This window comes from Deinococcus aquaticus, assembly GCF_028622095.1.
Taxonomy (GTDB): domain Bacteria; phylum Deinococcota; class Deinococci; order Deinococcales; family Deinococcaceae; genus Deinococcus; species Deinococcus aquaticus.
On sequence record NZ_CP115165.1, the window covers coordinates 2115667 to 2170887 of the forward strand.

Annotated in this window: 57 protein-coding genes (2 of these 57 cut by a window edge); 29 read left to right on the forward strand and 28 right to left on the reverse strand. The window is 69.8% G+C overall.

Features of this window, described 5'->3' with window-relative positions; all coding sequences use genetic code 11:
* The 3 genes from M8445_RS10225 to M8445_RS10235 form a co-directional block, all read right to left on the reverse strand.
* Positions 1–426, reverse strand: partial view of a YcjF family protein gene (locus M8445_RS10225; RefSeq protein ID WP_273987660.1) — the 5' portion only. The gene continues 165 nt to the left of window position 1, outside the view; the window shows 426 of its 591 coding nt (coding positions 1–426); it begins with the start codon at positions 424–426; the stop codon falls past the left edge of the window.
* Positions 427–824: 398 nt separating this feature from the next.
* A complete protein-coding gene (gene cysS / locus M8445_RS10230; protein WP_273987661.1) occupies positions 825–2294 on the reverse strand; it encodes a cysteine--tRNA ligase in 1470 nt (489 codons plus the stop codon).
* 135 nt (positions 2295–2429) lie between these two features.
* Positions 2430–3392, reverse strand: coding sequence for a LysR family transcriptional regulator (locus M8445_RS10235; protein ID WP_273987662.1), 963 nt, complete (start codon positions 3390–3392; stop codon positions 2430–2432).
* A gap of 155 nt (positions 3393–3547) precedes the next feature.
* Here M8445_RS10235 and M8445_RS10240 point away from each other — a divergent pair, with 155 nt between their 5' ends.
* Positions 3548–3844 carry a hypothetical protein gene (locus M8445_RS10240; RefSeq protein WP_273987663.1) on the forward strand — a complete coding sequence of 99 codons (297 nt, stop codon included), beginning with the start codon at positions 3548–3550 and terminating at the stop codon, positions 3842–3844.
* Positions 3845–4131: 287 nt separating this feature from the next.
* Entirely contained in the window at positions 4132–4731 is a 600-nt protein-coding gene (locus M8445_RS10245; protein WP_273990883.1) for a phosphate signaling complex PhoU family protein, read from the forward strand.
* Between the two features lie 91 nt (positions 4732–4822).
* Here the strand turns inward: M8445_RS10245 and M8445_RS10250 are convergent, their stop codons facing one another.
* The 5 genes from M8445_RS10250 to M8445_RS10270 all read right to left on the reverse strand — a co-directional run bounded on the left by M8445_RS10250 (position 4823) and on the right by M8445_RS10270 (position 9530).
* A complete protein-coding gene (locus M8445_RS10250) occupies positions 4823–5950 on the reverse strand; it encodes an LLM class flavin-dependent oxidoreductase (protein WP_273987664.1) in 1128 nt (375 codons plus the stop codon).
* Entirely contained in the window at positions 5947–6408 is a 462-nt protein-coding gene (locus tag M8445_RS10255; protein WP_273987665.1) for a hypothetical protein, read from the reverse strand. Before M8445_RS10255 ends, M8445_RS10250 begins: the two co-directional genes overlap by 4 nt.
* Positions 6405–7253: a carbohydrate ABC transporter permease gene (locus M8445_RS10260; RefSeq protein WP_273987666.1), complete on the reverse strand. Its 849-nt coding sequence runs from the start codon at positions 7251–7253 to the stop codon at positions 6405–6407. The genes M8445_RS10255 and M8445_RS10260 overlap by 4 nt, the downstream gene beginning before the upstream one ends.
* A complete protein-coding gene (locus M8445_RS10265; RefSeq protein WP_230286533.1) occupies positions 7253–8173 on the reverse strand; it encodes a carbohydrate ABC transporter permease in 921 nt (306 codons plus the stop codon). Before M8445_RS10265 ends, M8445_RS10260 begins: the two co-directional genes overlap by 1 nt.
* Positions 8174–8288: 115 nt before the next feature.
* Positions 8289–9530, reverse strand: a complete 1242-nt coding sequence (locus M8445_RS10270) for an ABC transporter substrate-binding protein (protein ID WP_273987667.1) — start codon at positions 9528–9530, stop codon at positions 8289–8291.
* 420 nt (positions 9531–9950) lie between these two features.
* Here M8445_RS10270 and M8445_RS10275 point away from each other — a divergent pair, with 420 nt between their 5' ends.
* A complete protein-coding gene (locus M8445_RS10275) occupies positions 9951–11735 on the forward strand; it encodes a M3 family oligoendopeptidase (protein ID WP_420704088.1) in 1785 nt (594 codons plus the stop codon).
* Positions 11736–11798: 63 nt separating this feature from the next.
* On the opposite strand, the gene sppA is transcribed toward M8445_RS10275, so the two are convergent.
* The 3 genes from sppA to M8445_RS10290 all read right to left on the reverse strand — a co-directional run bounded on the left by sppA (position 11799) and on the right by M8445_RS10290 (position 15165).
* Positions 11799–13418 (reverse strand): signal peptide peptidase SppA, encoded by a 1620-nt coding sequence (sppA, locus tag M8445_RS10280; RefSeq protein WP_273987668.1) that lies wholly within the window; start codon positions 13416–13418, stop codon positions 11799–11801.
* 8 nt (positions 13419–13426) lie between these two features.
* Entirely contained in the window at positions 13427–14296 is an 870-nt protein-coding gene (locus M8445_RS10285; RefSeq protein ID WP_273987669.1) for a group III truncated hemoglobin, read from the reverse strand.
* Between the two features lie 224 nt (positions 14297–14520).
* Complete coding sequence (locus M8445_RS10290; RefSeq protein ID WP_273987670.1) at positions 14521–15165, reverse strand: c-type cytochrome; 645 nt, start codon at positions 15163–15165, stop codon at positions 14521–14523.
* Positions 15166–15254: 89 nt separating this feature from the next.
* Here M8445_RS10290 and M8445_RS10295 point away from each other — a divergent pair, with 89 nt between their 5' ends.
* Positions 15255–16004, forward strand: a complete 750-nt coding sequence (locus M8445_RS10295; RefSeq protein ID WP_273987671.1) for a helical backbone metal receptor — start codon at positions 15255–15257, stop codon at positions 16002–16004.
* Here M8445_RS10295 and M8445_RS10300 read toward each other — a convergent pair.
* From M8445_RS10300 to M8445_RS10315, 4 genes are all read right to left on the reverse strand, one after another.
* Positions 16001–16603 (reverse strand): TetR/AcrR family transcriptional regulator, encoded by a 603-nt coding sequence (locus M8445_RS10300; RefSeq protein ID WP_273990885.1) that lies wholly within the window; start codon positions 16601–16603, stop codon positions 16001–16003. The two genes, M8445_RS10295 and M8445_RS10300, sit on opposite strands and share 4 nt — an antisense overlap.
* A 93-nt stretch (positions 16604–16696) precedes the next feature.
* Positions 16697–17353 carry an LrgB family protein gene (locus M8445_RS10305; RefSeq protein ID WP_273987672.1) on the reverse strand — a complete coding sequence of 219 codons (657 nt, stop codon included), beginning with the start codon at positions 17351–17353 and terminating at the stop codon, positions 16697–16699.
* A complete protein-coding gene (locus M8445_RS10310) occupies positions 17350–17787 on the reverse strand; it encodes a CidA/LrgA family protein (protein WP_273987673.1) in 438 nt (145 codons plus the stop codon). The genes M8445_RS10305 and M8445_RS10310 overlap by 4 nt, the downstream gene beginning before the upstream one ends.
* A gap of 7 nt (positions 17788–17794) precedes the next feature.
* Positions 17795–18493: a 5'-methylthioadenosine/adenosylhomocysteine nucleosidase gene (locus M8445_RS10315; RefSeq protein WP_273987674.1), complete on the reverse strand. Its 699-nt coding sequence runs from the start codon at positions 18491–18493 to the stop codon at positions 17795–17797.
* A 68-nt stretch (positions 18494–18561) separates the two neighbouring features.
* Between M8445_RS10315 and M8445_RS10320 the strand changes: the two genes are divergently transcribed.
* On the forward strand, positions 18562–19800 hold the full coding sequence (locus tag M8445_RS10320) for a MalY/PatB family protein (protein ID WP_273987675.1): 1239 nt from the start codon (positions 18562–18564) through the stop codon (positions 19798–19800).
* Positions 19801–20001: 201 nt separating this feature from the next.
* Here the strand turns inward: M8445_RS10320 and hisG are convergent, their stop codons facing one another.
* Together hisG and M8445_RS10330 are read right to left on the reverse strand one after the other, a co-directional pair.
* On the reverse strand, positions 20002–20637 hold the full coding sequence (gene hisG, locus M8445_RS10325) for an ATP phosphoribosyltransferase (protein ID WP_273987676.1): 636 nt from the start codon (positions 20635–20637) through the stop codon (positions 20002–20004).
* On the reverse strand, positions 20634–21821 hold the full coding sequence (locus M8445_RS10330) for an ATP phosphoribosyltransferase regulatory subunit (RefSeq protein WP_273987677.1): 1188 nt from the start codon (positions 21819–21821) through the stop codon (positions 20634–20636). Before M8445_RS10330 ends, hisG begins: the two co-directional genes overlap by 4 nt.
* A gap of 226 nt (positions 21822–22047) precedes the next feature.
* Here M8445_RS10330 and M8445_RS10335 point away from each other — a divergent pair, with 226 nt between their 5' ends.
* The 8 genes from M8445_RS10335 to M8445_RS10370 all read left to right on the forward strand — a co-directional run bounded on the left by M8445_RS10335 (position 22048) and on the right by M8445_RS10370 (position 28447).
* Positions 22048–22632 (forward strand): hypothetical protein, encoded by a 585-nt coding sequence (locus M8445_RS10335; protein ID WP_273987678.1) that lies wholly within the window; start codon positions 22048–22050, stop codon positions 22630–22632.
* 84 nt (positions 22633–22716) lie between these two features.
* Positions 22717–23304 (forward strand): DedA family protein, encoded by a 588-nt coding sequence (locus M8445_RS10340; protein WP_273987679.1) that lies wholly within the window; start codon positions 22717–22719, stop codon positions 23302–23304.
* A gap of 137 nt (positions 23305–23441) precedes the next feature.
* On the forward strand, positions 23442–24197 hold the full coding sequence (locus tag M8445_RS10345; RefSeq protein ID WP_273987680.1) for an endonuclease III domain-containing protein: 756 nt from the start codon (positions 23442–23444) through the stop codon (positions 24195–24197).
* Between the two features lie 37 nt (positions 24198–24234).
* Positions 24235–25275 (forward strand): 3'(2'),5'-bisphosphate nucleotidase CysQ, encoded by a 1041-nt coding sequence (locus tag M8445_RS10350; RefSeq protein WP_273987681.1) that lies wholly within the window; start codon positions 24235–24237, stop codon positions 25273–25275.
* Positions 25276–25279: 4 nt separating this feature from the next.
* Positions 25280–25855: a GNAT family N-acetyltransferase gene (locus tag M8445_RS10355; protein ID WP_273987682.1), complete on the forward strand. Its 576-nt coding sequence runs from the start codon at positions 25280–25282 to the stop codon at positions 25853–25855.
* Between the two features lie 7 nt (positions 25856–25862).
* Entirely contained in the window at positions 25863–26786 is a 924-nt protein-coding gene (locus M8445_RS10360; RefSeq protein ID WP_273987683.1) for an NAD(P)-dependent oxidoreductase, read from the forward strand.
* A gap of 1 nt (position 26787) precedes the next feature.
* Positions 26788–27237 (forward strand): methyltransferase family protein, encoded by a 450-nt coding sequence (locus M8445_RS10365; RefSeq protein WP_273987684.1) that lies wholly within the window; start codon positions 26788–26790, stop codon positions 27235–27237.
* Between the two features lie 46 nt (positions 27238–27283).
* Complete coding sequence (locus M8445_RS10370; protein ID WP_273987685.1) at positions 27284–28447, forward strand: alkaline phosphatase family protein; 1164 nt, start codon at positions 27284–27286, stop codon at positions 28445–28447.
* On the opposite strand, the gene M8445_RS10375 is transcribed toward M8445_RS10370, so the two are convergent.
* Positions 28444–28872 (reverse strand): DUF5063 domain-containing protein, encoded by a 429-nt coding sequence (locus M8445_RS10375; protein WP_273987686.1) that lies wholly within the window; start codon positions 28870–28872, stop codon positions 28444–28446. The two genes, M8445_RS10370 and M8445_RS10375, sit on opposite strands and share 4 nt — an antisense overlap.
* The gene (mnmA, locus tag M8445_RS10380) at positions 28872–30050 is read right to left on the reverse strand and encodes a tRNA 2-thiouridine(34) synthase MnmA (protein ID WP_273987687.1); all 1179 of its coding nucleotides are present in this window, start codon (positions 30048–30050) and stop codon (positions 28872–28874) included. Before mnmA ends, M8445_RS10375 begins: the two co-directional genes overlap by 1 nt.
* A gap of 160 nt (positions 30051–30210) precedes the next feature.
* Between mnmA and lysA the strand changes: the two genes are divergently transcribed.
* Positions 30211–31359 carry a diaminopimelate decarboxylase gene (lysA, locus tag M8445_RS10385; protein WP_273987688.1) on the forward strand — a complete coding sequence of 383 codons (1149 nt, stop codon included), beginning with the start codon at positions 30211–30213 and terminating at the stop codon, positions 31357–31359.
* 92 nt (positions 31360–31451) lie between these two features.
* Positions 31452–32501 carry a nuclease-related domain-containing protein gene (locus M8445_RS10390; RefSeq protein WP_273987689.1) on the forward strand — a complete coding sequence of 350 codons (1050 nt, stop codon included), beginning with the start codon at positions 31452–31454 and terminating at the stop codon, positions 32499–32501.
* A gap of 57 nt (positions 32502–32558) precedes the next feature.
* On the opposite strand, the gene M8445_RS10395 is transcribed toward M8445_RS10390, so the two are convergent.
* On the reverse strand, positions 32559–33197 hold the full coding sequence (locus tag M8445_RS10395) for a phospholipase A2 (protein WP_273987690.1): 639 nt from the start codon (positions 33195–33197) through the stop codon (positions 32559–32561).
* Between the two features lie 115 nt (positions 33198–33312).
* Between M8445_RS10395 and M8445_RS10400 the strand changes: the two genes are divergently transcribed.
* Both M8445_RS10400 and M8445_RS10405 read left to right on the forward strand, forming a co-directional pair.
* Complete coding sequence (locus tag M8445_RS10400) at positions 33313–33909, forward strand: TetR/AcrR family transcriptional regulator (RefSeq protein ID WP_273987691.1); 597 nt, start codon at positions 33313–33315, stop codon at positions 33907–33909.
* A 187-nt stretch (positions 33910–34096) separates the two neighbouring features.
* The gene (locus tag M8445_RS10405; RefSeq protein WP_273987692.1) at positions 34097–34861 is read left to right on the forward strand and encodes a TerC family protein; all 765 of its coding nucleotides are present in this window, start codon (positions 34097–34099) and stop codon (positions 34859–34861) included.
* 42 nt (positions 34862–34903) lie between these two features.
* Here the strand turns inward: M8445_RS10405 and M8445_RS10410 are convergent, their stop codons facing one another.
* A complete protein-coding gene (locus M8445_RS10410) occupies positions 34904–35866 on the reverse strand; it encodes a DMT family transporter (protein WP_273987693.1) in 963 nt (320 codons plus the stop codon).
* A gap of 106 nt (positions 35867–35972) precedes the next feature.
* On the opposite strand from M8445_RS10410, the gene M8445_RS10415 reads away from it, so the two are divergent.
* Entirely contained in the window at positions 35973–36230 is a 258-nt protein-coding gene (locus tag M8445_RS10415) for an NAD(P)H-dependent oxidoreductase subunit E (RefSeq protein WP_273987694.1), read from the forward strand.
* A gap of 85 nt (positions 36231–36315) precedes the next feature.
* On the opposite strand, the gene M8445_RS10420 is transcribed toward M8445_RS10415, so the two are convergent.
* Positions 36316–37707 carry a S41 family peptidase gene (locus M8445_RS10420; RefSeq protein ID WP_273987695.1) on the reverse strand — a complete coding sequence of 464 codons (1392 nt, stop codon included), beginning with the start codon at positions 37705–37707 and terminating at the stop codon, positions 36316–36318.
* Positions 37708–37833: 126 nt separating this feature from the next.
* Positions 37834–38394: a hypothetical protein gene (locus M8445_RS10425; protein WP_273987696.1), complete on the reverse strand. Its 561-nt coding sequence runs from the start codon at positions 38392–38394 to the stop codon at positions 37834–37836.
* 71 nt (positions 38395–38465) lie between these two features.
* Here M8445_RS10425 and M8445_RS10430 point away from each other — a divergent pair, with 71 nt between their 5' ends.
* The 3 genes from M8445_RS10430 (at position 38466) to M8445_RS10440 (ending at position 41516) form a co-directional block, all read left to right on the forward strand.
* The gene (locus M8445_RS10430; protein ID WP_273987697.1) at positions 38466–39644 is read left to right on the forward strand and encodes a class I SAM-dependent rRNA methyltransferase; all 1179 of its coding nucleotides are present in this window, start codon (positions 38466–38468) and stop codon (positions 39642–39644) included.
* A 199-nt stretch (positions 39645–39843) separates the two neighbouring features.
* A complete protein-coding gene (locus tag M8445_RS10435; RefSeq protein WP_273987698.1) occupies positions 39844–40560 on the forward strand; it encodes a M23 family metallopeptidase in 717 nt (238 codons plus the stop codon).
* Positions 40557–41516 (forward strand): TolB family protein, encoded by a 960-nt coding sequence (locus M8445_RS10440; RefSeq protein WP_337961591.1) that lies wholly within the window; start codon positions 40557–40559, stop codon positions 41514–41516. The genes M8445_RS10435 and M8445_RS10440 overlap by 4 nt, the downstream gene beginning before the upstream one ends.
* Before the next feature lie 60 nt (positions 41517–41576).
* Here M8445_RS10440 and M8445_RS10445 read toward each other — a convergent pair whose 3' ends face one another.
* Positions 41577–41912: a hypothetical protein gene (locus tag M8445_RS10445; protein ID WP_273987699.1), complete on the reverse strand. Its 336-nt coding sequence runs from the start codon at positions 41910–41912 to the stop codon at positions 41577–41579.
* Positions 41913–42186: 274 nt separating this feature from the next.
* Here M8445_RS10445 and uvrA point away from each other — a divergent pair, with 274 nt between their 5' ends.
* The 4 genes from uvrA to M8445_RS10465 all read left to right on the forward strand — a co-directional run bounded on the left by uvrA (position 42187) and on the right by M8445_RS10465 (position 47261).
* Positions 42187–45279: an excinuclease ABC subunit UvrA gene (gene uvrA / locus M8445_RS10450; protein ID WP_273987700.1), complete on the forward strand. Its 3093-nt coding sequence runs from the start codon at positions 42187–42189 to the stop codon at positions 45277–45279.
* Positions 45276–45986, forward strand: a complete 711-nt coding sequence (locus tag M8445_RS10455) for a hypothetical protein (protein ID WP_273987701.1) — start codon at positions 45276–45278, stop codon at positions 45984–45986. Before uvrA ends, M8445_RS10455 begins: the two co-directional genes overlap by 4 nt.
* A 135-nt stretch (positions 45987–46121) precedes the next feature.
* Positions 46122–46817 carry a DsbA family protein gene (locus M8445_RS10460; protein ID WP_273987702.1) on the forward strand — a complete coding sequence of 232 codons (696 nt, stop codon included), beginning with the start codon at positions 46122–46124 and terminating at the stop codon, positions 46815–46817.
* A gap of 3 nt (positions 46818–46820) precedes the next feature.
* Positions 46821–47261, forward strand: a complete 441-nt coding sequence (locus tag M8445_RS10465; RefSeq protein ID WP_273987703.1) for a disulfide bond formation protein B — start codon at positions 46821–46823, stop codon at positions 47259–47261.
* 265 nt (positions 47262–47526) lie between these two features.
* On the opposite strand, the gene M8445_RS10470 is transcribed toward M8445_RS10465, so the two are convergent.
* The 3 genes from M8445_RS10470 to M8445_RS10480 form a co-directional block, all read right to left on the reverse strand.
* Positions 47527–48273 carry an SDR family NAD(P)-dependent oxidoreductase gene (locus tag M8445_RS10470; protein ID WP_273987704.1) on the reverse strand — a complete coding sequence of 249 codons (747 nt, stop codon included), beginning with the start codon at positions 48271–48273 and terminating at the stop codon, positions 47527–47529.
* A 196-nt stretch (positions 48274–48469) separates the two neighbouring features.
* Positions 48470–49417, reverse strand: coding sequence for an electron transfer flavoprotein subunit alpha/FixB family protein (locus M8445_RS10475; protein WP_273987705.1), 948 nt, complete (start codon positions 49415–49417; stop codon positions 48470–48472).
* Positions 49414–50175: an electron transfer flavoprotein subunit beta/FixA family protein gene (locus tag M8445_RS10480; RefSeq protein WP_273987706.1), complete on the reverse strand. Its 762-nt coding sequence runs from the start codon at positions 50173–50175 to the stop codon at positions 49414–49416. Before M8445_RS10480 ends, M8445_RS10475 begins: the two co-directional genes overlap by 4 nt.
* Positions 50176–50694: 519 nt before the next feature.
* Between M8445_RS10480 and M8445_RS10485 the strand changes: the two genes are divergently transcribed.
* Entirely contained in the window at positions 50695–51369 is a 675-nt protein-coding gene (locus M8445_RS10485; protein ID WP_273987707.1) for a hypothetical protein, read from the forward strand.
* Between the two features lie 62 nt (positions 51370–51431).
* Here M8445_RS10485 and M8445_RS10490 read toward each other — a convergent pair whose 3' ends face one another.
* Positions 51432–51839 carry a carboxymuconolactone decarboxylase family protein gene (locus M8445_RS10490; protein ID WP_273987708.1) on the reverse strand — a complete coding sequence of 136 codons (408 nt, stop codon included), beginning with the start codon at positions 51837–51839 and terminating at the stop codon, positions 51432–51434.
* A gap of 320 nt (positions 51840–52159) precedes the next feature.
* On the opposite strand from M8445_RS10490, the gene M8445_RS10495 reads away from it, so the two are divergent.
* The 3 genes from M8445_RS10495 to radA all read left to right on the forward strand — a co-directional run.
* Positions 52160–54400 (forward strand): ATP-dependent Clp protease ATP-binding subunit, encoded by a 2241-nt coding sequence (locus M8445_RS10495; protein WP_273987709.1) that lies wholly within the window; start codon positions 52160–52162, stop codon positions 54398–54400.
* Between the two features lie 198 nt (positions 54401–54598).
* The gene (locus M8445_RS10500) at positions 54599–54880 is read left to right on the forward strand and encodes a DUF2087 domain-containing protein (RefSeq protein ID WP_273987710.1); all 282 of its coding nucleotides are present in this window, start codon (positions 54599–54601) and stop codon (positions 54878–54880) included.
* A protein-coding gene (gene radA / locus M8445_RS10505; RefSeq protein WP_273990887.1) for a DNA repair protein RadA crosses the window boundary here: on the forward strand, positions 54873–55221 show its 5' portion. 1046 nt of this gene lie beyond the right edge of the window; 349 of the gene's 1395 nt are visible here — the first part of the coding sequence; the start codon lies at positions 54873–54875; the stop codon falls past the right edge of the window. Before M8445_RS10500 ends, radA begins: the two co-directional genes overlap by 8 nt.

Here is a 55221-nt window from a genome sequence, read left to right on the forward strand (position 1 = left end):
CGGCAGGCCCAGCGTGCGCCGCTCGAAGTAATTCTGTGCTAGGCGGCCCAGCGCGAACGTCCAGCCGTACACGGCAGGCGCGGTGATCAGGCCGCCGATCACGGGCAGCGCCAGTTTCGCCAGTCCGCGCATGACCTGCCGCGCCGCGAACCCGTACGCGAAGGTCACGCCGAGTTCCTGCGCGATCTCACGGGCGCGTTCGCTGCTGACATCGAAGCCGTAGATCTTGCCGATGTGCAGCACCATCTTGGCCTGCACGGGCGAGATCAGCAGCATGTCCGCGAAGGGAATGGGTTCCACGGCAATCGCGCCGGACAGCAGCGCGGCACTCTTGATGACTTCCTCGACGTTCTCCTCGCGGCTCAGGGCCGGGTCCACATCGAAATTGAAATTGTCCAGCACCTGTTTCACGAGCGGCGGCAGCATAGCCCCGAGTGTAACGCCGGCACCTGTGAGCGCGTGAAGCCTGCCTTCACCTTCCCTGCACGCCCCCGCCGGGGCCGGAGCCAGCGCCCGCACAGACGGGGTGACGGCACAGGAAAGGGCACGCGCAGGGGGGGGAGGTCGCGTGCCCAATCGGAGGAAAGGATGAGGGGCGTTGCACCACTCGCCTTTCATGGTACGCACCGACCCTTACACCTGACTGACAGTCACCTGCTCTGTATTCAGAGCACCGGCCATAAAGGTCCGCTCCTCATGGCCGGGCGAAGCGAGTGAATGTGGCCGGGCAGCATGAAAAATGGAGGCACCGGAAGTTCCCTGTATTGAGACCTCCAGTCAGGGAACGGCTTCAGGTCAGGGTGCGGCGGGGCCGCAGGTTGCCCTCAGCGTTTCCAGCGCACGCCGTCCTTGGTGTCCTCGACGGTCACACCCACGCGGGTCAGGGTGTCGCGCAGTTCGTCGGCCTCGGCGTACTGCTTGTTCAGGCGGTAGTTCTGCCGGGCCTTCAGGACCAGGTCCATCAGCGCGCCGACTACCTGCGAGTCGTCGCTCTGGGTGGGGGCCGCGCCGCCCGCGAACAGGCCCAGCACCTCGCCGCCCAGGTCGCGGTATGCGGCGCGGGCGCGTTCCAGCGTGCCCTGCGGCACCGGGCCGGCAGCCAGGGCGGCGTTGAGGTCGGTGGTCAGGCCGAACAGCGCCGCGACGGCCCTGGGCGTGTTGAAATCGTCGCGCAGGGCGTCCTCGAAGACCTGCACGTGCGCGGCGATCTTCGCGTCCAGCGCGGCGTGCTGCCCCTCGGGCGCGGCGGGCAGGCAGCGCTCGATCTCGTGCAGGGCCGCTTCCAGGCGGCGGTACCCGCTGCGGGCGGATTCGAAGGCCGCGTCACTGAACTCGGTAATCGAGCGGTAGTGACTGCCGACCAGCAGGAACCGCACCACCATCGGGTCGTGCTGAGAGAGCACGTCCTGAATGGTCAGGAAGTTCCCTTTACTCTTGCTCATCTTCTCGCCGCCGATGGTCAGCATGTTGTTGTGCATCCAGTAACGCGCAAAGGCGTGCCCGGCGGCTTCGGCCTGCGCGATCTCGGCCTCATGGTGCGGGAATTGCAGGTCCAGGCCGCCCCCATGAATGTCGAAGCCCTCGCCCAGGTACTTGAGGCTCATGGCCGAGCACTCGATGTGCCACCCGGGGAAGCCCACGCCCCACGGGGACTCCCAGCGCATGATGTGCCCCGCTTCCGCCCGTTTCCACAGCGCGAAGTCACGCGGGTCGCGTTTCTCGTCGCGCACCGCCTCGCGCGTGCCTTCCTCCTGATCGTCCAGTCGGCGGCCCGACAGCTTGCCGTACTCCGGCCAGGACCGCACGTCGAAGTACACGCTGCCCGCCGAGGCGTACGCGTGACCCTTCTCGATCAGTTCTGCGATCAGCGCGATCTGCTCTGTGATGTGCCCGGTCGCGCGCGGGTTGATGCTGGGCTTCAGGACGTTCAGGGCCTCCATGTCATGCATGAACGACCAGAAGTACTTGTCGGCGACCTCCATGGGCTCCAGTTGCTCCAGGCGGGCGCGGGCCAGCATCTTGTCCTCGCCGTCGTCGGAGTCGTTCTGAAGGTGCCCCACGTCCGTGATGTTCGCCACGTACCGCACCTGATACCCGAAGTGCGTGAAGGCCCGGCGGATCACGTCGAACGCCACTTCCTTCTTCGCGTGGCCCAGGTGCGCGTCGCTGTACACGGTCGGACCGCACAGGTACATGCCCACCCGGCCGGGCGTGGTCGGCTCGAAAGTCACCTTCTGGCGGGTCAGGGTGTCGTACAGCACGATGTTCGGATCGGGAAGGCGGGGCTCGGTCATCAGGTCTCCTGTGAAACTGCGGGGCAGGGGCGGAAAGCAAAAAAAGACCACGCCACACTCGGGAGAGGGGCGCGGTCACGGACGCTGGGCTGCGCGTGGGCCGCTAGGGAAGGCAACACAGGGTCGTCATGCGCTTCAATGTAGCAGAGAAGACCCGCCCGACAGGGCCGACACCGGTTCCGGCGCCCCCGGTCCCTGCGGGCGGCGCAGCGCGTCAAGCAGCGCGTCCGTGAACGCCCGCAGGACCGGCAGGTTCGCGCGGTGCGGTAGCGTGGCCAGCGCCAGCGGCCGCATCAGCCGCTCAGGCAATGGGAGTGCCACCAGCCCGGCCGGCAGCGGCGTCAGCGCCAGCCGGGGCATCACGCTGACGCCCAGCCCGTGCGCGACCATTCCCAGAATCACGCTGTCCTCCGTGATCTCCGTCACCTGCTCCGGCTGCACGCCGCAGCGCCGCAGGTACCCCATCACGCGCAGGTTGCAGGTGTTCGGCCCCGGTGCCAGCAGCAGCGGCCCCGTCAGGTCCTCCGGCGTGACCGGGTGCACGCCGCGCCGCGCGGGCGCGACGAACAGGTACTCGTCCAGCAGCAGCGGGGTCAGGCGCAGGTCCGTCCAGTTCTCCTCGATGACGATCGCGGCGTCCGCCTGCCCGCGCCGTACCAGCCCCTCGCCGCCGCCCTCGCCCTCCCCGTCGAGCAGCTGCACGGTCACGCCCGGATGCCGCGCCCGGAACGCCGCCAGCGCCGGCGGTAGCAGGTGCGTGGCTGTCGAACGGAACGACGCCACGCGCACCGTGCCGCGCAGCTGCGTGTCCTCCTGCGCGGCCAGCAGCGCGTCGCCCGCCGCCTGCACCGCCGCGCGCGCGTGCACGAGCATCCGCTCGCCCGCCGGGGTGGGCTGGGTGCCGCCCCGCCCCCGGCGCAGTAGCGGCCGCCCGGCCAGCGCCTCCAGCTTGCCGACCGCCTCGCTCAGGGTGGATTGAGACACGCCCGTCTCGGCCGCCGCCTCACTGAACCCGCCGGCGTCCGCCACCGCCAGCAGGGCGCGCAACTGCGCCAGGGACGGCAGGCCGGTGGTTGTGGTGGGGCGTCCGTGAGTCACGACTCAGTGTAGGCCGCGCCCCCACCCTGGGGTATCGGGAAAACCGATGCGAGACGCGCTCCGCCGCGTTCCCCCCGATAGCCAGGCCGGCCCGGGCAGGCGCACCCTGAAGGCATCACCGGCCGCACCTGGCCGCGCCCCCAGAGGTAACCCCCATGACTGCCACCCAGTACCGCCCGACCCTCACCCACCTCCCCACCCCCGAACCCGCCGCGCCCCTGGGCAACCTGCCCCTGCACAGCCAGCCCCTGTACAGCCTGGAGATCATCAGCCCCAGCGGACGCGCCCCGCACCTGACCGGCTGGACCGTGCAGACCTGGCCGGTCGCCAGCCTGGGCGACCTGACCCTCCAGGCCCGCCCGCACGGCGAGGCCGCCACCCCGGACGACCTGCGTGCCGCCCTGACCCGCGCCGGATTCACGCCCCTCGGCCCCATCCGCACCCACTGCTGATACGGATTCCGGTCGTGGAACTGGCAACCCCTGCCTCTTCTACTTGCTCTGCCCGGATTGAACGGTGATGCAGACCATTCGACCGGAGACCGCATGACACCCCGCCCCCGGCACCTGCGTGAAGGTCTGCCGAAGCGTCCCTTGACCGGGTCATCACAACGCGGCAGGATACTGGCCGCATGAACAGCGACCACCCCCCTCAGCAGGCCAGCGCCGAACCAGTCCACCCGGGACCGGCCAGCGCCGGCCAGTTGAGCGTCTCGCTGGTCACCGTGCGCTTCCTGCGGATGCTGAGCATCACCCTCGAACAACTCGACGCCGTGCGGGACGCCAATGACCGCGCCGAATTCGCCGGCCTGACCGCCCGCGCCGAGACGCTGGAAGCTGAAACGGACGCCCTGGAACGCGAGATCGAGGACCTGTGCCTGCACGCCTTCGCCGCCGGCCTGACCGAACAGGAACTCGCCTTCCACCTGATGGTGTTCCGCAGCCTCACCAACCTCGAGCGGGTCGGTGATTACGCCTTCAACGTCGCCCGCGACCTCGAAACCTTCGCGCCCCGCGCCCGCAGCGCCACCCTTCAGGACGTACTGCCCCTCGTTCGGCTGCTCTCGGAGATGCTAGAACGCCTCGCCTTCGCCTTCGCTGAGCGGGACGCCGCCGCCGCCCGGGACGTCATGCGCCTCGACTACGAACAGGTGGACGCCCTGTACGAGCAGATGCAGCGCGCCAGCCTGACCCGCCTGCTCGAACGCCCGGAAGACACCAGCGTCGCCCTGACTGCCGGACGCATGGCCCGCAACCTCGAACGCCTCGGGGATCACCTCGTGAACGTTGCCGAACGCCTGGAACACGTCGTGACCCGCCTGAACAGCGCTCCTACCTGAACCGCGCTCCGGCCTGAACAGGGCCACCACTTGAACCGAAACGCGGGGTGCTCCTGATCGGGTGCACCCCGCGCTGTTCTGCCCCCGGCGATCAGGCGACGGGCGCGACTCGGTCCGTGTGAATGGCTCGCTCCTCGCTCTGCGCGCCCTTCAGCAGCGGCATGACCAGTTCCCCGAAGCGCCGCGCTTCCTCCTCGTGCGGGTACCCACTGAAGATGAACGAACTGAAGCCCATGTCCTCGTAGCGGCGGATCTTGGCGGCCACCTGCTCTGGGCTGCCGATCAGGGCCACGCCCACGCCACTGCGGGCCATGCCCACGCCCGCCCACAGGTTAGGTTCGACCATCAGGTCCGCGTCCAGGTCCTTCATCATGTCGATCTGGCGTTTCTGGCCCACGCCGTCCACGTGCGCGTGACTCGCCACGAACGCTGCGCGCACCTCCGGGTCCACGCGGCTGATCAGGCGCTCGGCGGCCGCGCGGGCCTCGGCCTCGGTCTCACGGACGATCACGTGCGTCCGCAGCCCGTAGCGCAGCCGGCGGCCGGTCTTCTCCTCCAGCGCCCGCATCTGATCCAGCCGGCCCTGAAGCATGTCCTCGCGCTCGCCCCACATCAGGTACACGTCCGCGAGGTCCGCCGCGATCTCCTGCGCCACCGGCGACGCCCCCCCGAAGTACAGCGGAATCGGCTGCACGGGCGCCGGATCCAGCACCGCGTTCTCGAAGGCGTACAGGTCACTGCGGAACGACTGCGGCGGCGGGGCCGTCCACAACTGCCGCAGAATCTGCATGAACTCCCGCGTGCGCTCGTAACGCTTGCCGTGATCCTCATTGTCGCCGTACATGGCGTTCTCGGCGGGGCTGCTGCCCGTCACGATGTTCAGCCGCACCCGCCCCGGAAAGAGGTTCTGCAACGTGGCCAGCATCTTCGCGTACATGGCCGGGTGGAACATGCCGGGCCGCACCGCGATCAGCAGCGCCGGATCGGTCGGCGCGCTGCGCGCCAGGGCTGCCACGGCCGCCGTGTAGTTCTCGTGTTCACTGTGGTAGTTCGTGGCGGTCAGCAGGCCCGTGAAGCCCGCCTCGCCCGCCGCGCTGATCAGCGACTGAAGGTACGCCAGCGTGGGCTTACGCGGCGGCTTGGTTTTCGTGCCGATAAACTCGCCGTCACGGGACAGTTGCAGAAACCACAGGAATTCGGACTGGGAAGGATTGGTCATGAGGGGACTCCTGACAGGGTCTGCCAGACGTAGACGGTGGGGCCGTAATCGTCAGGCTCAGTGGCGTAGTGGAACTCGAATTGACGTGTGGGATGCTGCTCGCCCAGCGCGGCTTTCCAGGTGCGCAGGAGCACCTGAGCGAGGTACTCGTAGGCTTCCAGAGGTGCTTCGGCGTTTGAGGGCAGGAGGTCATAGATGTGGACGTGATTCAGGACGCTCTCGACGGCTTGCCGGTTCTGGCCAGTGCTCTCCTGCCAGTGGTGGAAATTCTCGGGATCAAAGCGGTCTTCCCGGATGACATGCTCCTCGAATTCAATGAAGCGCGGCCAGAGGATGGCACTCAGCGCGACGGCGTGGAGGAGATTCCCCTCGTTGTAGAGGAGATCCGTTGCTCTTGTTGTCCATGCTCCCAGCGCCGTGAGGAGAGCAGCTGGATTGGGAAGCTCAGGCTGACTCATGCCTTGACGCCCCCGGCGGTCAGGCCGGACACGAAGCGTTTCTGGAAGATGGCGATCAGCAGCACGAGGGGCACGGTGGCGACCACGACAGCGGCGGCGATCAGCGGCCAGGGGAACGCGAATTCGCCCTGGTAGAGGGTCACGCCGACCGACACGGTACGCATGGACAGTTTGGTGTTGAAGCTCAGGGCCAGCAGGAATTCGTTCCAGGAGTTCACGAACACCAGCAGCGCGGCTGTCACGACGCCCGGCGCGGACAGCGGCAGGACCACGCGGGTCAGCGCGCCGACGCGGGTGGTGCCGTCTACCATGGCGGCCGATTCGAGGTCGCGCGGGATGGCGCTGAAGAACGCCACCAGCGTCAGGATGCCGATGGGCAGGCTCAGCGCGGCGTACGGGAGGATCAGGGCGGGGTAGGTGTTCAGCAGGTTCGCGCCGCGCATCAGGCGGAACAGCGGAATCAGGAGGCTCACGACCGGGAACATGCTGAACGCCACGACGGCCGTCATGAGTAGCCCGCGCCCGCGCAGGTTCAGGCGGGCCAGGGCGTACGCGGCGGGCACGGCGGCCGCGATGCACAGCAGGGTGCTCAGGAGGCTGACGGTCAGCGAGTTGAAGAAGAACTGCGCGAACGGCTGCTCGCTGAACACGCGGGCGTAGTTGCTGAAATCCAGTTTCGAGGGCAGGTACTGCACCGGGAACTTCTGGAGCTCGCCTTCGGTTTTCAGGCTGGTCAGCAGCATCCAGATGAACGGGAAGAAGCCGCCCACGATCAGCGCGGCCAGCGCGGCGGCGCGGCCCAGGCGCTGGGCGGGGCTCAGTTTCTCTGGGGTGTGTTCTTCCATCAGCTGTTCGCTCCGTCCCGCACGAAGCGGACGTACACGGCGGTTACGGCCAGACTCAGGGCGAACAGCGCGACGCTGAGGGTCGCGGCGTACCCGAAGTCCAGGAATTCGATGCCTGTGCGGTAGATGTACACGCCCAGCGTTTCCAGCAGGCCCTGCGCGGGCGCCTGCTGAATGAAGGTGTACGGGATGTCGAACACCTGCACGGCGCTGATGGTCCGGAAGATGAACGCCACGGCGAGACTGGGGGCCAGCAGCGGCAGGATCACCCGGAAGAAGGTCTGCGTGGGGGTCGCGCCGTCCACCTGCGCCGCCTCGATCATCTCTTTCGGGATGCCCTGAAGGCCGCCCAGCACGATCAACGCCACGAAGGAACTGGTCTTCCAGATGATCGTGACGACCATCGCCAGGACGCTGAGGCCCGGCGTGCTGAGCCACCGCAGCGGTTCGTCGATGACGCCCATGCGCACGAGCAGGTCGTTGAACACGCCGTACTGGGCGTTGAACAGCCACGCGAAGATCAGGCCCGTGATGACGGGCGGCATGGCCCACGGCAGCAGCAGGGCCACGCGCGCCAGTCCGCGTGTCCGGCCCGGCAGGTGCGCGGCGAGCGCCATGGGAATGCCGACCAGGAACGAGCCGCCGACGGTCAGCACGCCGAACAGCAGCGTGTTGCGCAGCGCCTGACCGAAGCGGGGGTCCTCCAGCATCTGCGCGTACTGCTTCAGGCCCACGAAGCCCTGGAGCCACGGTTCGGTCAGTTTGTTCAGGTACAGGCTGTCGCGGAAGGTGGTCAGCATGGGAAACAGCAGGACGCCCAGCAGCAGGGCGGCGGCCGGGAGCAGCAGCAGCGCGGCCAGTTGCGCCTCGCTGGGCTCCCGGCGGGGTCGGCGGGCCGGGGTGGGGTTGGGTGTGGTCATGAGGGTCACGTCTTTTGGGCGGGGGGCGAGAATGTCTGGGTGGGGCGGCCCGGAAGAGAGGGAGCGGCGCGCTGTCAGCCTGCGCGCCGCCCCCCTGCCGGTGTCCCGGCGGCGCTTACTTGAGCAGCGGGGTCAGGTCGCGTTTCATCTCGCTGAGGGCGGCGTCCACGGTCTTGCTGCCGGCAACGGCGGCCGAGACGTTGTTGCGGATGACCTCGCTGACGCGCGGGTAGTTGGGCGTCACGGGGCGCGGGCGGGCCTTGGTGACGATGGGATACAGGGCCTTGAAGTGCGGGTTGGCAGCCAGGACGGCCTTGTCGTTGTACAGGCTCTTGCGGACCGGCAGGTACGCGCCCTTGACGGCCATTTCTTTCTGCACGTCGCTGCTGGCCATGAACTGCAGGAGTTTCATGCTGGCGGCCTTGTTCTTGCCGAAGGCGTTCACGCCCCATTCCCAGCCGCCGGTGCAGGTGGCAGTGGCGTTCTTGCCGAAGGCCGGCAGCGCGACGACGCCCACGTCGCCCTTGACCTTGGTGGGCTGGGGGCTGTTGCCCTGGAAGTGCGCCCAGGCGTAACTCCAGTTCAGGCCGAACAGGACGTTCCCGGCCTGGAACTGCTGGCGGGAGTCGTCGGTTTTCATCTCGGCGCTGGCGGCGGGGGCCAGTTTGGTTTTCACGGCGTTCACCAGGAAATTCAGGCCCTGTTTCGCAGCGGGGCTGGTCACGTCGTCCACGCTGCCGCCGCCGGTCCAGGTCATTTCCAGGAAGTTGCAGACGGTGCCTTCGATGGGCGCGCCCTGGAAATTGAAGCCCTGGAGGTTGCCACCCTCGGCTTTCTGGATGCGGGCGGCGGTGCTGGCCAGTTCATCCCAGGTCTTGGGGACCTTGGCCTTGTGCTTCTCGAGGAGGTCCTTGCGGTAGTACAGGAACTGCGCGTCGGTGAAGGCGGGCATGGCGTACAGTTTGCCGCTGACGGTGGCCGCGCCGATGGGGCCGGCCAGGAACGCCTTGAGGTAGGTGTCCTTGCTGGGCAGGTAGGCGTCGAGCGGTTCGGCCCAGCCGGCGGCGGCGAAGGTGGCGGTGCGGACCACGTCGATCAGGAAGATGTCCAGGGTGCTGTCCTTGGCGGCCAGGACGGTGGTCAGGTACTGGTTCTGGGCTTCGCTGGTGGCGCCGCCGGTTTCGATCTTGATGCGGATGTTCGGGTTCTGTTTCTGGAAGCGGTCGAACAGCGGCTGGAAGATGTCCGGGCGCTGCTGGCTGCCCATGAAGACGTTCAGGGTGGTGGTGGCGGCGCTGGCTCCGCTCAGGAGGGTAGCGGCGGCCAGGGCGAGCGACAGGGTGATTCGGGTGCGCATGGTGGGACCTCCGGAGGTGGGGTGAGAGACGGAAACGGAATAGTGGACTTGTTTTATCAACAAAGGCCCTGCAGGTCCAGTCACCCGGGGGCGACTCCACTACACAGGCGGCCCGGATACCCGCCGGGCACACCGCCCTGCCCACGGACTGCCCGGGCACGCCACAACCGGCCCGCAGGAGCCGACAGACGGTCACCGCCGCGCCGTGGCCGACATGCAGTGGACAGATGAATAAACTGACCCCCCCAGCATGCCACGTCTGAACCGATACAGCCAACCACCCGCCAGTGTGTCCTGGCCGCCGCTCCGGGGCCGCCGCACATGGAAGCGCTCCCGTTCTCTACCCGGCCCCCTACACACCTCCGCACCCGGCCGGAATCGTGGGCCGCTCCCACCAGCACGCGCCGTACACTGACCGGCGTGACCACAACCGAGATGCCCCGCTGGCGCACCGACGACCTGTACGCCAGCCTGAACGACCCGCAACTGGACCGCGACCTGACCGACCTGACCGGGGACGTGCAGGCCCTGGAAACGCTGTTCGACACCCACGCCGTCCGCGCCGGGTCGCCCGTCACGCCCGCCGCCGCCGACGCCACGCTGGGCGAACTGAACGCTATTCTGACCCGCCTGGGCCGCGTGCGCGCCTTCGTGTACGCCTTCGTGACCACCGACAGCCGCGACGAGGCGGCGCAGACCCGCATGGCCGCCCTGACCACCCTGGCCCTGCCGCTCGGCCCGCTGAGCGCCCGCCTGACCGCGTGGCTGGGCGGCCTGGACGACGCGGCCGTCAGCGACCTGCTGGAGCAGAGCGCCGAGGCCCGCGCGCACGAGCACCGCGTGCGCCGCGCCGCCGAACTGGCCCGCCATCAGATGACCCCGCCCGAGGAGGACCTCGCCGCGCGGCTGCACCCCGCCAGCGGCGGCGGCTGGAACAAACTGCACGGCAACGTCTCCAGCACCCTCGCGGGCGAGTACCGGGGCCACCGCCTGCCCGTGACCGCCCTGCGCGCCCTGGCCAGCGACCCCGACCCGCAGGTGCGCCAGGACGCCTACCACGCCGAGGTGGCTGCCTGGAAGACGCAGGAAACCGTGTTTGCCGCCTGCCTGAACGGTGTCAAGGGCGAGGAGGGCACCCTGTCCGCCCGGCGCGGCTTCACCGACCCCGTCGCCCCCAGCCTGATCAGCAACGGCATCGACCGCCAGACGCTGGACGCCATGCAGGCCGCCGTCGTGCGCTCCCTGCCGGACTTCCGCCGGTACTTCCGCGCCAAGGCCCGCCACCTGGGCCAGGCGCAACTGGACTGGTGGGACCTGTTCGCCCCGGTCGGCAACAGCGACACCCACTGGGACTACGAAGCCGGGGAGGAGTTCGTAGAACGGCAGTTCCGCGCGTACAGCCCCGCCCTAGGCGACTTCGCCGCCCGCGCCTTCAGTGAACGCTGGATCGACGCCGGACCCCGCGACGGCAAACGCAGCGGCGCCTTCTGCATGAAATGGCAGGGCCCCGACAGCCGCATCCTGATGAACCACGACCCCAGCCTCGACTCGGTCAGCACCCTGGCGCACGAACTGGGCCACGCGTACCACAACCTGCAACTCGGCAGCCTGCGCCCCCTCCAGCAGGAAACCCCCATGACCCTCGCCGAGACCGCCAGCATCTTCTGCGAGACGATCATCCAGAACGCCGCGCTACAGACCGCGCAGGGCGACGAGCGCCTGTACGTCCTCGAAACGCAACTGATGGGTCACGCGCAGGTCGTCGTGGACATCCACAGCCGCTTCCTGTTCGAGAAAGCCGTCTTTGAACGCCGTGCGGGGGGCGACCTGAACCCCAGCGACCTGAACACCCTGATGGTCCAGGCCCAGCGTGACACCTACGGCGACGCCCTGAACACCCCCCACCCGTACATGTGGGCCGTCAAACCCCACTACTACGGCCGCTCCTTCTACAACTACCCGTACACCTTCGGCCTGCTGTTCGGCCTGGGCCTCTACGCCCAGTACGAACAGGCCCGCGCCCAGGGCCAGGAAACCGACTTCCAGGCCCGCTACGACGCCCTGCTGGCCGCCACCGGACAGGCCACCCCGCTGGCCCTCGCCGCGCGCTTCGGCATCGACCTGCACGCCCCGGACTTCTGGGAAGGCAGTCTGAACGTCATCCGCCGCCAGATCGACGCGTACGAGGCCACCACGCAGGCGTAAACGGGCAGTAGGAAGTGGCCGGGCGAATACCCTGGTCCACTCCCCACGCACTATCACCCGGCGTCAGCGTACGCGCACGTCCTGATCGAACCACGTCAGTACACGCTCATTGCCGAAGGGCCACACATTGACGCTGACGCTGACGCTGGCGGCCTGCGCGGCTTCCTGCGCGAACTGCGGCAGGGGGCCGTTTCCCCTGGGGGTGACGTTCCAGGCAGGCGCGTCGTGCGGCAGGCCCGCCAGTTCACGGGCGCGGCGCAGGCCGGTGCTCAGGTCCCCGAGTTCGTCGATCAGGCCGCGTTCCAGGGCGTCGTGACCGCTCCAGATGCGGCCCCGGCCCAGTTCGTTCACGCGTTCCTTCGTCAGGTTGCGGCCCTCGGCGACGCGGGTGGTGAAGCGGTCGTACACCTCCAGAATGCCTTTCTCGACGTGGTCGCGTTCCTCGTCGGTGTACGGGCGGGACGGGGAGTACATCAGCGCGCGGTCGCGGCCCACCCGTTCGGGGTTCAGGCCGTGACGGCGGTTGAATTCGGTCAGGACGGGCTTGCCGCTGACCACGCCGATGCTGCCGGTCAGGGTGTACGGCGAGGCCACGATGGTCTTCGCGTGCGTGGCGACGTAGTACCCGCCCGAGGCGGCGTACTCGCCCATGACGACCACGACGGGTTTCTCGCTGGTGGCGACCTCGCGCCAGATCAGGTCGCTGGCCAGGGCGCTGCCGCCCCCGCTGTTCACGTACAGCACGATCGCCTTCGTGGATTTGTCTTCCCTGGCGCGGCGTAGCGCGGCCACGACCGTGTCGGACCCGGCCATCGGGCCGCCCAGCAGCGGCAGCGGAATGGGGTTGTTGCGGCTCTTGCCGGTGATGATCGTGCCGATCAGTGGCACGACCGCCACGCGCCCAGCCTTCGCGTTCGCGGGCCGGTGGGGCGTCAGCAGGTCCAGGACCGCCTCGAAGGGCCGGGAGGCGGGCCCGACCAGTTCGTCCTCGTAGGCGACCTTGGTGATCACGCCGGCAGCAAGCGCCGCCTGCGCGCTCGTGAGGTCCGCGCTGATCCACGCGGCCGCCACCCCGGTGCTCACGCCGTGCGCGGCGGCCAGATCGTTGGCCCAGGCGGCTTCCAGGCCGTCCAGGTACGCCTGAAGCTGCTCGCGGTTGTGGTCGTCCATGTGATCCTGCGAGAAGCGCGTCAGGGCCGCCTTGTACTCCCGGACGCGCAGGTTCTCGAACTCGATGCCGCGTTTCTTGAGGAACTCGCCCAGGAAGGTGCTTTCCACCCCGAAGCCCCCCAGGTTCACCTCGGCGGATTCCGGCGCGACCAGTTCGGTCGCCCCGCTCGCGGCGATCAGGGTGGTCATGTTCAGCTGCGGCAGGTACGCCACCACGCGCTTCTCGGCGGCGAGGTCCGCCAGGATGCCCCGGACCGCGTGCGCGGACGCCGGGGACGCCGTGAACTCCCCGAAGCGCACCAGCACGCCGTGCAGCCATCCGGCCCCGCGCAGCTTCTGCACACGCGCCGCGAGCGCCTCGACCGACTCGGTGCGGTTCAGGAGGGCCGCCAGCGGGCTGCCCGGCTGCCGCTCCGGGTACGGGCCGCTCAGGTCCAGGATCACCCAGGTGGGGCGGGTCACGCCGCCCGGCAGCGCGTCGTCACTCTTCAGGAACGGCAATCTCAGGTTCATGCCCCACGCTACGCGCCGCCCGCCTGAGAAGTTCCGGCCCTGGCCCCCGGTGCGCGCCCCAGGCGTTCACCCATGACCGCTGCCCGTGCGCTCAGCAGCGCCGCCGCTTCTGCCGGCAGCACCGCGCGCGCCGTGGCGTCCCACAGCGTCAGCCAGCGGCCCAGGTGCGCGGCCCGCACGCCCAGCCCCGCGTGCGCGGAGTTCAGGTTCCCGCGCCACGCGGCCCAGCCCGGCTCGCCGCCCAGCAGCGTCACCCAGAAGGCCGTCACGCGGTCCAGGTGCGCCGGCCAGTCCGCCACGTGCGCCGCGAACACCGGCCCCAGCAGGTCGTCCGTGCGGGCCCGCGCGTAGAAGGCCGTCACTACCTCTCGCACCGCTGTCGCGCCCCCCACCTCCTCCAGCGGCGAGCCGGGCCTCCGGTCCGCCCAGCCGGGCAGCGCCGCCAGGAACGCGCCCAGCAGCGGGGGCGGCAGGTCCGCTCCCGCCCAGGCGACCGCGCGGTCCACTGTCCAGTGTGTCGGCTGCCCGGCAGTCCAGGCGTGCGCCTGCGCGCCGCGCGGCAGGGCAGAGCGGTCCGGCGCTGAACCGTCCGGCGCCGTGACCGCCGCACCCAGCGCCCGCCCCAGCAGCGCCGCGCCCGACCCCCACCCCAGCACCGGCACGCCCCGCCGCAGCGCGGCCGTCAGCAGCGTCAACGTCTCCCAGCGCTCCGGGTGCGCCCGCACGTCTGCGACCGGCAGCCCATCGTGCGGTAGCAGCAGCCCCGCCGCGCCCGCCAGCCGCTCCGGGCGGGCCGCCTGCACCGTCCAGCCGGTCAGGGCAGGCCCGAGCCGCCCGGGCAGGGGCAGGGGAGAGGTGGACAGTAGCGGCCCGGTCATCCGCCCAGCATACCCACGGCCCCCGGCTGGACTGCCCCAGTCTTGGCCCAGTCCTGGATGGCCCGGCATGCGAAACGGACCTCCGCCGCCACTACGTGAAGGTCCGCCGCGCGCCAGGGATCACACGGGTTCCGGATTGCCAGCTCCACGTCCGGAACCCGTTTCTCTCCTGCTCGCTTCGCTCGGATTGAATGGCTTTGCAAGCCGTTCAATCGGAGTCCGTATCAGTTCAGGGTCTTGATGAACGCCTGCAGGTTCGCGATGTCCGAATCGGTCAGCTGCGTCTCGTTGAAGCGGGGCATGACAGCCCCCAGTTCACGCTCCGGGGTCTTGCCTTCACGCAGGGTGGTCGTGAACTGCGCCAGCGTCCAGCTGTTGGGGCCGTCGGCCGCCACGAGGCTCGGGCCGATCTGCCCCTGACCGTTCGCGCCGTGGCAGCCGGCGCAGCTGACCGCGTAGGTTTTCCCGCCGGCCGTGGCGTCACCCTGCGTCTCGGCGGCGGCGGCCGTCTCGGCGGGCTCCTGACCGGTCGAGCCCTGCGTGCTGGGCGTCGAGTCGGCCTGGGTGCCCTCGGTGCTGGCCGCCGGGGTCTCGGGGGTGGTCAGTTCGCCGCTGGCGGCCAACGCGCCGTTCTCGCCGCCCTGCGTGCCGCCCTCGTTCGCGGCGACCGCGTCGCCCTGCGCCTCGGCCGAACCGGCCGCGCCCGTGGCCGAGCTGGTCGCGCTGGGTGCCTCCTCGCTGGCGACCGCCTCTCCTTCCGAGTGCGACTCCTCGTGGTGAGGCCTGGACGCGATGTTGTACGCGGCGAACGAGCCGCCCAGCGTCAGGGCCAGTAGCAGCGTCATGGAGACGGCGAACGTGTTCTTCATACCCGCGAGCTTACCATACGGTCAGGGGGCGTTTGACCGCCCAGCACGCACCCCGCGCGCCCAGCGGCGGGCCGCACTACACTGCCCACATGCCCCCCCTGCGCCTCGCCAGCCTGACGTGCAGCAACACCGACATCCTGCACGCCCTGGGCGTGACCCGGCAGCTGGTCGCCGTGGACAGCCACAGCGACGGCCCCGGCCTGGAGCACGCCGCCCGCCTCGGCCCGGACCTGAACATCGACGTGGACGCCCTGATCGCCGCCCGGCCCGACCTGGTCCTGGCGAGCCTCAGCGTGCCCGGCATGGAGCGCGTGGTAGACGCCGTGCAGGCGGCCGGTCTGCCCACCCTGATCCTCGACCCGATCAGCGTGCCCGGCGTCCTGCACGACATCCGCGTGGTCGGGGCCGCCACCGGCCAGCCCGAACACGCCCACGCCGTCGCCGACGCCCTGGAACGCGACCTGAGCGCCCTGCACCGCGCCCACTCCCGCCCGCCGCGTGTGCTGGTCGAGTGGTGGCCCCGGCCCATCATTGCCGCCACCCGCGACTCCTGGGTCACGGACCTGCTGGCGGGGCTGGGCGCCGAGAATGCCCTCGCGGGCCGCGCGGGCCGCAGCACGCCTCTGACCCTGGACGAGGTACGCGCCGCGCAGCCCGACCTGATCGTGTGCTCGTGGTGCGGCGCGAAGAAACTCCGCCCGGAGGTCATCGAGGCGCGCGGCCTGGGGGTCCCGGTCGTCGCCATTCACGAGAGTGGCCTGGGCCGCCCCGGCCCCCGCCTGCTGGAAGGCGCGCGGCAACTGCGCGCCGCGCTGGACGCCCTGCCCAGCCAGAATTAGGACCTGCGCCCCTCCGCCTCCCAGCCCAGCACCGCCCGCAGGCCGCTCAGGCAGTCCTCGCGGTAGGCGCCCAGGTCCGGGTCCGGATCCGCCAGAAAGCGCACGCTGAGGCCCTCGACCAGCGCCCGGAGCAGGCGCGCCCGCCCCGCCGCGCCCGCCTCGCCGGACAGCCGCGCCAGTTCCAGATCCACTGCCAGCGAATCCGCCAGGAACGCCCGCTGCACCGCCATGAGTGCCGGGTCGCGCGTGGCCGCCGCCAGAAAATCCAGGGACACCGTGTAGAACCGCCGCGTGTTCTCCAGCCCGTAGAACTGGTTGTCCACGTACGCGCGCAGCTTCCCGTCCGGCGACCCGGCCTGCCGCACCGCGCGCCGCGTCGCCACCGCGATCGTCCGCGAGAAGCGCCGCATGACCGCCGCCAGCAGCCCCGCCCGGCTCCCGAAGTGATACACCAGCGTGCCCCGGCTCACGCCCGCATGCGCCGCGATGTCCGCCAGCGTCACGCCCGCGTACCCCCGCTCGTAGATCGCCAGGTACGCGGCCTTCTCCAGCGCCGCCCGCCGCGCACGGTCCTGAATGGGATTCACCTTGCGCGCCATGCCGCCCAGCATCCCGGCTGCGCGGGCCGAGGTCAAGGGAGGAGGGGTGCGGGAAGCCGTGCAGGGTCCCCACGGCCTGCCTCCCGCGCCCCTTCACGCCAGCAGCGCGACCAGCAGCGTGACGCTCAGCGCGGCCAGTCCCATGCCGATGGAACTGGCGGCCCCCGTGTGCTCGCCTTCCTCGCGGGCGCGGGCGGTGCCGATGCCGTGCGCGACGGCCCCCAGGGCGATACCGCGCGCCAGCGGGTGCGTGACGCCCAGGGCACTCAGGGTGGAGGGGAGGATCAGCGCGCCGATCAGGCCGGACAGGACGGCCAGCGTGGCGGCCAGGGCGGGCGGCGCCTGCGTGAACGGCGCGAGTTGCAGCGCGACGGGGCTGGTGGCGGGCGCAGTCAGCAGGGCGCGCGCGGCGTCGGGTGTCAGGTGCAGCAGGTGGGCCAGTCCGGCGTCGGCTGCCACGGCGATCAGGGTGCCGCTGAGGCCGCCGAGCAGCAGGGCGCGCCACTGCCGGGCCAGCAGGGCGCGCAGGCGGTACAGCGGCACGGCCAGCGCCACGACCGCCGGGGCGAGCAGGGTGGTCAGGGGCTGCACGTCCCGCAGGTACGTGTCGTAGGGCGCGCGCGTGAGTAGCAGCAGCGCGGCGACGATCAGCGTGCCGATCAGGGTGGGATTCGCCAGCGGGGAGCGCACCCGCAGTTGCGCCAGCACGCCGGCCGCGAACGCCAGCAGCGTGACGGTCAGCCAGATCACGGGCGCTCCGGGTGGTCCGGGCTGCCTTCCGGGCGCAGCAGCCGCGAGGCGAGCAGTCCGGCCACGCCCGCGCCCAGCAGCAGCGCGGCCGTCATGACCAGCAGCCACAGGCCCCACGCGGCCCCGGCCCCCAGGAATTGCAGGAAACCCACGGTGGCCGGCACGAACAGCAGGCCCAGGATGCCCAGCAGGCCGTCGGCGGCGTCCGCGATCCAGTGCAGGCGCACCAGTCCGGTCCCCAGCGCCGCCCACAGCAGCGCCATGCCCACCACCGACCCCGGCAGCGGCAGGTGCAGCGCGCCCACCAGCGCCTGCCCCAGCGCCGCGAAGGCCATCAGGACGCCCAGGCCCAGCAGGAAGCGGGCCGGGGCGTTCAGGCGGGCCGTCAGGGACGCGGGCGCCGGTGGTGTGGGTGCCGGGGATGGCGGGGTCACGGCCCGTTCAGACGGCGGGCGCGTTCAGGCGGGCCAGCATGCCGCGCACGACCTGCTTGGCGTGCCGCGCGACCAGCGGCATGAACTCGCGGTAATCCACCTTCGCGTCGTGGTCGGCGGTGTCGCTGACCGAGCGGATTACCACGAACGGCACGCCCGCTTTGGCGCACACCTGCGCGACGGCCGCGCCCTCCATCTCGGCGCAGGCCGCGCCGAAGCGTGTCCAGAGGCGCTGCACGCCCTCGCGGGACGCGATGAACTGATCCCCGCTCGCCACGCGGCCGTCCAGCACGCGCACGCCCTCCACATCCCGCGCGGCTTCCAGGGCCACGGCGCGCAGCGTGTCGTCGGCGGGCCACGCGGGCAACTCGCCCGGCACCGTGCCGACCTCGTACCCCAGCGGGGTTACGTCCACGTCGTGCTGCACGCAGTCCGTGCTGATCACGATGTCACCGACCCGCAGTTCCGGGTGCACGCCGCCCGCCACGCCCGTGAAGATCACGCGGGTCGCGCCCTGCGTCAGCAGGTACGTGGTGGTCATGGCGGCGTTCACCTTGCCGATGCCGCCGCGCGTCAGCAGGACCGGCACGCCGTCCAGCGCGCCCCGGTGCAGGGTCACGCCGGGGAACGTCAGGTCCTCGCGGCCGTGCAGGTCCGCCAGTAACAACTCGATCTCTTCGTCCATCGCGCCAATAATCGCCAGCATTCCTCAGAGTGTACGCGCATGAACGCCGCCCGGGCGGAAACTCACGCGGCGCGCGTATGCTCGGGCACATGACCGACGCCGGACCCAACCCCGCCGATCCCCGCGACACGCTGGCCCCCGCCGCTCTGGACCCCACCGCTCTGGACCCCACCGCTCTGGACACCACCGCGCTGCGCCACCCGGACTCCCTGAAGTGGACGGCCTTCGACCCGGACGTGATTCCCATGTGGGTCGCGGACATGGACTTCGCGGTCGCGCCGCCCATCATGGACGCCCTGCGCGCCCGCCTGGACCGCAGCCTGGGCTACCCGCAACTGATGGGCGACCCCACCCTGAAAGCGCAGCTGGGCGAGTCCCTGGCCCGCCACGGCCTGAGCGGCCTGGGCGCCGAGCACATGACCTTCCTGCCCGGCGTGGTGCCCGGCATCTACGCCGCCGTGCACGCCCTGACCAGCCCCGGCGAGCCCGTGGTGACCATGACGCCCGTGTACCACCCCTTCCACCTGGCGATCACCGATCAGGACCGCCGCGTGGCCGGCGTGCCGCTGCGCGACGCCGACGGCGGGTACGAGATCAACTGGGCCGCCATGGACGCCGCCTCGCGCGGGTCGCGCCTGCTGCTGCTGTGCCACCCGCACAACCCCACGGGGCGCGTGTGGACCGCGCAGGAACTCGGGAAACTGCGCGACCTGGTGCTGGCCCGCGACCTGTTCGTCATGAGCGACGAACTGCACGCCGACCTGCGCTACACGGACGGCCCGTTCGAGAGTTTCGCTGCCGACCCGCGCGTGCAGAGCCGCACCGTCACCCTGACCGGCCCCTGCAAGGCCTTCAACACCGCCGGACTGGGCATCGGCGTGATGGTCAGCCACAACGCCGCGCTGCTGTCCCGCGTGCGCCGGGCCGCCGGGGGCCTGATGGGCCACGAGAGCGCCCTGAGCATCACCATGTGGCAGGCCGCGCTGCGCGACGGCGGCCCCTGGCTGGCCGATACCGTCGAGTACCTGCGCGGCAACCGCGACTTCCTGAGCGCCTACCTGCGCCAGCACCTGCCGTGGGTGAAATTCCACGAGGCGCAGGCCACCTACCTCGCGTGGCTGGACCTGCGTGCCCACCCGCGCGCCGCCGACATTCAGAAATTCCTGCTGGAAGAGGCCAGGGTCGCCGTGCACGACGGCCCGGTCTTCGCGCACGAGGGCCACAAACCCCAGTACCAGGGCTTCATCCGCCTGAACTTCGCCACCAGCCGTGAGCTGCTGACCGAGGCCCTGGACCGCATGACCGCCGCCCTGAACCGCGAGAGGTGAGGAGGCAGTAGGGAGTGGGTCGTGGTCGTGCCACTTCCCACGCCCTGTTTACTGTGCGGTGCGGGTTACACGGACTCCGATTGAATGGGTTGCAAAACCCGTTCAATCCGAGCGGAGCGAGTAGGAGAAAAACGGGTTCCGGGCGTGGAGCTGGCAGATCGGTGGTGTTCCGATCTGTCAGCGAAACAGACGGAATCCGTATTACGGCGCGGTGAGGGCGCGCAGGTTCTCGATCAGGGGGCGCAGGCGCGCGGCGCGGACTTTCAGGGCGGCGCGGTTCACGATCAGGCGCGCGGTCGAGTGGAACAGCACCTCGACTTCCTCCAGGTTGTTGGCGGTCAGGGTGCCGCCGGTCTGCACGAGGTCCACGACCGCGTCGGCCAGGCCGGTCAGGCAGGCCAGTTCGATGTTCCCGCTGAGTTTCACGGTCTCGGCCGTGATACCCCGCGAGTGCAGGTACGCGCGGGCCGCGCGGGGGTACTTGGTGCCCACGCGGGTGATCTCGCCGGTCGCGCCGACCTCGCGGATCAGGGACAGGCGGCACCCGGCGAATTTCAGGTCTACCGGCTCGTACACGGTGCGGCCCGACTCGATCAGTACGTCCTTGCCCACGATTCCGGCGTCGGCCACGCCCAGGTCCACGTAGATCGGCACGTCCTGGTTGCGCAGTTCCAGGATGGTCACGCCCGGAAACTCGTGCCGCAGCGCGCGGGACTTCTCGGGCATGGTCAGCGGCAGGCCCGCCTGCGAGAGCAGCGCGATGGCGTCCTCCAGGATGCGGCCCTTGGGGAGCGCCAGGGTCAGGTGGTCGGGGCCGCGGACCGGGGCGGGGCTCACAGCGTCACCTCCGTGCCGTTCAGGTCGGTGAAGGTCAGGCCAGCGGGTGAATCACTCACCCAGCGGCGGATGCCGCGCGCCGCGCTGAAGGCCCGCAGTTCGGCCGTGTCGTCCGTCCAGGCGAGTTCCGCGTGCAGACCCTGCGCCCGCGCCGCCCGCGCCGAGGCGAGGTCCAGGGCCAGCACCACTTCCGGCTCGGGCGGCAGGACCGGCGCGAGCGCCTGCATCAGCCGTTCCAGCCCCACCGCGAAGCCCGCGCCGGGCAGCCCGCCCTCCAGATCGTAGCGGCCGCCGCCCAGCACCGGCTGGTTCAGGCCCGCCGAGTACGCCCGGAAGGTCAGACCCGTGTAGTACCCGTAGCGGCGGCTGACGCCCAGGTCGAACAGCAGCGGCCCGCCGTACAGCGCCGCCACCCGCCGCAGGTGCGCCACCGCCTCCTGCGCCCGCAGGCCCGGCGCGAGGGCCTGGGCGGCGTCCAGCACCTCGGGCCCGCCGTACAGGTCCGTCAGGGCGTGCAGCGTGCCGCGCACCGTGTCGCTCAGGCCGTGCTGCGCGGCCAGCAGGTCCACGTCCGCGCCGCTCTTGCGGTCGATGGCGTCGTGCACGGCGGCGCGCGCCTCGCCGTTCAGGCCGGCATCCTCCAGCACGGCGTCCACGAAGCCCGGGTACCCGACTTCCAGTTGCGCCTGCACGCCCGTCGTTTCCAGCGCCGCCGCCGCGAGGTGCAGCAGTTCCGCGTCGGACTGCGCGGTCTGCACGCCGATCAGTTCCACGCCCATCTGGTTGAATTCACGCAGGCGGCCCAGTTCGCTGTTCAGGGCGCGCAGCCACAGCCGCCCCCCGTACTGGAGGCGCAGCGGGAACGGCCCCTGCGGGAAGCGCGAGCGCACCAGCCGGCCTACCGCCGTCGTGAACTCGCTGCGCAGCGACAGCACCTGCCCGCCCGAATCGATCAGTTTGAACGCCAGGGCGTCCTGCGGATGGTCCGCGCTGGCGAACTCCAGCGCCGGGACCTCCACCCCCCGGTACCCCCACGCGCTGAAACACGCACTCAGGCGCGCGCGCAGGGCCTCGCGCTGCGACCACTCGGGCGGCAGCACGTCGCGCGTGCCTTCAGGAATGAACCCGGCACGGGCGGACGGACGGATAGACGGACGGGCAGCGGACGAACTCACGCCCGGCATTCTAGACGCCCCCTGGCAGCGCGCGGTCATGCCTGCTCACGGTCCGGGGACGGCAGGAACCGATCCCCTGGAGGAGCACTCCGATTGACGGCCCCACACAGGGAGACGCCTGAAGCCTCCATTTCCCGCCCCGCAGCTGTTCCGGTCCGTGCTGCTCGGCAAAATTCACCCGCTCTGCCCGGTCGTGAAGGGCATGGCTTTATGACCGATGCTCTATACTTGCGGCATGGTTTGCCGTCCGTTTTCCCGCGCCGCCGCGTCCACGCTGCTCCTGACACTGGCCGCCGCGCTCTCGGGATGCTCCCGCACGACCGACACCTTCGCGCCGCACATCAGCGTCACCAGTGACGGCAGCGCCAGCCGCGAGCAGAGTTTCCTGATTCAGGGGTACGTGCTGGACAACGTGGGTGTCACGCAGATCGCCGTGGACGGCAAGGCCATCCCCATCCAGCCGGGCAGCGACAAACTCGCGCGCTTCCAGTTTCAGACGATGCTCAGCACTCCCACCGGCAAGTACACCATCACCGCCCGCGACGCCGCCGGCAACGAGGGCACACTGGTCCTGCCGGTCAGCGTGGACCCGGTGAAACCCACCCTGAAGATCACCCGCTTCGAACGCAGCGGCGGCGTGGTGCGCGTCTCGGGCACCGCCACCGACAACAACCGCGTGACGCAGATCCTGGTGGACGGCAACCGCCTGAACATCACGCCCGGCAACAGCGTGGACTTCTACGCCGAAACGACCGGCATCTGGGCCGACATCGCCGTCACGGACGCCGCCGGCAACACCGCCACCCTGCGCGCCCGCTGACCCGCTCCCCGCAGTGGGCGAGGGGTCCTTCATCATCCGGGCGGATGACGCTGCCGCGTGGCGGCGCGGGGTAGCCTGTGCCCTATGCACGATCTGACCGCCCTGATCCTTTCCGCTTCGTACTTCGGAATTCTGGCCATCGTCTTTGCCGAAACGGGGCTGCTGGTGGGCTTCTTCCTGCCCGGAGACAGCCTGCTGCTGGCCGCCGGGGTCCTGGCCGCCAACGGCGACCTGAACCTGGGGGGCGTCATGGTCGCCGTGATCGTCGGGGCCGTGCTGGGCTGCGTCGCCGGGTACTGGATCGGGCACCGTTTCGGGCGGAACATCTTCTCGCAGCCGAACGCGAAGTTCTTCAAGCCCGAGTACATCACCCGCGCGGAACTGTTCTTCCAGAAGTACGGCTGGCTGGCCGTGATCCTGGCGCGCTTCGTGCCGGTCGTGCGGACCCTGGTGCCCACCATGGCCGGCGTGAGCCGCATGCCGCTGGGCCTGTTCAACCTGTACAACATTGTCGGCGCGGTCCTGTGGGGCGTCAGCGTGCCTGCCCTGGGCTACTACCTGGGCGGCCTGATCCCCAACCTCGACCGGTACATCCTGATCATCGTGGGCGGCGTGGCCGTGGTCAGCGTCATTCCCATCATCCTCAAGGTCGTTCAGGCCCGCCGCGCCTGACGCCCGCCCGTACCACCCCGTAGCCCCCGTCCTGTCCGGGGGCTTTCTGCGGCCCTGACCCTCTGCCCACCCGCACTGCAGCCTCAACCGCGCCCACGCGCACGGTTCCCGGCCCGCCGCGCCGCTAGCCTGCGCGGATGCCCGCCCGCCGCCCGCCCGCTGCACCCGCCGCGCCGCCCACCCCGCCAGTCCCCACCGTTCCAGACACGTTCGCGCCGGTCAGTGACCGACTGGAAGCCCAGTACCTGCCCGGTGGCCCCGCCCCCCTCACGGGCCGCCCGGAGACGCTGCTCGCGGGCCTGATCCGCACCATCCTGGGCCAGCAGAACACCCGCGCCGCCGCCAGCCGGCAGTACGCGGCGCTGCGTGAAAGCTACCCGCGCTGGGAGGCCGCGCTGCTCGACGGCCCGGACGGCATCGAGGGCACCCTGAAAGCGGCGGGAGGCGGCCTGCACCGCAGCAAGGCCCACCACATCCACGCGCTGCTGGAAGCGCTGGACGCCACTGGAACCCTGACCCTGGAGGGCCTGCGCGACCAGACCGACGCCGCCGCCCGTGCCCGCCTGGAAGCCCTGCCCGGCGTGGGCCGCCACACCGCCAGCCTGATCCTGCTGTTTGACCTGCACCGGGCCGCCATGCCGGTCGAGGGCAACTTGGACCGCCTCGCGCGGCGCCTGGAGTGGGTGCCGGACGGCTGGACGGCCGCGCGCGTGGTGCGCTGGTTCGACGCGGTCACGCCCCCCACCTGGGCCGCCCGCGCCGCCCTGCACGTCGCGGGTGTGCGGCACGGGCGCGAGGTCTGCACGGCCCGCCACCCCCGCTGCGATACCTGCGTCCTGTCGGACCTGTGCCCGTCGGCGGCGATCCTGGGTCCCACGTCCGGGCGGGCGTGACCGCCTGCTCGGGGGCATGACCGCTATGCTCGGGGGCATGACCGCTTCCCACTTCTCGCAAGAACTCTCGGTCGCCGCCGCGCTGGCCCGTGAAGCCGGGGCGCTGCTCCTGGCGCACCTGCGCGCCGGGTTCACCGTTGAACACAAGACGGGCGCCGATGACCCCGTCACGGTCGCCGACCGCGAGGCCTCCGCGCTGATCATGGCCGCCCTGGCCGCCGCGTTCCCCGACGATGGCCTGCTGAGCGAGGAGGAAACCGACGACCGCGCCCGCCTGAACCACGACCGCGTGTGGATCGTGGACCCCATCGACGGCACCAGGGAGTACTCGACGGGTCTGCCGGACTACTGCGTCAGCATCGGCCTCGCGGTGGGCGGGCAGCCCGTGCTGGGCGTCGTGTACGCCCCGGAAACCGAGGAACTGTTCACGGGTGTCGTGGGGCAGGGCGCGTTCCTGAACGGCCAGCCCGTCGCCGCCCCCGGCAGCGGCCCGGACTGGCGCGTGGCCGTGTCGGACACCGAACACAGCCGCGAACTGCACGCCACGCCCCTGAGCGGCATGAAGCCCAGCGGCAGCATCGCGCTGAAACTCGCCCGGATTGCCGCCGCGCAGGCCGACGCGACCTTCACCATGTCCCCCCGCAGCGAGTGGGATATCGCCGCCGGGCACGCCCTGCTGCGTGCCGCCGGGGGCGACCTGACCCGCCGCGACGGGCGCGCCATCACGTACAACCAGCCGCGCCCGCACGTGGAACAGGGCCTGATCGGCGGGCAACCCGGGGCGACCGCGTGGCTCGCCGGGCAGGTGCGCGCCCTGCGCCTGCCCACCGCGCACCTGGGCGTGCAGGCCCACGAGCCCGCCTGGGCCGCCCTGAGCCCCGCCGACCGCACGGAACTTCAGGGGCACCCCGGCGTGAGTATCCGCCACACCGACGGGCACCTGCTGGCCCTGCTGGTCGTGAACCCCGACACCCGGCAGGTGCAGCGCGCCGAGGGGGACGCCTTTCACCTCGACCGCCTCACGCGGGACGTGACGCGCGCCCTGGGCACCGTCGCTCTGGGCACTGTCCAGCCCTGAACGCATGACCGACCTCCCCCCGCACGTCACCCTCAAGGCCCTGCTGGACTTCACGCCGCCCGAGTGGCGCGCCCTGCACTCCTTCTTCCGCAGCCGCGAACTGGCCGACTGGAACGACGCCAAACCCATCCGCATGCCCGAATGGCTGTTCCGCCGCGTCATGCAGGACGAGGAACGCACCGGGGAACGCCACGGTTTCGGCGTCATGGACGAACAGGGCCGCCTGATCGGCAGCGCCGAACTGTACGACCTGCGTCCCCCACCCCCCCTGAGTGCCACGACCGGCACGCTGGGCGTCATGATCGGCTACCCCGACCTGTGGGGACGCGGGTACGGACGGCAGGCCGTGCAGGCCCTGCTGCACTGGGCGTTCCGGGAACGGGACTTCCCGCTGTCCCGCATCCGCCTGACCACCTTCGGCCACAACCGCCGCGCGCAGCGGGCCTTTCTCGCCTGCGGCTTCCGCGAGGTCGGCCGCACTGAACGGCAGGGCCGCACCGACGTGCACATGGAACTCACCCGTAGCGAGTGGCTGACCCTTCAGGAGTCCCCGGACCCGTCCATCCCCGAAGGGGAATAATGCGGGTATGCGTGTCCTGCTGCCAGACCTGCCCGACTTCCGCGCCCTGAGCCAGCCCGACGAGGGAGGCGTGCCCGGCGTCACCCTCGACCACTACGACCGCGCGTACGTTCCGGACGGCCCGGCCGACGGCGTGGTCCTGTGGATGACCAGTGCGCAGACCCGCGAACGCCTGCTACAGGTTCCGGGCCTGAAGTGGGTGCTGACCCTGACTGCCGGCATCGACCACGTGCAGGGCCGCCTGCCAGACGGCGTGGCCCTGTTCAACGCCAGCCGCCTGCACGACCGCGCCGTCGCCGTGCACGCCCTGACCGGGATGCTGGCCGCCGCGCGCGGCCTGCACGTGTTCCAGGACGCGCAGGGCCGCTCGCAGTGGGCCAGCCCCGCCCTGCCCACCGACTCGCGCCTGGGCACCCTGGACGGCCTGAACATCGTCCTGTGGGGCTACGGGCACATCGGCCGGAACCTCGAGGAGCTGCTCGCGCCGCACGGCGCGCACGTGCGCGGCATCCGCAGCACCACCCCCACGGATGAACGCGACGAACTGCTGCGCGCCGCCGACTGGGTGATCCTGCTGCTCCCCAGCACCCCCGACACGCGGGGCATCGTGAACGCCGACACGCTGGCCCTGCTGAAACCCGGTGCGTGGCTCATGAACGTCGGGCGCGGCAACCTGATCGTCACGGACGACCTCGTGCAGTCCCTGCAGGAACACCGGCTGGGCGGCGCGTTCCTCGACGTGACTGACCCCGAACCCCTGCCCGCCACGCACCCACTGTGGAAGTTGCCGAACGTGATCATCACGCCGCACATCGCCAGCACCACCACCGACCTCGTCCGGCGCGGCGCGCACCTGACCCGCGACTTCCTGATCGACCTGCAACAGGGCCACGAACCCGACGGCCGCGTCACCGCCGGACGCACCTACTGACATGAACCGCGACCGGGCGCTGGTCGCCGCGCAATTCGCCCTGCTGGCAGTCATTCTCGCGGGCGGGCGACGGGGGAGAGGTCGGCCCCGATCCGTCCAGGCGGCAGGCGCGGCGCTGACCCTGGGCGGCCTGATCCTGCTCGTCTGGAGTGGCCGCACCCTGGGCCGGAACCTCACGCCACTGCCCACACCGATTGAACGCGGCACGCTGGTGCAGAGCGGGCCGTACCGACTTGTCCGGCACCCGATCTACACGGCGTTGCTGCTGCTGGCAGGCGGCTGGACGGTCGCGCGCGGTGGGCGGGTCAGTGTCGCGGGCACCCTGCTGCTCGCAGGCCTGCTGCGGCACAAGGCCGGGATCGAGGACACCGCGCTGGCCGAACTTCACCCCGACCACGCTGCGTACCGGGCGCGCACCGGGGCGTTCCTGCCGCGCCTGCCCGCGCGCTGAACGAAGCCTCAAGGTCCCGCCGGCCTCCCGGCGGCTATCCTCGCGCATGCACCTGCCCCCGCACGCGATCCGGCCCGACTACGCGGGCGGCAGCATCCTGAACCTCGCCGCGACCCTCGGCGCGCACCACGGCGTGCCCACCCACCACGCCCCCTACCGCCACCTGCTGCCGCTGGACGGCGCGCGGCACGTCGTCCTGATCGTCGTGGACGCTCTGGGCGCGGGTCAATTCCGGGCAGCCATCACGCGCGGGGACGCGCCCACCCTGGCGTCCCTGACCCCAGCGCCGGGGGCGGTCACCAGCGTGTTCCCCAGCACCACCATGGCCGCCCTGACCACCCTGCACACCGCCCGCGCGCCCGCCGAGCACGGGTACCTGGGCCTGACCGTGTGGCTGGACGAGGCGCAGGCCGTCGTGAACCTCATCCGCCTGTACGACGTGTACACCCACACCCCCCTGGCGGACGCGGGCTTTCTGGCCGCCGTGCCGTCCCTGTACCGCCAGATGAGTGACCGGGGCGTCGCCGCGCACGTCGTCATGCCCGCCGCGTACCAGAACAGCTTTCTGACCCGCTGGGCCTGCGACGGCGCCGAGTACCACCCCTACGCGCAGCCCGAGGAGGCACCCACCCTGACCGCCGCCACCCTCCAGCCGGGGCAGCCTTCGTACACGCTGGTGTACTTCCCGGAGTATGACCTGATCTGCCACGGCTCCGGCCCGGACAGTCCCGAAGCGCACGCTGAACTGCGCCGCACCGACCGCATCGTCGGCGACCTCCTCGCTGCTCTGCCCAGGAACGGCGACACGCTGGTCGTCCTGACCGCCGACCACGGCCAGAGCGCCCAGCGCCCGGACGATTACGTGGACGTCATCACCAAGAAGGTCATGAAGACCCTGCTGCGCGGCCCCGTTGCCGGGGAGGAACGCGCCGCGTACCTGCGGACCCACCCCGACCACCACGCCGAGATTGAGGTGCTCCTCACCCCGCACGCCACTCTCCTGACCGCCGACGACGCCTGGACCGGCGGCCTGTTCGGCCCACCCGCCCACGCCGACCCCCGCCTGCGCCCGCGCGTGGGCGACCTGATCGCCGTCCCGCACCCTGGCCACGCCATCCGCCGCCCCACCAGCCCCGCCCCCATGCTCGGCCTGCACGGCGGCTGGACCTCCGAGGAGATGCTCGTGCCCGTGCTCAGCGTGCGGGTCTAGCCCAGCCAGCGCAGGTGCGGGGTGACGTCCTGCACGTGGTCGCCCCAGTGAGAGTCGTGACTCCAGCGCAGCCAAGCCAGCGCGGCGGCGGCCCCGTCCGTGTCGGCCAGAGCAAGAGCCGTGCCCAGGTCGAGAGCGAGGTCCGTCAGGTCGTCCAGCGCGTCGCCGATCTCGGCGGGGAGGTCGCAGAGGCTCAGGGCGCGGCCGGTGGCCGGGTCGTAGAAGCCGAGTTCCGGCCACGCCCCGGCGATAGAGGCGCGCAGGTCGCGGTACGCCTCGCGCGGCAGGTCATCAGCGTCTGGGACGCCAAAGGGCAGCGCCTGCACCTCCCGCCGCAGGTCACTCAGCAGGTCGGCCAGTGCGCCGGGCGTAAGGCCCTCGCGGTCTAGCAGGGCCGCGTGAACCCGGTGTACCAGGGGCAGCATCAGGACAGCAGGACCGCCGGGCGTTTCTTCGGCGGGGCCTTGGCTTCCGGCAGGGTGGGCACGTGATCCTCGATCAGGCCGCCGCCCAGCAGGCGCGGTCCGGCGTACAGCACGGCGCTCTGACCGGGCGCGACCGCGAACTGCGGGTCCGCGAAGGCCAGCTCGAAGCCGCTCTCGTCGGCGCGGATCACGCGGGCCTTGACGGGCGCGGTGCGGTAGCGCACCTGCACTTCCAACTCGTCGGGCAGGTCGGTCAGGTCGATCAGGTAGTTGGCACTCTGCGCCTTCAGGCCGGTCCACAGGCAGTCGTCGTAATCGCCCACCCAGACGGTGTTCGTGTCGGGCGCCAGATGCACGACGTGCCGCACCCGGTGCGACTGGTACAGGCCCAGGCCCTTCTTCTGGCCCAGCGTGTAGAACTGCGTGCCCAGGTGCTCGCCCACGACCTCGCCGCTGCTGATCTCGCGGATGAAGCCCTGGCTCTGCGGAATGTGCTCGGCGACGAAGTCCTGCACCTTGCCCGGCACGAAGCAGATGTTCTGACTCTCGGGTTTCTGCGCCGTCAGCAGGCCGCGTTCCTCGGCGATCTGACGCACCTGCGGTTTCTCCAGCTCGCCCACCGGAAACAGGATGTACGGCAGCGCGTCACGCGGCGTGCCCCACAGGAAGTACGTCTGATCCTTGCGGGGATCGTCGCCCCGATGGAACTCCACCTCGCCCTGCGCGTTCTCCACGCGTTTCACGTAATGCCCGGTCGCCACGTAGCGGCAACCCAGCATCTTCGCTTTCTTCACCAGTTCGTCGAACTTCACTTTCGTGTTGCAGTTCACGCAGGGATTCGGCGTGCGGCCCCGGCTGTACTCGTCGATGAACGGTCCCACGATGTGCCGCTGGAACTGCTCGCGGTAATCCAGCAGGTAGAACGGCACGCCCACCTGCTCGGCCACCCGCCGCGCCTCGTACGCCGCGTCCGGCGAGCAGCACGAGTCGAAGGTGTCCGTGCGTTTGTCGTCCGGCCAGAAGCGCATCATGGCGCCCACCACCTGATACCCCTGATCCTTCAGCAGGGCCGCCGTCACCGACGAATCCACCCCGCCGGACATGGCGCACAGCACCCGCTCGCCCGCCACAGGGGCCGGAACAGGAACGGAAGGGACAGGCGAGGTGGGTGCGCTCATACAGCCGCGCAGCTTAACAGAGGTGTTCAGAAGCGGCGGTGACGCGCGCGGCAATTCGGCCCGCTGGTACTCGACCGGCCCGCCTCCACGTGCATCCCGCCCGTGTGGAGCGCACCACCCGGCCCTCACCCCACCACCAGCCGCCCGGTACACTCCCGGCATGAGCATCCCCGCCGACGCCCTTCACGCCGCCGCGCAGCAGCACGGCACGCCCCTGTACGCCTACGACGCCGCCGAACTCGACGCCTCGGTGGCCCGCGTCCGCACCGCGTTCGGGAACGCCCGCGTGTACTACGCCATGAAAGCCAACCCCAACCTCAGCATCCTGCGCCGCCTGCACACCCAGGACGTGGGCTTCGAATGCGTCAGCGCCGGAGAGATCGCCCGCGCCGCGCACGTCGGCGCGACCGGCGAGAACCTGATCGTGAACGGCCCCGCCAAGAGCCCCGCCGAGTACGCCCTCGGCGCGCAGCTCGGCGCGACCTTCATCATCGACCGCGAGGAAGAAGTCGCCCTGCTGCCCCCCGCCTCCCGCGCCCTGATCCGCGTGAACCCAGCCCTGAACGTCAGCACCCACGACCACCTCGCCACCGGCGCCGCCGACAGCAAATTCGGCGTCACCCCCGAACAGGCCCCCCGCATCATCAGCGCCCTGCGCGCCGCCGGGCACACCGCCCTGGGACTGCACGTCCACATCGGCAGCGCCATCCGCGACGCCCACGACTTCACCGCCGCCTTCGCCCGCCTGAACGACCTGCGCCCCCACACCGGCCCGCTACCCGTCCTCGACACCGGCGGCGGCTGGGGCATCGGCGCGGACCTGCCCGGCATCGCCCGCGAAGCGCACGCCGCCGCCGCCACCTTCGGCGCGCAACTGTGGGTCGAACCCGGCCGCTCCCTCGTCGCCACCGCCGGCACCCTCCTCACCCGCGTCGTCGGCACCAAAACCACCGGCCGCCCCTTCGCCCTCCTCGACGCCGGCATGACCGAACTCCTGCGCCCCATGCTGTACGGCGCGCAGCACCCCGTCACCCCCCTCTGGCAGCGCGAAAGCACCAGCCAGTGGGACCTCGCCGGCCCCGCCTGCGAGAGCGGCGACCTCCTCGGGCGCAACGTCACCCTGCCCACCCCCCACCCCGGCGACCTCCTCGCCATCCACGAAGCCGGCGCGTACGGCGCCGCCATGAGTAGCAACTACCTCACCCGCCCCCGCCCACCCGAACTGCTCTGGGAACGCAGCCAGTGGACCGTCATCCGCCAGCGCGAAACGCCGCAGGACATCTGGCGCGCCGAGGAGAGCGGGGAGTAAGCCGTGGGCACCGCAGGGATGTGCGAAATATCGCGTCCTCATGGGCACATTCGTCGCGCGGCAATCCCGGCCTGAGCTAGCGTGACGACGTCATGATCGTCAAGGACCTCGAACCGCAAACCCATACCGATCCCCTGCGCCGCGCCGGGTACGAGGCCGAACGCCAGATGGCCCACTACCTCAAACGCGCCTTCGCGGAGGATGGATACAAATTCGTGTTTCATAATCTCAGGCTGGTCCGCAAGGACGAGGTGGCGCAGATTGACCACCTGATCCTGCACCGTTACGGCCTGATGATCGTGGAAAGTAAGAGTGTGGCCGGACAGGTCAGCGTCAACGAACACGGCGAGTGGATCCGCTGGTGGAACCGTCAGGGCAGGGGCATGCCGTCGCCCGTGCTTCAGGCACGCCGGCAACTTGACCTCCTGCTGGCCCTGCTGGAAGACCACACGACCGAACTCATGGACCGTTCGATGCTGGGACTCAAGCAGCGGACGTTCACGGGCATCCGGCGGGACGTTCTGGTCGCCATTTCCGATAGCGGCCGAATTACCCGCAAGTCGGAAGTTCCTGAACTGGTCAAGGCTGATCAGGTGCCAGAGCGGATCGGCAGTCTCGTGCAGCAGCAGTTCGACAGGACGTTCGGGAGTTTCGGCTTTACCGACGCCGAAATGACCCGCCTTCAGTCGTTTCTGAAAGCACGGCACGTGGCTGTGAGTGCCGTCGAGGATTACGTGGCACAGCGCGAAGCAGAAGGCGAATCGGTGCGGGGTGAGCCGGTCGGCCGTTCTGCGTTCCCACCGCGCCCCGTGCGTTTTGGGCAGCCGGAGCCAGTGTTCGAGGCGTCTCCTCTGGCGTCCCCGGAGCGTTCCTCGTCGCCTGTCCGCACGTCGCAGGAGCGGCAGGCGCAGGCGCGGCCCCGCCCGGATGTGGCGTGCCGCGCCTGCTCGTCCGTGAACGTGACGGTGCAGTTCGGGAAGTACGGGTACTACCTGAAGTGCGCTGATTGTGGTGGCAACACGCCTGCCAAACCCGTGTGCGCGCAGTGCGGTCAGCCGGGCAAGGTCAGTAAGCGGGGGCTGGAGTTCACGGCGACCTGCGCGGGTGGGCATTCCTGGGCGTACTGGACGAACCCGGCCTGAGCGGGGGGTAGGAAGCGGGGCCTGACTGCGCCCCGCTTCTTGCCCCCCGCGCCTTGCTCAGAAGCTGTCGCTGCCGCCCACGCGGACGCCCTGGTAGTAGGCGTAGGCGGCGCTGTAGCAGGCGGGTTGCTTGTACCAGCTCTTGGCGTTGCAGATGGCTTTCATGTTGGTGTGGAAGGCCTCGTCGCTGGTCAGGCGGTTCGCGTCGGTGCGCTGGTAGACCTTGAGGTTGCGGTACGCGAAGTCGTGCACGTTGCACGCCGGGCGGAAGTCCTCGCGGTAGCCCAGGCCCAGGCCGTCGGGGGCGCTGCATCCGTCGCGCGTCCAGTCCAGGCCGGCGTAGGGGAGACTGGTGCCGTTGTACGCGGCGTACTGGGTGTTGTAGTTGCCCACGGTGCCCCAGCCGGTGCGTTTCACGTAGGCTAGGCGGTCGCTGGTCAGGTCCAGGCCGCTGATGCTGGGTGCGGCGGGCAGGGTCAGGACGCGGGGCGTTTCGCCGTACGCTTCGCGCAGCGTGGCGAGGAGTCCGGGGTCGTTGCCGTAGCGGGCGAGGATCGCCTGACTGCCGGCGTCCTGCAGTTCGGGGCGGGAGGCGTAATCGCTGGCGATCAGCGCGCCGGTGGGTGCGGCCGTCTGGGAGCAAGCGGCGAGGGTCAGGGAGAGCAGGGCGGCGGCGGGCAACATGAATGAACGCATGGCGACTCCTGTGGGCAGGTGGGGTGTGGGGGGCGGGTCTGGGTTGTGGATCGCCTTTCAGTGTACGCCGGCCTGTCAGGGGGATGCCAGGGCGGGCCGGGTATCATGGGTGGTAATGACGGTTCCTCCTGTGTCTGCTCCTGCCGCCCTGCCCGATACGACCCGTGCCCGCATTCAGCAGGAGGCGGCGCGCCTGTTCGTGCAGAGCGGGTATCACGGCGTGAGCATGCGCGAGGTCGCGGAGGCCGTGGGTGTGACCAAACCGGCCCTGTACCACCATTACGCCGACAAGGAGGCGCTGTTCCTGGCGATGCTGGAGGGCACGCTGGCGGGACTGGCGCGGCTGGTGGCGGCCGCGAACGCGCAGGTGGGCATTCGCCTGCAACTGGATACGCTGGTGTACGAGTTACTGGCCAGCGCGCCCGAGCAGCGGGTGGGTCTGCAACTGGCGGGCGAGTTACGGCACGTGAGTGCCGAGCGGCGCGGCGCGTTCGAGCGTGAGTACCGCCGCGTGTGGATCGGGGGCCTGTCGGAATTGTTCGAGCTGGCGGCCGCGCGGGGCGAGTTGCGCGCGGACGTGGTCCCGGCGATGCTGGCGCGGGCGTTCCTGGCGCTCACGTACCCGCTGGTGACTGGGGCGCCGTCCAGTGATCCGCAGGGCATGGGTCGGGCGCTGCTGGCCGTGTTCCTGGACGGCGCGACCCCCCGCTAAAGCCTCCCGGGTTGATGAGGTGACCCCCGGTTGCATGAAGGTCCTTGAGCGTCCTGCCATGCAGCGGGGCGGGCGTCCCGTCAGCATGAACGTTGGTCGCGTGGCACGGGCGCGGTGACAGGGCAGTTGGCCGGTTTCCTGGGCGCGCGTGGCAGCGCCCGTTTTCTGTTCTCAGGGAGTGACTCAGGTGGAATCACTGTTCGGTTGGATAACGCAGCCCGAGGCGTGGCTGGCGTTCGGTACGCTGCTGCTGCTTGAGGTCGTTCTGGGCATCGACAACGTCATTTTCATCTCGATCCTGGCGGGCAAACTGCCGCCGGAGCAGCAGCAGCGCGCGCGGACCATCGGCCTGCTGGGGGCCATGTTCATGCGGCTGGGCCTGCTGTTCTCGATCAGCTGGATCTACAGCCTGAAAAACGAGCTGTTCGAGGTGTTCGGGCAGGGCTTCTCGGGCCGGGACCTGATCCTGATCTTCGGCGGGTTGTTCCTGCTGTACAAGGCCGTCAAGGAGATGCACGAGCAGCTGGAAGGCCCGGAGCACGGCGCGGGCTCGTCGGGGGGCGCGGTGGTCGGGGCGAACTTCGCGGCGATCATCGGGCAGATCATGCTGCTGGACATCGTGTTCAGCCTCGACAGTGTCATCACGGCGGTCGGGATGGCCGACGACATCGGCGTGATGGTCTCGGCGGTGGTCGTGACGGTGGCGATCATGCTGGTGGCCGCGCGGCCCATCGGGGACTTCGTGCAGGCGCACCCGACCGTGAAGATGCTGGCCCTGTCGTTCCTGCTGCTGATCGGCGTGAACCTGATCGCGGATGGCTTCGGTTTCAAGATTCCCAAGGGGTACACGTACTTCGCGATGGGCTTCGCGATTGCCGTGGAACTGCTGAACCTGCGGATGCGGCGCGGCAAGCCCGTGCAACTGCACGGCTCGGACCGCCAGCCGGACTGAACTGGCAGCCCGAATAAACAGTGTGTGCCTGCGCGCCCCTGCCTAACTGGTGGGGGCGTTTTTTGGGGCGCTGGTGGTCGGGGGGGCTGCCGTCCGGCCGGGCCAGTTGGCGAGCGCCGCGCCTCCCAGGATCACGCCGGCCGCCGCCCAGACGGTCAGCGGCAGGCGTTCGTGCAGCAGCGCGGTACTCAGGATCAGGGCGATCACGGGGGCCAGGGTGTTCCAGACGCTGGTGCGGGCCGCGCCGAGTACCTGCGCGCCGCGCGCCCACGCGAGGTACGCCACGACGTTCGCGCCCAGGCCGCTGAGCGCCACGCCCGCCCACGCCAGCGGCGGCGTGCCGCTGAGCTGCACGTGCGGCGCGGCGTACAGCAGGTACGGTAGGCTGCCCAGCGCGAGGCTGAACGCCACGAACGGCAGCGCCCCCACGCGCGCCGAGAGGGTGCGGTTGAACAGCGTGTACAGCGCCCAGGCGGTCGCGGCGGCCAGCAGCCACGCCATGCCGCTCAGCGTGACGGGCGATCCCGGTTGCCGGGTCAGGAGCAGCAGCGTCAGCAGGCCCGCGAAGGCCACGCCCACGCCCGCCGCCTGCCGCCGCGTGACCGCCTGCCCCAGCAGCAGGCCCAGCGGCAGCACCAGCACGGGCACCAGGCCGTTCACGACGCCCGCCACGCCCGCCGGGGACAGCCGGATGCCGATCAGGAACAGCGTCTGGAACACGCTGTTGCCCAGCAGGCCCACGCCCGCCACGATCAGCCACGTCTGCCAGGTCCAGCGGGGCCAGCCGTGGGCCCGCACGGCCAGCGTGACCAGCACCGTGGCGGCCAGCAGGAAGCGCCCGGTGTTGATGCTCTCGGCGTTCAGGTGCGACAGCAGCGCCTTGAGCAGCACCACGTTCCCGCCCCACAGGATCACGGTGACGATCACGCCGGTCAGGGCCAGCCGCGTGGTCCGCGCGTCAGGGCCGGCCGCGCTGGCCGGAAGGAGTGGGGGAGGGGAGGGCACGTCCGCGAAGATACCCCCGCCGCCCGCCGGACTGGCCGCGTGACCGGGACGCGCCGGGGCGGCCCGCGATCCGGTAGGATGACCCCGCCTGAAGGAGATCACCACTGTGTCCGTTACCCGCCTGGAAATCTGCACCGAACACCTCACCATCGATCAACGCGAGGATCTGCTCGACGCCGTCTGGGCGGCGCTGCGCATCAGCCCCGGTATGGTCACTGCCGACGGGAACGTCGAACTGAGCCTCAAGCACTGCGGGGACTCCGTGTCGCCCGAGGACGCCCCGCTGGTCCGCGTGAACGAGATTGAGTACCGCAACGTGACGCCCGAACGCCTCGTGACCCTCATGAAACGCTGGTCCCGCTAGGGAGCGCCCGCCTCCCCCGACTGAGGGCCCGTACTGCCCACCTGACCCGACTTCAGGGCCGTCCAGAAGGCGGCCCAGAGGCGGGTCAGGGTTGGTTCAGGCTGCCGGGCTGGGCGGGGGGGCGTCCAACCTGCCCGGCCGCCAATGCGACGAGCGCGGCGTTCAGGCAGGTGTCCTGCCCCTGGGTGGTCAGGGCGTTCAGGTCCGTGGGGGCCGGCACGTCGGGCGTCACGTGTGCCGGCAGGGGCGTCCCGTCGGGCCAGAAGGCGCGCAGGACCGTCACGGAGACCACGCCGCCGTCCGGCAGGGGATCGAAGGTCACGCCGCTGTTGCCCACGCCGCGCGTGACTTCACCCACGGCCAGCACCCCGGCCCGCTGCGCGTAGTACGTGAAGACCTCCGAGCACGAGGCGGTGTTCGGGCCGACCAGCACGGCGGCCGGGCCGCGCCACACGGCCGTGTCCGGGGGCTGCTGGCGGTCCTGCGGGCCAGCGGGCCGGCCCTCGATACCGGCGTACATCGCGCCGCCCGTGCGGTAGCGGCTGCGGTACTGGGTAGGCCCGAAGATGCTGGCGGCCGCCACGCACTGCGTGAGGCTGCCGCCCCCGTTGAAGCGCAGGTCGACCAGCAGCGCGCGGGCGCCCCCGCGCCTTGCTTCCTGCACGCGCGCCAGGAACTGCTCGGCCGTGTCGGACGGCAGGAACGACGTGACCGAGATCAGCGCGGTGCGGCTGTCCGGCCCGACCCAGTTCAGGGTGGGTTCATCCCGCGCGCGCAGGGTCGCGCTGGCCAGGGTCACAGGGCGGGGCGCGCGGCCCGGCGCGGTCACCTCGACCTGAATGGGCTGCGCGGCGCGTTCCAGTCGCGTGAATTCCCGGGAGTCCAGCAGGTTGGAGTCCAGCAGGGTCCCGTCCCCACCCCCGCCCATCGCCGGTTCGCGCACGCCGCCAGCCGGGGCGGGGTTCTTCCCGGCGGGCCGGCCGTTCACGCGGGTCAGCAGGTCGAAGGGGCGCAGGCCCGCCTGCTCGGCCGGGCTGCCCGGCATGACCGACGCGACCAGAAGGCCGCCCGGCACGCTCACCACGCGCGCGCCCGTGCGGGGTACCGCGAGGTTCTCCTGCACTTCCCGCAGGCGCAGCGCACTTTCCGGGTCGCGCACGCTGGTGTGGGCGTCCCCGACCTGCGCGAACAGTTCGGTCAGGACTTCACGGCCCGTCTCGAAGGGGCAGGCGTCCCCGGCGGGCGCGCAGCGGTCATCCAGGGTGCGGCCGTACTGCTCGGTCAGGCCCTTCAGGTCGGCGGTACTCCAGCCGTAGTAGTCGCGCAGGACGTGCCTGGTGGCCTCGCGGTACAGGTCGGTGGCCGGACTGGCGGCCGCCAGCGGAAGCGCCGCGCACAGCAGGGCGGCCGTCAGGGTGCGCCAATTGCGGATCGGGTTCAGCAGCGCCTGACGACGCGGTGATGGATTGAAGGGCACCCACCCAGGCTAAGGCACCCTGCGCCCCGCACAAAAGCGAGGCGGGCACCTTATGAGACCCTGGCAGGTGTGCCGAGTCTCTGCAGGCCTTCAGCTGTCGGGGGATGCGATGGGGGTAGTCAGTATTTACAGGCGGGCACTGGCTTTCATTCCGCTCAGTTTCAGGGTGTCGCCGAACAGGCTGCGGCCCCCGCTGAAGCTCATGCCGAAGTACCCGTGCCCACTTCTGGCAGCGTTGTCCAGGGCCGCGCCGCCCAGCGAGAAGGGCACGCCCTGACCGGCCTTCACGTTCAGTGTCCCGATGGCCTGCGCCTGCTCGCCGGCCGCGCTGCACACCAGCATGCGGGGCGTGATGGGCGACGCGGGGTACTCGGTGCAGGAGACGGGCACGCTGCTCAGGTCCGGGCGGATGTACATGCCCACGCTGCTCAGCGTGCCGGCCGCCGTGGTGTACGTGGCGTTGCCCTCCACCTTGAACTGTGACAGGGCCGACGGGACGGAATTGCCCGCCAGCGAGTCGGTGTACAGGTACACGACCTTCCCGCCCAGCGCCCCGCTGTCCGGAAGGTTCAGGGTGCTGTCGGGAACGTCCACGCTGGGCGTGGGAATCAGGCCGCACGACCCCAGCAGCAGCGAGGCGGCGACAGCGAGCACAGAAGAGGGAAGCAGGGCGGCGGGACGGTTCATGCCGGCCAGCCTAGCAGCGGCCAGTGACGGCCGACTTACGGTCCCGTTCACGTGTTTGCTACGCTGCTGCGGTGAAGAAGTCCCCCACCGTCACCCTCCAAGCCCAGGCGGTGCGCCGCATCGCGGGCCGCTACCCCTTCGGGCACAGCGGCGATATCGCCCGCGCCGACGACGGCATCCAGCCGGGCGAGGTCGTGAACGTCCGCGCCGAGGGCAGCACCCGCCTGATCGCGCGCGGGTACTTCAACCCGCAGGGCGCCACGCCGCTGCGCCTGCTCACCTGGCAGGACGAGGACATCGACCTGAAGTTCTACCGCGCCCGCGTGAAGGCCGCCCTGGCCCGCCGCAAGGGCCGCATTCAGAACACCGACGCCATGCGCGTCCTGCACGCCGAGGCCGATGGCCTGCCCGGCGTGATCGCCGACCAGTTCGGGTCTGTGCTGAGCGTGCAACTGCGTAACGCCGGCGTGGAACGCCACCGCGACCTGATCGTGAAGGCCCTGAAAGACGAGACGCGCGCCGCCAGCGCCTTCGAGCGCAGTGACACCGGTGAGCGCCGCCGCGAGGGCCTGGACCTCGTGACCGGCACCCTCTGGGGCGACGTGCCGGAGCGCGTGGAGTTCTTCGAGGACGACCTGAACCTGCACTTCGCGCCCATGGACGCGCAGAAGACCGGCTTCTTCCTCGACCAGCGCGACAACCGCCGCCTGATGGCCTCGCTGGTCCGGCCCGGCGCGGGCTTCCTGGACGTGTACTCGTACACCGGCGGCTTCAGCCTGCACGCCGCGAAGGCCGGCGCGAAAGCCACCGCCATCGACAAGGACAACGTCGCCCTGGCCGCCCTGGAACAGGCGGCGCGCAGTAACGGCCTTCAGGTCGGCGTGCGCTGGGGCGACGCCCTGGAAGCCCTCGCCGCACTGGAAAAAGACAGACGGACCTTCTCGGCCATCGTGCTCGACCCGCCCACCCTCGCAAAGAGGCGCGACGACGTACCCCGCGCCAAACGCATCTTCACGGACGGGGCCGCCAGCGCCCTGCGCATGCTGGAAAGCGGCGGACACCTGATGATCAGCACCTGCGCCCACTACATCCGCGTGGACGACCTGCTGGACGCCGCCCGCGTGGCCGCCGCCGAGGCGAACACCGACGCCGAGGTACTGGACGTCACGTACCAGCCCGCCGACCACCCGCACCTCCTGAGCGTGCCCGAGAGCCTGTACCTGAAGAGCATCCTGCTGCGCAAGGCCTGAAGCGACGCTTGATACGGATTCCGTTTGTTTCGCTGACAATCCGGAACTTCACCGGATTGCCAGCTCCACGTCCGGAACCCGCTTGACTCCCACTCGCATCCGCTCGGATTGAACGGCTTTACAAGCCATTCAATCGGAGTCTGTATGAGAAGGTGGGCGCGCGTACCCTGACGGGCGCGTTCGGCGGGCAGCATCGGGTATGTCTGCCCGCCGATTCCTGCTGCTCAGCGTTCCCCTGTCCGGCGTGGCGCTGGCCCACTACGCCGCGCCGCTCCCTCTGAGCGCCGTCGCGCCCGCAAAGGCGCAGTTCGGCCTGCCGTTCGCGGGGCCGCCCGGCCCGGACACCTGGATGCTCGGGCAGGGGTACGGGAACACCACCGGCGCGTACCGGCAACGCCAGAGCACGTACGGGGCCCTGCAGGGCATCCACGCGGGCCTGGATTTCAGCGCGCCGTGCGGCACTCCGGTGCGCGCCATCGGGGACGGCGTGGTGGCCGAGGTGGACGGCCCGCACGGCAGTCCGCCGCACAACGTGGTCGTGGATCACGCGGGCAACCTCTCCAGTCTGTACGGGCATCTGCGGGTGCGGTCCAGCCTGCGGGTGGGCCAGCGGGTCACGCGCGGGCAGGTGATCGGCGAGAGCGGCGACTCGCAGGGCACGTGTGTCAGCTCCCCTCACCTGCACCTTGAACTGCGCGACCGCTCGCACCAGCGCTTCTTCAACCCGCTACCGTTCATTGCCGCCGACTGGAATTCCCTGGCGCTGGCCGGGAGTTTCGGGCGCGGGTACGAGTACGACCTGACCCAGCCCCGGCGCTGGCAGACGCCGGACTCTCAGCCCACCGCGCTGCGGGGCGGCGCCCTGCTGAACGAATACCGGCAACCCTGGCCGCCCGCCGCCGGAGGTGCCCGGTGAGGCGCGCCGCCCTGGCCGTCCTGATGCTGGGAACGGCACACGCCGCCACCCTCCCGTCCCGCGCGGTCCTGAGCGGCGAGTGCTGCCCCGGCGTGGTCTGGGCGCCCGACTCGCGCGCCCTGCTGTTCCTGGACGGCGCCCCGGCGCGCGTCTCGACCGGCATCTATCAGGTCGCCGCGACCGGGGGCGCCGTCACGCGGCGGTTCTCCAGCGTGGCGTTCTTCTCTCCGGCCCTGAAGTGGGCGGTGCGGCCCGGCTCGGGCGAGGCCACCACCCTGGAACGCCTCGCGGACGGGCGGCGGTTCACGCTGCCCACCTACGGCGCGAACGTCACCTGGACGGCCGCCGAGACCCGGCTGGCCTACGCCCGCAGTGACACGACCGGCAACTTCGACCGCCGGGTCACGCGGGTATTCGTCGCGGACGCCTTCGCCGCGCCCCGGCTCGTGGCGACCCTGCCGGGCGGCAGCATTCACGGCTGGCTGAACGACACGACCCTGCTCCTGAGCGGCAAGGCCACCGCCGCCGCGCGCGACCGCGACCTGTTCACCCTGGACACCCGCAGCGGCGCGCGCCGTACCCTCAGGACCGCGCTGGGCTTTCGCTCGGTGACCGTCAGCCCCGGGGGCCGTCAGGTGGCGTACACCATCGCCTTCGACAGCGCCGCCCGCAATGGCCTGTGGGTACAGGGCACCGCCAGCGGCAGCCCGCGCGAACTGAGCACCTTCGGCTCGTACCGCTGGCGGGACGCCAACCGCCTGCTGCTGATTCCCCTGAACGCGGCGGGCGGCCCGCACGCCCTGCGGCAGTACGACGTGACCGCGAACGCCTGGAAGACCCTGGGCGACCTGGGCGATCAGGTGCGCCTGTCGGACTGGTCCGTCAGCCCCGACGGGCGCCTGCTGAACTACCTCAGCGCCCGCGACGGCAACGTGCGCGTCCTAACGCTGCCCTGAGGGGGCTGGCCTGGCCAGAGAGGTCACGGCGACCCCGGCAGGGTGGTCAGGTGCCGGGCCTCAAAACCCTTTGACCTCCGCCCAGTGAACACTCGCGTCCACGCCGATCTCCTTCAACCTCCTTTTCAGATCGGCGATTTCCTGCGAAAGAGTCCAGGCTCTGTGCGAGAGGCCGATCCGGACCGAGTGCTCGGATTCGAACCCCACGCTGCCAACCAGTGGGGACAGGGCCAGATCGCTCTTGATGATGTACAGCGCCAGAATCTGCCGGGACGGCCTTCCATTCTGGATCATCGGCTCGACCATCAGGGCAGCCACTGTGCTGGCCGGGTATGGGTCGCCGGAGGCAGATAACCCTGATCCCACGGTCCCTGAGAGCGCGACAGTCAGCATCACACGAGTCATCATTTGGGCATCTGTACGTCCCGGTGTTCCTTGCCGCTGTTGTCTTCAGGAAAGGATTCTTGCCACTCGGTGAGGGAGGTCCGTCTGACCTTTCCGATGGGGCGCCGAATGAGGAATCGGCCCATGTTCGCATGGTGCCCTGACCTGCTAGACTGTCTCGTTTCCGAAGCGGAGGCGGTGCCTTACGCGTTCAACGTAACCCCCGGCGGCCCGGTCTACGTCTGATTCCTGCCGTGCTGGCCGCACTTTTCAGGGAGAATCCACCTTGCAGAACAATCTGATCGTGAAGGGCGCGAAGGAACATAACCTCAAGGACATCACGGTAGAACTGCCGCGCGATCAGTTCGTGGTGATCACGGGCGTGTCCGGCAGTGGCAAGAGCACTCTGGCCTTCGACACCATCTACGCCGAGGGTCAGCGCCGTTACGTGGAAAGCCTCAGCGCGTACGCCCGCCAGTTCCTCGGCCTGATGGAGAAACCGGATGTGGAGAGCATCACGGGCCTGTCCCCGGCCATCTCCATCGACCAGAAGACCACCAGCCACAACCCCCGCAGCACGGTGGGAACCGTGACTGAGATCCACGATTACCTGCGGTTGCTGTACGCCCGCGTGGGCACCCCGTACTGCCCGGTCTGTGGCCGGAAGATCGAGAAGCAGAGCCCCAGCGAGATCACGGACCGCCTGCTGGCGGGCTTCCCGGACAAGCGCGCCATCCTGCTCGCGCCGGTCGTACGTGGGCGCAAGGGCGAGTACCGCAAGCTGTTCGCGGACCTGCGCCGCGAGGGCTTTGCGCGCGTGCGGGTGGACGGCACGCTGTACGAGCTGGAGGAAGCCGAGAAGCTGAAGCTGGAGAAGTTCGAGAAACACGACGTGGACGTGGTCATCGACCGCGTGACCCTGCGTGAAGGGGACCGCAGCCGCATCGCCGAGAGCGTGGAACTGGGCCTGCGCCGGGGCGAGAGCCTGCTGCGCGTGCTGATGCCCGACGCTGGGCAGGACGGAGGGCCGCACGAGGAACTGTACTCCGAGAAGTTCGCCTGCCCCGAGCACGGCAGCGTGCTGGAGGAACTCGAACCCCGTTCGTTCAGTTTCAACTCGCCGTACGGTGCGTGCGGGGACTGCGCGGGCCTGGGCAGCAAACGCGAGTTCAGCGCCGACCAGATCGTCGACGACAAGCTCTCCATCGCCGAGGGCGCGATCCTGCCCTGGAGCAAGAAGGGCACGGGCGGCGGCATCTACTACTGGGACAAGTTGCAGGCGCTGGCCGAGCACCTGGAGTTCAGCGTGAAGACCCCCTGGCGTGAGCTGCCCAGACAGGCGCAGGACGCCGTCCTGAAAGGGCCGGGCGCACCCTTCGAGGTCGTGTACCGCCGCGCCGGCAAGGAAACCATGCGGTTCATGACCGAGTTCGAGGGCGTGATCCCCAACCTGGAACGCCGCTACGCGGACACGGAATCCGAGTTCATGCGCGAGAAACTCGAGGAGATGATGGAACTCCAGCCGTGCCCCACCTGCGGCGGCACGCGCTACAAACCCGAGATTCTCGCCGTGCGCGTGGGCGGCCTGAACATCAGTCAGGCGAGCGGCATGAGCGTGCTGGACGCCGACGTCTTCTTTGACCGGCTGCAGGGTGGCGGTCTGGACCACGCGGCCATCGAGGCGTTCCTGACAGGGCACCTGGGCGGCACGGCCCGTGCGCACGCCCCCAGCCGCTACGAGTACGTCCTGAACGATTTCGGCACGGCGGTGGCCGCCCCGATCCTGCGGGCCATCCGCACCCGCCTGAAATTCCTGGTGGACGTGGGCCTGGATTACCTGAGCCTGGACCGCACCGCGAACACCCTGTCGGGCGGCGAGGCGCAGCGCATCCGGCTGGCCACGCAGGTCGGCAGCGGCCTGACCGGCGTGCTGTACGTGCTGGACGAACCCAGCATCGGCCTGCACCCCAAGGACAACCACCGCCTGATCGGCACCCTCAAGCACCTGCGCGACCTGGGGAACACCCTGATCGTCGTCGAGCACGACGAGGACACCATGATGGACGCCGATTACCTCGTGGACATGGGGCCCGGCGCGGGCGTGCACGGCGGGCAGGTCGTCGCGGTCGGCACGCCGCAGCAGGTGCGGGACAACCCGGACAGCCTGACCGGCAAGTACCTACGCGGCGAACTGAAGATCGAGGTGCCGCAGAGCCGCCGCCGGGGCAACGGCAAACAGCTGAAGGTCATTGGGGCGCGCGAACACAACCTCCAGAACGTCTCCATCGAGATTCCGCTGGGCACCATGACTGTCGTGACCGGCCCGTCCGGCAGCGGCAAGAGCACCCTGATCCACGACATCCTGCACGCCACCCTGGCCCGCGAACTGAACGGCGCGAAGACCACGCCCGGCAAGTACGACCGAATTGAGGGCATGGAGCATCTGGACAAGGTCATCGAGATCGACCAGAGCCCCATCGGGCGCACGCCGCGTAGCAACCCCGCCACGTACACCGGCGTGTTCACCGAGATCCGCGACCTGTTCACCCGCACCCCCGAAGCGCGCCGCCGCGGCTATCAGGCCGGGCGCTTCTCGTTCAACGTGAAGGGCGGCCGCTGCGAGCACTGCAAGGGCGACGGCGTCATGAAGATCGAGATGAACTTCCTGCCAGACATCTACGTGCCGTGCGAGGTCTGCAAGGGCGCGCGCTACAACCGCGAGACGCTGGAGGTCAAGTACAACGGCAAGACCATCGCCGACGTGCTCGACCTGACCGTCGAGGACGCCCAGAGCTTCTTCGAGGCGATCCCCGCCATCGAACGCAAGATGACCCTGCTGTGCGACGTGGGCCTGGGCTACATGAAGATCGGGCAGCCCAGCACCACCCTGTCCGGCGGCGAGGCGCAGCGCATCAAGCTCGCCAGCGAACTGAGCAAGCGCGCCACCGGCAAGACCATCTACATCCTCGACGAACCCACCACGGGCCTGCACTTCGAGGACGTCCGCAAACTCATGGAAGTGCTGCAACGCCTCGTGGAGGGCGGGAACACCCTGGTGATCATTGAGCACAGCCTGGACGTCATGAAGACCGCCGACCACATCATCGACCTCGGCCCCGAAGGCGGCGTGCGCGGCGGCACCGTCGTCGGCACCGGCACGCCTGAGGAGATGGCCGCGCACCCGACCAGCCACACCGGCGAGTACCTGCGCCGCGTGCCCGGTATCGTGGCCGCCACCCCTCGCAAGCCCGCTGCGGCCAGTGCGCCCGCCCCAAAGAAGGCTGGCCGGCCCGCGAAGAAACCCGCAGTGGCCGAGGAGCCGGAACTGGTCGGCGCGGCCCCCGCCCGCAAGAGTCGTGCTAAGAAAGAAAGCGCATGACCCAGCCGCCCGACCCCACCCCACCCGACACCCACCCCACGGACCCCCAGGGTCTGAACCCTGAAACGCCGGTTCAGGCCGGGCGGCACGCGGCGCTGGACCCCGCCACGGCCCCCGAAGCTCCCACGCCGGGGCCACGTCCAGCGGGGTCACGCCCGGCCCGCCCGGTCCCGCAGGACGATCCGCCGCCGGGCACGGCCGTCACTTTGCTGAAACTGCTGGGAGGCGCTGTGTGCCTGCTGACCCTGGCGTACTTCCAGTGGACGCCCGGCGAGTGGCCCGTGCGCCTGCTGACCTGGGTGCTGCTGACCCTGCTGGCCGACGAGTTCGGCGGCTGGTTCGGGTACGGCGGGTTGATCCTGGGCGGCCTTGGGTACTTCAGTCCGGTGCAGCCGCCCGCCGAGTGGCTGATCATCCTGCCGCTGGTCGGCGGGGCCCTGATGGGCACCCTGCTGCTCAAGCACTCGGGCGGACTGTTCGTCCTGCCGTTCGCCGGGGTGCTGTTCGCGGGCGTGCTGATCGCCGTCGGGCAGTTCGGCACCAAACTCGACCCGCAGATGACGCTGCCCGCCAACCCGGAATTCCTGCGCACCGCCATCACCGGCATGCTGATCGCGCTGGGCCTCAGCGCCGCGCGGCAACTGATCGGCCTGATCCTCCGTGCCCGTCGCCGCCGCGCCCGCCCGCCTGGGGCCGTGCCCGCCTGACCGTCCCCGCACCACCTGCGCGCCGCTCCCCCTGACCGGGAGCGGCGTTTCTGCTGCCTCCAGCCCAGGCTCCGGTCGCCGGCGGCCCGACATGGTCGGCGGTCCCTCATGGACGCGCGTTACACTTCAGGGCAGATGAACAGTAACTCCAACCGCACCATTCTCGTGATCGGCACGCTGATTGCCGTGGCCCTGATCGCCCTCGCCCTGGTCGCCGTGCGCGGCAAACCCGCCGCCGGAGCGGGCCTGAACGGCAACTTCGACCTGACCGGACAGGCCTTCGCCGGCAAGGCCGACGCGCCCGTCAGCGTGGTCGTCGTTGAGGACTTCAAGTGCCCCGTCTGCAAGACCTTCGAGGAAACCATCGCCCCCGAACTGAACAGCAAGTACATCGAGACCGGCAAGGCCAAGCTGTACTCCCTGGTGTGGCCCTTCCTGGCCGAGAACGTCCGCCTGCCCACCGACGACAGTAAACTCGCCGCGCAGGCCGCCAAGTGCGTGTACGACCAGGGCGGCAACGACGCCTTCGGCAGTTTCAAGACCATCCTGTTCCGCGCCCAGGGCAGCGAGAGCACCGTCTGGGCCACCAAGACCCGCCTCAAGGACCTCGCCGGTAACGTCGAGGGACTCGACCAGGGCAAGTTCGCCACCTGCCTGGATACCGACGCCACCGCCGCCCGCGTGGACGCCGACGAGAAACAGGTCACGGACGCCCGCGTGAACCACACGCCCACCGTGTTCGTGAACGGCAAGGAAGTCCTGAACGGCAGCGGCCAGAGCAGCTACCTGCTGGCCGACGTCAGCGCCGCCATCGACGCCGCCAGCAAGTAAGCCATGAGCCGCGACAACCGCCTGTACGCCGCGTGGGTGATCGCCCTGATCGCCACGCTGGGCAGCCTGTATTTCAGTAACATCCTGGGGTTCAAACCCTGCGTGCTGTGCTGGTACCAGCGCATCTGCATGTACCCCCTGGCCGTCATTCTGGGCATCGGCGCGCTGCGCGGCGACCTCGGTGCCCGCCTGTACGCTCTGCCGCTCGCCGCCGTCGGTGCGGTCATCGCCCTGATTCAGAACTTCGAGGACTGGGGCGTGATTCCCGTCCTGAAAGCCTGCACCGCCGACGCTACCACCGTCGCCTGCAACGTTCCCTGGCCCGTGTGGGGCAGCGGCGCCCTGGCCGGCCTGAACACCGTCATCACCATCCCGGTCCTGAGCATGACGGCCTTCATCCTGATCATCGGGCTGCTCGCCTGGGGCCGCCCCCGCAGCATCTGAACGGGGGTACGCGGGAAGCGGGGCGCGGGGAGTGGTGAACCCCTGCGCCCCGTTGTGTTGGCGCCGAAGCAGGCCCAGGCAGGGGAGAGCCCCTGGCCCGCTCCCTGCGAACCGCTTCCTGTGTCCCTCTTATACGGACTCCGATGGAATGGTTTGCAAAAACCGTTCCATCCGAGCGGAGCGGGCAGGAGAGAAACGGGTTCCGGGCGTGGAGTTGGCAACCCGGTGTCCTTCCGGGTTGTTAACGAAACAGACGGAATCCGTATTACACCGGTCGGCCCGCCATCATGAACGACGCCGTCATTCCCCCGTCCACCGGGACGATCGCGCCCGTCAGGAAGCTCGCCTCGTCACTGCCGAGGAAGTACACGACTTTCGCCACCTCCTGCGGGGTGCCCAGGCGGCGCAGGGCGTGCAGGTCCTCGTAATCCCGGCGGGTCTGCGCGGGGTTCTCGCTGTCCGCGATGGCTGCCAGCACGCCCTCGGTGCTGATCGCCCCGGGCGCAACCGCATTCACGCGCAGGCCGCGCGGCGCGAGGTCCAGCGACATGGCCCGCGTCAGGTTCACCAGTCCGCCCTTGCTGGCGTTGTACGCGGCGTTGTCCTGCTCGGCGAACAGGCCCTGCACGCTCGCCACGTTCACGACCGCGCCCCCGCTGGGCAGCAGGTCCACCAGTGCGCGCGTCAGCAGCAGCGGGGCCGTCAGGTTCACGCTCAGCGTCCGCGCCCAGCCGCGCTCACTCACGTCCAGTACGCTCCCGTGCGCTCCCTGGTACGCGGCGTTGTTCACGAGCACCTGCACGCCCCCCAGTTCCCGCGCGGCCCGCACGATCCGCTCCCGGCCCGCCGCCGTGCTCACGTCCGCCTTCACGCGCCGCTGCCCCCGCAGGACCGGCGGAAGGTTCAGGTCCACGCTCAGCACCCGCCACCCCCGCTCCGCGTACAGTTCCGCCACCGCCCGCCCAATCCCGCGCGCCGCTCCCGTTACCACCACACCACTCGCGTCCGTCATGCCCTCAGTCTCAGGGACACCCGCCCGCCCGGAGCCGAGGCATAAGGCACGCTCAAGTGGGAAGGTTGTGGGCAGTACGCAGTGCAGAGTGGGAACAGAAGGAGGCCCGCCGACGCATTCGCAGTCGGCGGGCCTTTCAGTGACTGCTGGGTGGTGGGGCAGAGGTTGGAGAACCAACCCACCCCCCATTCCCCATTTACTTGCGGCTGGCTTCGATCAGCGCGGGGACGATCTCGTTGATGTCGCCCACGATGCCGTAGTCCGCGACCTTGAAGATCGGGGCTTCGGCGTCCTTGTTGATGGCGATGATGTTCTTGCTCTTGCCCATGCCACTCAGGTGCTGCACGGCGCCGCTGACGCCCAGGGCGATGTAGGCCTTGGGTTGCACGGTCTTGCCGGTCTGGCCGACCTGCTCGGCGTAGGGACGCCAGCCGGCGTCCACGACGGCGCGCGTGGCACCGACGCCCGCGCCGATGTTGTCGGCGAGGCCCTCGACGTAACGGGCGAAGTTCTCGGGGCTGCCCACGCCGCGTCCGCCGGTGACGATCACGTCGGCTTCGGTCAGGGCAACGCGGCTGCTCTTCTCGACGCTGCGGCCAGTCACCTGCACGCGGGGGGCGGGCAGGTCGAGTTCCACGTCGTACTGCTCGCCAGCGGCGGCGGCGGGCGCGGCGGGCGGGAACGAGCCGGGCTTGACGGTCACGACGACCGTGCCGTCCGCCTCGACGGTTTCGGTCACGCGGGCCAGGAAGGTGTACCGCTGCGCCTGGAGGGCCGCGCCGTTACTGCTGAGTTTGGTGGCGTCTTCGAGGTACGGCGCGTCGAGTTTCACGGCGACCCTCGGGGCGTACTCGCGGCCAGAGCGGCTGCCGCCGATGATGACGGTGTGCGCCTCGCCCTCCTGCGCGATCTGCGTGGTGGCGGCCGCCCAGACTTCGGCGTTGTACGTGGCGAGCGCGGGCAGGTCGGCCACGAGCACCTGATCGGCCACGGCGGCGGCCTCGGCGGCCACGGCGGCGACGTTCTGGCCCAGTACGAGCAGCGTGACGGGACCTTCGCGCCCGGACTGCTGCGCGGCGGTGACCATTTCCAGGGTGGCTTTCGCCAGTTTCCCGGCGGCGTGTTCAGCAACGATCAGAATCATGCGATCACCTTCGCTTCGTTCCGAAGCAGTTCCAGCAGTTGCTGGGCGGCGGCCTGGGGGTCCTTGCCGTCGATCATGGTGTTGCGGCGGGCGCGGGTCTGAATTTCAGCGCCGACCACGCGGACCTTGCCACTCAGGTTGTAGGCGGCGGGGTCGTCCTTGCGGAGTTCCTTCTTCTTGGCTTTCATGATGTTCGGCAGGGTGGGGTAGCGGGGCTCGTTCAGGCCCTGCTGCGTGGTGACCACGGCGGGCAGGGGGGCGCTGAAGCTCTCGTTCCCGTCGTCCACGTCGTGGCGGCCGGTAATGGTGTCGCCGTCGACTTTCAGTTCGTTCGTCCAAGTCAGCTGGGGCCAGCCGAGGCGTTCGGCGCTGGCGGCTCCGAGGGCCTGGGAGTCCCAGTCGGCTTCCTGCCCGCCGACCAGGATCAGCGTGACGTTCTCGGCCTGCGCGACCTGAGCCACGACGCGGCTGAGGGTCACGGCGTCGAATTTCTCGTCGGTTTCGATGTGAATGGCGCGGTCGACGCCCATGGCGAGCGAGGTGCGTAGGGCGTCCTCGACCTTCTTCGGGCCGACGGCAAGCGCGATGATCTGTTCGACGGGCGCGCCGCTCTCGCGCAGGCGCAGGGCTTCTTCCACGCCGTACTCGTCCATGCCGTCGATGACCAGGGTGGCCCCTTCGAGGTCGACGGTCTGGCCGCTGATCTTGACGCGGGCTTCGGCATCGGGAACTTGTCTTACGAGGGTCAGGATGTTCATGGGTCCTCCAGGGGTCGGGTGCGTGTGTCGGAGACGGGAAGAGGCCGGCTCACCCGGCCCGACAAATTGTACTTGGTTCAAGTTTAGCAGAGCGCTCCGGCCCAGGGAAGACCCCCGCCCAGACGGCCACCAGCCAGCACGGTGAGAACCCGCCGCGCCTGCCAGAGCCCAGCAGCACCGGGTCTCAGAATTGAACCGGCCCCCAGCGTAGCCCAGGGAACACCCCGCCCGCAGCAGGAAAGGGCACAGGTCACCAGTCAGACCAGTGCAACCACACGCCAAACCCACCTCGCCCAGCCCACCTCTCTGTGCCTCGACCCCGACCATGAGAACCCCTCTGTGCCCACCCAGGCCGCCGGACAGGCGTACAGACCGGCAGAAAAGCCAGGGGCCTGCGCCCATGCCGTCTTTACGCGGCATTCAGGTCATCAAGCGCCAGTCTTTAAGAACAGCCCCACCTTAAAGTTCCAGTCAACTGCCTCAAGGAACCCTCTCATGCTGGCAGACGAACCTACTCTCATGAAGAACCTGATTCCCCTGACCATCCTCGCCATCGCCGCCAGCACCGCCACGGCCGGCGCGCAGTCCCTCAGCGGCGTCGAACTCGGCCTGACCGGCGGCTACGCCGGCGGCCTCAGCGGCGAAGCCTTCGTGCACGCCCCCAACGTGATCGGCCCGGTCGGCGTGAAAGCCGGCGTGGCCGTCACCCGCTCCGCCGACGCCATCAACGACAGCAGCAAGGACGCCCTGGGCACCACCTTCGCTGACCGCAAGAAGAACGACGGCTTCACGGAAAGCGGCAGCCAGACGGTCGTCTCCCTGGACGGCACCTACAGCCTCGGCGAAGTTGCCCCTGGCGTCGACACCACCCTGTACGCCGGCGGCCGCTACGGCATGTTCCGTGCCACCGAAACGGCCAACTCCACCAGCTCGAACGTTTACAGCAGCAATTCCTTCGGGATCGGTGCCGGCGTGATGGCCAGCTACGCTCTCAGCGGCAACATCAGCCTCGTGGGCGATCTGGGTGTCGATCACTTCTTCAAGAACACCATCAACGTCGATTCGACCAACGCCGGCAACACCACCACCTATAACTACCCCACCAGCGACGCCGACTACGCCTACAACGACAGCCGTTTCGTGCGCCCCGGCACCAACTTCAAGGCCCGCGTGGGCATCAAAGCTACTTTCTGATACACGCCTTCTTTTGACCGTGCCGGCTCTCCCTGTGGGGGCCGGTTCGTGTTGTGTGTGGGTCAGCGCTTTAGGTGCTGCTTGAGCATCTCGAACGCCGCCACGGTGCGCGGGAAGCCCAGGTAAGGGACGCACATCATGAGCGCGCCGCGCACCTCGGCTTCGGTGGCGCCGGCATTCATGGCGCCGCGAATGTGGGTGCGCAGTTCGGGGGGGCTGCCCAGTGAGACGAGCAGGGCGCAGGCGATCAGCTCCTTGCTTTTCAGGTCCAGGCCGGGCCGGTCGTACACGGTGTCGTACGCGAACTCCTGAATGTAGCGGCCCAGGTCGGGGTCTAGGTCGTTCAGGCGCTCCTGAATGCGGTTCTGCTGCGTGCCGAAGATCACGTCACGGGCGCGGGGCGGCGCTTCCAGAGCAGTGGCGTCGGTCGGCGCGTCTGTCGGGGTGGGATCGTGGGCGGTGTCGCTCATGTCCGCAGGGTAATGCGGGCGGCGCGGCGGGTGCTGTGGGTGCCGGTAGGGGCAGACGTGGCAAGAATCCCGTCATGAACTGCTCGCTACAGTGGGTGTGTGCCGGTTCGCTGCTCAGATCGTAAGGTTTCACCTGCCGGCCGGCGGGTGGGGCGGATAGTCTACACTCAGGCTGTCCACCAGGCACCGAGCGTTCTGTCCAGTTGCGGCAGTTCGTTGTTCCCGTTTCAGCCGTTCACCCGGCGCCGCTGTTTCGGCGTGTCACGGCCCGTCCGTGACTGGCCCGTGATGGCCGCGCTTTCCGCCCCTGGGGGTCACCCATGAACAGATACGACGACCGCGCCCGACTCGTGTTCCATTACGCCCGCGAGGAAGGCAACCGCCTGGGCCACGCGATGGTCGGCCCGGAACACCTGCTGCTGGGCCTGATGCGCGAGGGCGGTACTGCCGCCAGCATTCTCGGAGAGTTCGGTGCTTCGCTTGACGGCCTGCGCCGCCGCGTGGAGGAAATCATCGGCCGTGGCGAGGGTAACCGCCTGAATGACGCGCCCAGCATCACGCCCCGCGCCCGGCGCGTTATGGAGCTGGCGTCCAGCGAGGCCCGCAGCCTGGGCGCGCAGGTGACCAGTACTGAGCACATCCTGCTGGGCATCATCCGCGAGGGTGACGGTGTGGCCTTCCGCATCCTTCAGGAACTCACGAAGGACGTGGACACCATCCGCTGGCGCATCCTGGCGCAGGGCGAGGGCACGGCCAGCAAACCGGCCAAACCGGTCGCCACGCCCTTCCTGGACGAGTACGGCCGCGACTTGACCAAGTGGGCGCGCGAGGGCAAACTGGACCCCGTGATCGGACGCAGCGAAGAAATCCGCCGCGTCACGCAGATCCTGACCCGCCGCACCAAGAACAACCCGGTCCTGATCGGTGATCCGGGCGTGGGCAAGACCGCCATCGTGGAGGGCCTGGCGCTCGCCATTCACGAGAAGCGCACCCCACCGAACCTGCACGGTGTGCGCCTCGTCAGCCTGGACCTGAGCGGCGTCGTGGCCGGTACCAAGTACCGAGGCGAGTTCGAGGAACGCCTGCGGCAGATCATCGAGGAGCTGCGTAACGCCAAGGTCATGGCCTTCATCGACGAGCTGCACACCCTGGTCGGGGCGGGAGGGGCCGAGGGCACGCTGGACGCTGCAAACATCCTCAAGCCCGCCCTGTCGCGCGGCGAGATCCAGGTGATCGGCGCGACCACCACCGGCGAGTACCACCGCTACATCGAGAAGGACGCCGCCCTGGAACGCCGTTTCCAGCCGGTGATCGTGCTGGAACCCAGCCCCGCCGAGACCCTGCAGATCCTGCGCGGCCTGAAACCCAAGTACGAGGAGCATCACGGCGTGCAGATCCCGGAAGCGGCCCTGGAACTCGCCGTGCGCATCGGGGAGCGGAGCCTGCCGGGCCGGAACTTCCCGGACAAGGCCATCGACCTGATCGACGAGGCCGCCAGCCGCGTGCGCCTGAACATGAGTGTGGGCCTGCCGGTTGCGGAAACCGAGGACGGCGAACCGTACGTGACCCGCGAGGACATCGAGAGCGTCATCAACTCCATGGGCGGCATCTACTCCGAGGAGACGGCCGCGCAACTCGGTGACCTGGAAGGCACCCTGCGGGATCAGGTGTACGGCCAGCCGGACGCCATCCGCGCGCTGTCCAGTGCGCTGCGCCGCGCCCGCGTGGGCCTGGGTGGCCGCACCCGCGTCGCCGCGAGCTTCCTGTTCGTCGGACCCAGCGGGGTCGGCAAGACCCACCTGGCCAAGGCCCTGGCGCGCAGCCTGTTCGGCAGCGAACGCAGCCTGATCCGCATGGACATGAGCGAATTCCAGGAGAGCCACTCGGTCAGCAAACTGATCGGCTCGCCCCCCGGGTACGTGGGCTACGAGCAGGGCGGCCGCCTGACCGAGGCGGTGCGCCGCCAGCCGTTCAGCGTGATCCTGCTCGACGAGATCGAGAAGGCCCACCCGGACGTGTACAACACCTTCCTTCAGGTCCTTGATGACGGCCGCCTGACCGACGGACTGGGCCGCACCGTGGACTTCCGCCGCACCATCCTGATCATGACCAGCAACACGGGCTTCAACGTGACGCCCACCGTGGGCTTCAGCCCGGTCACGCCGGACAGCAACGCCCCGCTGCGCAACATCTTCACGCCGGAATTCCTGGACCGCCTCGACGAGGTCATCCGCTTCAAGAGCCTCGGCGAGGAGGAACTGGTGCGCGTCGCGCAGCAACTCATGGGCGAGATGACCGAGGAACTCGCCAGCCGCGAACTGAGCGTCACGTTCGACCCGGCCATCGCCGCGTGGCTGGTCACGAAACTCAAGGCCCGCAGCCCCAAGCACGCCGTCGGCAGCAGCCGGCAACTGCGCACCCTTGTCCGCGAGGAGATCGAGGATCCCCTGGCCCTGGAACTCATGGCCAACCACGGCGAGGAACTGCGCGTCGTGCTGGGCGAGGGCGGCGTTCAGTTCGAGAAGGGCGAGGAAGCCGCCTCCCGCCAGATCCTGGCGTAAGCTCTCCCGCTTCCTGACTGCTGGGACGTCCGCTCTGCCGGGCGTCCTTTCTTGCTGTCTGTGCCGGGTCTTCCGGCCTCCTGACCCGGCCTTCCTGGCCACCGTTGCCCGTGTCCGGCCTTCCCGGCGTGGCTGACTGGACGCGCAGGCTGACCCGCATCACCCTCAGGAGTGCTCCGGGCGGTTAGCATGGCGGTCATGACGAAAAGTATTTCCGATTTTCAGGATGAACACGGCCGTATCACCGGGTGGCCCAGCGACCGCCGCCGCGCGCACCAGCTGGCCATTCTCGATTACCTGACCGGCCTGTTCGAGCCCGGCGTGTCTTACGACCAGGGGCAGATTGAGCAGGTGCTGGCCGACCACAGCACCCTGGAAGACCCCAGCTTCCTGCTGACCGAACTGGTCGACAGCGACTACCTCGCCACCGAGGACGGCATGTACTGGCGTGCCGACGGTCGCCCCGGCGCGCGTGGCTAGAGCCCGCACCAACTACGTCTGTGGCAGTTGCGGGTACACCAGCGCCAAACCGCTGGGCCGCTGCCCGAACTGCCAGGCTTGGAACTCGTTCGAGGAGGAAGTTGCGGCCGTCACGACTGGCTCGCGGGGCGGGGCGTACGGCGGCGTGGTGGGCGGGAAACTCACGGCGCTGTCCACCGTGGGCCGCCGCGAGGAGCCGCGCACGTCCAGCGGCATTCCGGAACTGGACCGCGTGCTGGGCGGCGGTCTGGTCGCCGGGGGCGTCACGCTGATCGGCGGCGAGCCGGGCATCGGCAAGAGCACCCTGCTGCTGCAGGTCGCGGACCGCGTGGCGAAACTGG

Excerpts from the sequence above, each read along its gene's own strand:
- M8445_RS10345 (WP_273987680.1), top strand. The coding sequence starts at position 23,442 with ATGCCCGCCCGCCGCCCGCCCGCTGCACCCGCCGCGCCGCCCACCCCG.
- M8445_RS10455 (WP_273987701.1), top strand. The coding sequence starts at position 45,276 with ATGACCCAGCCGCCCGACCCCACCCCACCCGACACCCACCCCACGGAC.
- M8445_RS10460 (WP_273987702.1), top strand. The coding sequence starts at position 46,122 with ATGAACAGTAACTCCAACCGCACCATTCTCGTGATCGGCACGCTGATT.
- M8445_RS10290 (WP_273987670.1), bottom strand. The coding sequence starts at position 15,165 with ATGAAGAACACGTTCGCCGTCTCCATGACGCTGCTACTGGCCCTGACG.
- M8445_RS10245 (WP_273990883.1), top strand. The coding sequence starts at position 4,132 with ATGCTGAGCATCACCCTCGAACAACTCGACGCCGTGCGGGACGCCAAT.
- M8445_RS10500 (WP_273987710.1), top strand. The coding sequence starts at position 54,599 with ATGACGAAAAGTATTTCCGATTTTCAGGATGAACACGGCCGTATCACC.
- M8445_RS10425 (WP_273987696.1), bottom strand. The coding sequence starts at position 38,394 with ATGAACCGTCCCGCCGCCCTGCTTCCCTCTTCTGTGCTCGCTGTCGCC.
- M8445_RS10340 (WP_273987679.1), top strand. The coding sequence starts at position 22,717 with ATGCACGATCTGACCGCCCTGATCCTTTCCGCTTCGTACTTCGGAATT.
- sppA (WP_273987668.1), bottom strand. The coding sequence starts at position 13,418 with ATGAACCTGAGATTGCCGTTCCTGAAGAGTGACGACGCGCTGCCGGGC.
- M8445_RS10240 (WP_273987663.1), top strand. The coding sequence starts at position 3,548 with ATGACTGCCACCCAGTACCGCCCGACCCTCACCCACCTCCCCACCCCC.
- M8445_RS10475 (WP_273987705.1), bottom strand. The coding sequence starts at position 49,417 with ATGATTCTGATCGTTGCTGAACACGCCGCCGGGAAACTGGCGAAAGCC.
- M8445_RS10480 (WP_273987706.1), bottom strand. The coding sequence starts at position 50,175 with ATGAACATCCTGACCCTCGTAAGACAAGTTCCCGATGCCGAAGCCCGC.
- M8445_RS10395 (WP_273987690.1), bottom strand. The coding sequence starts at position 33,197 with ATGCGTTCATTCATGTTGCCCGCCGCCGCCCTGCTCTCCCTGACCCTC.
- M8445_RS10250 (WP_273987664.1), bottom strand. The coding sequence starts at position 5,950 with ATGACCAATCCTTCCCAGTCCGAATTCCTGTGGTTTCTGCAACTGTCC.
- M8445_RS10295 (WP_273987671.1), top strand. The coding sequence starts at position 15,255 with ATGCCCCCCCTGCGCCTCGCCAGCCTGACGTGCAGCAACACCGACATC.
- M8445_RS10490 (WP_273987708.1), bottom strand. The coding sequence starts at position 51,839 with ATGAGCGACACCGCCCACGATCCCACCCCGACAGACGCGCCGACCGAC.
- M8445_RS10330 (WP_273987677.1), bottom strand. The coding sequence starts at position 21,821 with ATGCCGGGCGTGAGTTCGTCCGCTGCCCGTCCGTCTATCCGTCCGTCC.
- M8445_RS10465 (WP_273987703.1), top strand. The coding sequence starts at position 46,821 with ATGAGCCGCGACAACCGCCTGTACGCCGCGTGGGTGATCGCCCTGATC.
- lysA (WP_273987688.1), top strand. The coding sequence starts at position 30,211 with ATGAGCATCCCCGCCGACGCCCTTCACGCCGCCGCGCAGCAGCACGGC.
- M8445_RS10370 (WP_273987685.1), top strand. The coding sequence starts at position 27,284 with ATGCACCTGCCCCCGCACGCGATCCGGCCCGACTACGCGGGCGGCAGC.
- M8445_RS10375 (WP_273987686.1), bottom strand. The coding sequence starts at position 28,872 with ATGCTGCCCCTGGTACACCGGGTTCACGCGGCCCTGCTAGACCGCGAG.
- M8445_RS10285 (WP_273987669.1), bottom strand. The coding sequence starts at position 14,296 with ATGACCGGGCCGCTACTGTCCACCTCTCCCCTGCCCCTGCCCGGGCGG.
- M8445_RS10360 (WP_273987683.1), top strand. The coding sequence starts at position 25,863 with ATGCGTGTCCTGCTGCCAGACCTGCCCGACTTCCGCGCCCTGAGCCAG.
- M8445_RS10390 (WP_273987689.1), top strand. The coding sequence starts at position 31,452 with ATGATCGTCAAGGACCTCGAACCGCAAACCCATACCGATCCCCTGCGC.
- M8445_RS10355 (WP_273987682.1), top strand. The coding sequence starts at position 25,280 with ATGACCGACCTCCCCCCGCACGTCACCCTCAAGGCCCTGCTGGACTTC.
- M8445_RS10270 (WP_273987667.1), bottom strand. The coding sequence starts at position 9,530 with ATGCGCACCCGAATCACCCTGTCGCTCGCCCTGGCCGCCGCTACCCTC.
- M8445_RS10320 (WP_273987675.1), top strand. The coding sequence starts at position 18,562 with ATGACCGACGCCGGACCCAACCCCGCCGATCCCCGCGACACGCTGGCC.
- M8445_RS10315 (WP_273987674.1), bottom strand. The coding sequence starts at position 18,493 with ATGCTGGCGATTATTGGCGCGATGGACGAAGAGATCGAGTTGTTACTG.
- M8445_RS10470 (WP_273987704.1), bottom strand. The coding sequence starts at position 48,273 with ATGACGGACGCGAGTGGTGTGGTGGTAACGGGAGCGGCGCGCGGGATT.
- M8445_RS10495 (WP_273987709.1), top strand. The coding sequence starts at position 52,160 with ATGAACAGATACGACGACCGCGCCCGACTCGTGTTCCATTACGCCCGC.
- cysS (WP_273987661.1), bottom strand. The coding sequence starts at position 2,294 with ATGACCGAGCCCCGCCTTCCCGATCCGAACATCGTGCTGTACGACACC.
- M8445_RS10265 (WP_230286533.1), bottom strand. The coding sequence starts at position 8,173 with ATGACCACACCCAACCCCACCCCGGCCCGCCGACCCCGCCGGGAGCCC.
- M8445_RS10350 (WP_273987681.1), top strand. The coding sequence starts at position 24,235 with ATGACCGCTTCCCACTTCTCGCAAGAACTCTCGGTCGCCGCCGCGCTG.
- M8445_RS10255 (WP_273987665.1), bottom strand. The coding sequence starts at position 6,408 with ATGAGTCAGCCTGAGCTTCCCAATCCAGCTGCTCTCCTCACGGCGCTG.
- M8445_RS10435 (WP_273987698.1), top strand. The coding sequence starts at position 39,844 with ATGTCTGCCCGCCGATTCCTGCTGCTCAGCGTTCCCCTGTCCGGCGTG.
- M8445_RS10300 (WP_273990885.1), bottom strand. The coding sequence starts at position 16,603 with ATGGCGCGCAAGGTGAATCCCATTCAGGACCGTGCGCGGCGGGCGGCG.
- mnmA (WP_273987687.1), bottom strand. The coding sequence starts at position 30,050 with ATGAGCGCACCCACCTCGCCTGTCCCTTCCGTTCCTGTTCCGGCCCCT.
- M8445_RS10335 (WP_273987678.1), top strand. The coding sequence starts at position 22,048 with ATGGTTTGCCGTCCGTTTTCCCGCGCCGCCGCGTCCACGCTGCTCCTG.
- M8445_RS10400 (WP_273987691.1), top strand. The coding sequence starts at position 33,313 with ATGACGGTTCCTCCTGTGTCTGCTCCTGCCGCCCTGCCCGATACGACC.
- M8445_RS10365 (WP_273987684.1), top strand. The coding sequence starts at position 26,788 with ATGAACCGCGACCGGGCGCTGGTCGCCGCGCAATTCGCCCTGCTGGCA.
- M8445_RS10485 (WP_273987707.1), top strand. The coding sequence starts at position 50,695 with ATGAAGAACCTGATTCCCCTGACCATCCTCGCCATCGCCGCCAGCACC.
- M8445_RS10260 (WP_273987666.1), bottom strand. The coding sequence starts at position 7,253 with ATGGAAGAACACACCCCAGAGAAACTGAGCCCCGCCCAGCGCCTGGGC.